Source organism: Acidiphilium rubrum, assembly GCF_900156265.1.
GTDB classification, from domain to species: domain Bacteria; phylum Pseudomonadota; class Alphaproteobacteria; order Acetobacterales; family Acetobacteraceae; genus Acidiphilium; species Acidiphilium rubrum.
This window is the reverse complement of record NZ_FTNE01000013.1, coordinates 57,672-110,067: the sequence shown is the minus strand read 5'-3', so window position 1 is coordinate 110,067 and position 52,396 is coordinate 57,672. Positions and strand designations below refer to the sequence as shown.

The following is a 52,396-nucleotide window of genomic DNA, read 5'->3' as shown; positions in this document are numbered from 1 at the left end:
AATACCAGAATGAACAGCCCTTGCCGGGGCATGCCCCGGCAAGGGCACCAACTCCCAACCCCAAATGAATTTCCAGACGTCAGGTTACACCACCTTGACACCGCCAACAACCGTTACGGAACTACTCATCGGGAAGCCTCCAAAAAACTTAATTTATGGTTTCCGAATAACCGACCCGATATTGCAAAGCAAGAAAAACTTCAGGGACATTCGTTAAAAATTCTTTGCAGCAATTCTAACAAGCGACATAAAACGGCAACATTTGCCTCATTTTCGGGCGACCCCAGCGGTTAATGTTTGATCGCCGCCGGCCGACCTTCTCGCCTGCTGCAGCGCAGCAAATGCCTGACACGAGCGTCAGCGTTAGTGCCGGATCGGCGACTCTGCATCGAAACGCAAGCAACTCCATAATGTAACGGGAAATCTTTCTAACTTACTTTTAGTATTATTTTTCCGACATGCGCACTATTTTCCATCAATTGATGCGCTCTTGCGACATCCGTCCAGGGCAATGTCTCAGAAATGACGGGCAGCACTGTTCCGGCCTCCAGCCACGACCACACGAAATCGTGAAGAGACTTGGCGATCGCGGCTTTCTCCACCGCGGTGCGGGGCCGCATGGTCGATCCCGTTACGGTCAGGCGCTTGACCATGATCGGCAGCAGATCGATGTCCGGTGCCACGCTGCCCTGCATGAAGGCGATCTGAACCAGGCGGCCGCCGCGCTTCAAAGCCTGCAGATTGCGGTTGGTATAGGGGGCACCGACCATGTCCAGCACCACATCGACACCGGCGCCGCCGGTCATCGCCTTGATATCGGCCAGGAAATCCGCTTCGCGGTAGTTGATTGCGCCAGCCGCGCCGAGATCGAGGCACGCCGCACATTTCGCCGCCGAGCCGGCCGTGGCGTAGGCCTTGGCCCCGAACGCGGTGGCCAACTGGATCGCGGTGACGCCGATGCCCGACGTGCCGCCATGGATCAGCACCGATTCGCCGGGTGCCAGCCGCCCGAGGTCGAACAGATTGGCCCACACGGTAAAGCAGGTCTCCGGCAGCGAGGCCGCCTGGATCGCATCGAAGCCGGCGGGCCAGGGCAGGCACTGGCCGGCGGGGATCGCGACATATTCGGCATAGGCGCCGCCGTTGCACAATCCGGTGACCCGATCGCCGATGTGCCAACCCGTGACACCCTCGCCCAGTGCCACGATCTCGCCGGCGGCTTCCAGCCCGAGAATCGGGCTGGCACCGGGCGGCGGCGGATAGGCGCCCTTGCGCTGCTGGATGTCCGGCCGGTTGATGCCCGCCGCCGCGACCTTGACCAGCACTTCACCCGGCTGTGGCTGCGGCACCGGGCCGGTGGTGAGGTGCATCACCTCGGGCCCGCCGGGGGTATCGAAGGTGACGTGACGCATCTGGGTCGGAACTGTCATGGCTCGGGTCCTTTTTGGGTTTGAGCTTGTGGCACGGCCGCGTTCACCGGCGCGCGCACTCTCTATATAGTGTGCACATGACCACTCAACCGCTCGTCTCGCGCGCCGCAAACCTCTCCCGCCGCACCTTGCTGGGCAGCGGCCTTGCGGTGGCCGCATCCCGGTCCGGCGCGGCGGCGGTGCGTAGCGCGGCACCATCATCACCGACGCTTGCAGCATTGTTTCCCGATCAGGGTGCCGAGGCATTGGCCGGGGATGAAGCCTGGCGGGGCGTGACGCTCGCGATCGCCGATGCCAACCGCGGCCGCAAGCAGCCGATCCGCCTGATCCGCGCCGATGCCACCGATCCCGCGCGCACGATCGCGACGCTTGCCAAAGCTGATCCGCCGGCCGCCTTCATCGGCACCAGTTCATCAACCCTGTCGTTCGTCGCGACGGCGGCAGCGGAACTCGCGAATATTCCCTACATCGAGCTCGATGCGCCGGCGGATGCCATCACGACGCGCGGCTTCAAGATGCTCGTGCGCACCGGCCTGACCAGTGCGGCCCTCGCCGCAACCACGACCACCGCGATCGCCGGGCAGATCGCGCCATCCTGGCGCAAGGCCGCGGGCGAACTGCGGATCGCGCTGTTGTTCGATGACGGCGCGACCAATGGCGCCTTCGCGGCCGCCATGCTCGATCTGGCGCGCCAGACCAAACTGCCGGTGGTGCTCACGCTCGGCTACGCGACCAATACGATGGATCTGGCAAGCGAGATCGGCCGGATGCAGCGCGCGAAGATCGACCTGCTGATCCACGCCGGCCGCACCGAGCACGTGCTGCTTGCGTATGCGGCGATGGCGACGGCGGGTTGGCGGCCGCGCATGATCATCGGCGCGGGCGGTGGCTATGCGATGTCGGGGCTCGGGTTTGCGCTCGGCCGGGCGATCGAGAACACCATGGTGGTCGATACGCCGCTCTATGATGTGTCAGGGCCGGCGGCGGCGATCGCGCGGGCCTATCGGGCGCGCTATGCGGCGCCACCGCGCAGCAGCGCGAGCTTGACCGCCTATGTCGGCGCGCAACTGGTGTCGGGCGCACTCGGGCAGGACAAGCCGTTTAGGGCGGCACTACTGGCGACCGACCGGCCGCGCGGCGCGCTCGCCAACGGGTGGGGCTGCGCGTTCAACGGACAGGGTCAGAACCGGGCGAGTTTCGCGACCTTGCAGCAGTGGCGCGGCGGGCGGCTGATCACGATCGACCCGACCATCGCCGGTGCCGCGCACCCGATCACCAGCCTATGAGCCGGGTTTAGCGACCGGCGGCAAAGCCGCGAAATAGGCCGCGACCGCCTTGATCTGGGCCGGGCTGAGCAGCACCGCGACATTGTGCATCAGATGCAGATTGCTCTCGTTGCGTGAGCCTTTCTGCCAATCCGTCAGCTGATTTTCGAGATATTGCGCCGGTTGGCCGGCAAGCCGGGGAAACGCCGGGGCGATTCCGAGGCCGCCGGCGCCGTGGCATGAATCGCAGGCCGGAATTGCATGGCTGGTGCCGATATCGGCGCCCTGCATCGCCAGCGTGGCGCCGATGGCATCGGTGGGGGCGGCGGGCAGTGATGCGGGGGCGACCACTGGCAGGCCATGGTAATAGGCTGCGATCGCCTTGCGATCGGCCGCGCTCAGCCCGTTTGCGAAGCTTTTCATGATGCCGTTGCGGCGGGTACCGTGTTTGAAGGCATACAACTGGCCTTCAAGGTATTCCGTCGGCTGGCCGGCCAGGGCGGGGAATCCCGCCACCGGATTGCCCATGCCGTTCGCCTGATGGCAGCCCGCGCATTGTGCCACCTGCGGCGGCGGTGCGGCCTGCGCGATGCCGATGCCGGCAGCGATGCCCAGCAGCGCGACGAACCCAGCTTTGAAACCGTTCATGCCATGTGTCCCCTGTAACGATTGCGCATGTCCCTACACCGTCGGCCCGTTCTGATCCATCCGGCAGGCCGGCGGCGCGGGCGGAATTGGCAGGGTGGCGCTCGGTTTGAGCGCGAAATCGGTGCAGGCCGGCCCCTGGATCGTGCCGGTCAGCACGGCACCGCCGGCACCCACCGTGCCGGACAGGCCGGTCCACACATAGAACTTCGGTTGCGACAGCCAGCGCGTCGGGCTCAGGTGCAGGCGCCTTGTGGCGGGGTCGAAATGCCCCTGCATCGAAAAACAACCCTGCGGCACGTGCGGGTTGCTCGCCAAAGCGTGGAAATAAAACACCGCGCGCACCTGCGTCGGGCTGATCGCGGTGATCTGGAGTGCCAGCGCGGTCTGGCCCTGGGCGCATTTGTAGCGCCCCTGCCATAGGCCGATCGGCGGCAGGGTGGCGGCGAGCGCCGTGCCGGTCAGGCCGGCGGCGAGACCTAAGGCGGCGACAGCGCGGAACAGGGTATGTGCCATGCTCATGTATTTAGGCGGTCGGATCATTTCGTCCATGACCCGGCGAGGGCCGACGTGACGATCGATGGCGTCAGGATCTGCGGCAGGATTTCGGGCGGCGCGTGATCGGGCGGATAGAACACATAGAGCGGCACGCCGTCGCGCCCATGCGCGGCGAGATAGCGGGTGATCGCCGGATCGCGCCGCGTCCAGTCGCCGGTCATCAATGTCACGTGATGCGCGCGGAAGGCGGCCTGCACGCGCGCGGGGGCGAGCGCGACGCGCTCGTTCACCTGGCAGGTGATGCACCATGCCGCCGTCATGTCGATGAACACCGGCTTGCCCGCAGCGCGCAGGACCGCGAGGGTTTTGGGCGAAAACGCGACGGCTGAGGGAAGGGTTGTATTGGCTCCCTTCCCGGTGGCACCGGCCGGGATGATCCGCGGCAGCAGCAGCGCCGCCGCGATCAGCGCGACAATGGCAAGGCCGCGCGCCACGAGGCGGCGAAACCGCAGCAGCCAGACCGCGAAGCCGATCAGCACGGCGCCGGCCCCCACGATCAGCACGCCGCCGGCGCCCGCTTCCAGCGCCATGACCCAGAGCAGCCAGATCGCGGTCGCAAACATCGGGAACGCGAGGAACTGGCGCAGCACATCCATCCACGCGCCGGGGCGCGGCAGCAGGCGGGCGATGCCGGGGCTGAGCGCGATGAGCAGGAACGGCAGCGCGATGCCGAGGCCGAGGGCTGCGAAAATACTCAGCCCGAGGATCAGCGGGGCGGCGAGTGCGGCGGCCAGCGCGCCGCCCATGAACGGTGCGGTGCAGGGCGTCGCGACCACCACCGCGAGCAGGCCCGTGGCGAAACTGCCGAGCAGGCCGCCGCGCGCGGCGAGGCCGGCGCCGAGATTTTCCAGGCCGGAAATTTCAAACGCGCCCGCGAAATTCAACCCGACCGTGAAAATCAGCCAGGCCATGATCGCGATGAACGCCGGCGACTGGAACTGAAACCCCCAGCCGACCGCCGAGCCCGCCGCGCGCAGGGCGAGCAGCACGCCGCCGAGGGCGAGCATCGCCAGGATGGCGCCGGCGGTATAGGCGAGCGATTCGGCGCGCGCGCGGGCCCGGTCGTCATGACCGAGGCGCGCCACCGCCAGCGCCTTGATCGCTAGCACCGGAAACACGCAGGGCATCAGATTCAGGATCAACCCGCCGAGCAGGGCCCCGCCGATCCAGACATACCAGGGCGTGCTGGTCAGCGGTGCCGGGGCCGCGCCCGGTTGCGCCGCGATGCGCAACGCCTGGGTCTGGCCCGAGGGATCGGTGATTTCCAGCACGCCGGCCAGTGATTTCAGCGGTTTCTTGGCATCCGCCGGGTGCAGCGCGAGGGTGAAACCGCCTTTGACGAAGCCGAGCGTCTGCGGTGCGGCGTTGACGATTGCCGCCGGATCATCGGGGTAGACATGCGCTGTCTTGACGGCGGCGCGATCGAGACCCGATCCGGTGATCGCGAGGATGCCGTCGGGCGCGATGATGGCATGGAACGGCGAGACGCGCGGCATTTCGGCCGCCGCCTGCGCGAACAGCGGCGCCTGTGGCGAAGCGCTGGCACCGCCGGGCAGCGTCAGGTTGAACGTGCCATGTTCGGGGACGCAGATTTTCGGGTTGCAGACCAGCCAGTTCGCGGTCGCGGCAATGTTGGTGACGCTGGCTTGCGGCAGATGCAATGTGAAGGGCAGCAGGGCGGTGCCGGTTTCAGTATAATCGCCCACGCCGCTCGCCACCAGCCAATGCGGCGCGGGATAGGCGAAGGGGCCGGAAGTGGCACCCTTGGGGGTGGTGATCGCGATGCTCGGCGGTTCACCGGCATCGCCGGGATCGGACCAGTAGATGTGCCAGTCCGGCTTGAGGCGGAATAGCAGGCCGAGTTTCACGCTGGTTCCCGCCGCTTCATTGGTCGCCGAGACCAGCGAGACGGTCGCGCGCGAGGAGACGACCAGGTTGCTTTCCGCGGCGTGCGCCGGGGTCGGCGCGAGCAGCCAGAGGGCGAACAAGGGGATCAGCCGGTGCATCCATCGCATCGGTCGATTATCGCACGGGACGCGGTTCGGTGCTAACCGGCCGGGCCATGGATGATCTGCCCGTCACCGCCATGCTGCCCGCGCTGCAAACCGCTTTGGCGACGCAGCCGAACGCGGTCCTGATCGCACCACCCGGCGCCGGCAAGACCACGCTGGTGCCGCAGGCGCTGCTGGCGGCGGATTGGGTGGGCGATGGGCGGATCGTGATGCTGGAACCCCGCCGCCTCGCCGCACGGGCGGCGGCGGAGCGGATCGCCTCACTGATCGGCGAGGCGCCGGGCGGGCTGGTCGGCTATCGGACCCGCCTGGACTCTGTGGTCGGGCCGCGCACGCGGATCGAGGTGATCACCGAGGGGTTGCTGACCCGGCGATTGCTGACCGACCCCGGGCTCGACGGGGTCGCCTGTGTGATTTTCGATGAAATCCATGAGCGCAGCCTCGATGCCGATCTGGCGCTGGCGCTGACGCTCGATCTGCAGCGCGGCTTACGGCCGGAGCTGCGGCTGCTCGCGATGTCCGCCACGATCGACGGCGCGCGACTGGCCGGTTTGCTGCAGGCACCGGTGATCGAAAGCGCGGGACGGATTTATCCGGTCACCATCGAATACGCGGCGCGCGACCTCGCTGATCCGCGCGATCTGCCGGACGCGCTGGCACGCGCGGTGCGCACGGCGCTGGCGGCGCATCGGGGTGATATTCTGGCGTTTCTGCCGGGCGTGGGAGAAATCCGCCGCGCGGAGGCCGCCTTGGCCGGGGTGGGTGTGACCGTGCTGCCGCTGTTCGGCGATCTGCCGCCGGGCGAACAGGCGCGGGTTCTGGCGCCTTCCGCCACAAGGCGCGTGATTCTGGCGACCAGTATCGCCGAAACCTCGCTCACCGTGCCGGGGGTGCGCGTGGTGGTGGACGGCGGCTATCGCCGTGCACCGCAGTTCGATGCCGGGCGGGCGCTGACCCGGCTGGTGACACGGCGGATCAGCAAGGCCGCCACCACCCAGCGGGCCGGCCGCGCCGGGCGCGAGGCACCGGGCGTCGCGATCCGGCTCTGGACCGAGGCATTGCAGCGCGGCCTGCCGGAGTTCGACCGGCCAGAGATCATGGAGGCGGAATTGTCATCACTCGCGCTGGCGTGCGCCGCCTGGGGCGAGCGGATCGGCGACTTGCCGTTCCCCGATCCGCCGCCGGACGGCGCGGTGGCGGCGGCGCAGGCGCTGCTGGGCGAACTCGGCGCGCTGGATACGGGCGGAAAAATCACCGCGCGCGGCCGGCAGATGGCGGCGCTGGGCGCTTCGCCCCGGCTGGCCGCCCTGATGCTGGCGGCGACCACACCGGGTGAACAGGCGCTCGCCGCCGATATCGCGGCGCTGCTGGAGGAGCGCGATCCGCTGCGTGAGGCGGGCAGTGCGGAGATTCTGCTCCGGCTGGAGGCGATTGCCGGGCGCGGCGTGGGCGATCGGGCAGCACTAGCCCGCATCCGCCAGGCTGGTGCGACCTATCGGGCGCGGCTCGGGCTGCGACGGGATGAAGCCGCCGCGGGCGATGCTGCCGTGCTGATCGCGGCGGGGTTTCCCGACCGGGTGGCCGCAAGGCGCGGCGAGCCGGGCAGTTTCCGGCTGGCGGATGGCGGCGGCGCGAAGCTCGATCTGGCCGATCCGCTGGCGCGGGCACCGATGCTGGCGGTGGCATCGCTCGGCGGGCGCGGCGCTCCCAGGATCGGGCTGGCGACACCGCTCGACCCAGCGGTGCTGGAGACGCGGCTGGCAGCGCTGGTGACGACCAGCCGCGATGTCGCGCTCGAGGGGACTTCGGGTGCCGTGATGTTGCGCGAGCGGCGGCGGTTCGGCACCATCGTGCTGTCCGATCGGAGCCTGCCGGCCAGTGCCGAGGATATCGCATCGGCGCTCCGGGCGGCGGTGGCGGCAAAACCCTCCCTGCTCGGCTGGACCGATGCAGTGCGGCAATTGCAGGCGCGGGTCGGCTGGATGCGCTCGATCGAGCCTTCGGACTGGCCGGATTTCACCGATGCGGCGCTGATCGCCGATTTCGAGACATGGTTGTTTCCCTATCTGGCCGGACTATCGCGCCTGAAGGAGGTCGCTGGCCTCGATCTGGCGGCGATTTTGCGCGATGTGCTGGGGCATGAGCGGGTTCGCGCGCTGGCCCAGGCGCTGCCCGAGCAGGTTGCCGCACCCGGCGGTCCGGCGACGATCGATTATGAGGCGCCGGTGCCGGTCGCCTCCGCGCGGGCGCAGGTGTTCTATGGTCTGGATGCCACCCCGAAACTGGCGGATGGGCGGATCGGCTTGCAGATCGCGCTGCTGTCACCCGCGCAGCGGCCGATTGCCGTCACGGCTGATCTGGCCGGGTTCTGGCGCGGCGGCTGGCTGGATGCGCGCAAGGATATGCGTGGGCGCTATCCGAAGCATGAATGGCCGGAGGAACCGTGGCACGCCCCGGCATTGCCGCGGCGGCCACGATCCTGATCAGCCGGTTACTTCGAGGTTGCACCCGCATCCGCCGGCGGCGGGGGCGGCGGCGCGCCCGGACCGCCGTCTGGTCCACCCATCGGGCGCATCATGGCGTGGCGCATGCCCGGGCCGCCGTGCGGGCCGTGATGCCAGCCCGGTCCCGGGCCCATGCCGGGGCCGTGCGGCGGGCGGGGCATCGCGATGCGCGTCAGATCCTTGAAATCGGCACCGATCTGCTGGACCATCACCACCGATCCGAGCGCGTTGGTGGTGCCGAAGCCGACCGCGGCGATCTTGTCACCCGGCTTGAGCAGGTTGGCGACCGAGGCCTTTGCGATGGCCGGGGGCGGCATGTGCAGCGCGGTGCCGTCATCGAGCAGGACGCCGTTCTTCTCGCCGCGCGGGCCATAGAGATATTGTGCGACCTTGCCCTGAACCATCATGCGGGTCGGCGCGCCGTGGTGATGCGGGCCGAAGCCGGCCGGGGGGCCGTTATCGGTGACGGTGTGGCTGCCATCGGTGATCGAGACGCCCTGCACCACCGGTTCCTTCGCGGCTTTCAGGCCATGGATGGTGACGCTGTCGCCCTGTTTCACCGCATAGGCGATCTGGGTGGACAGATAGGGGGGGAACATCACGTCCGTGCCGTTCGACAGGATGACGCCATCGATCGCGCCGCGCGGGGTGATGGTGAAGTGCTTGACCGTGCCGGTGTAGCTGGGCAGGGCATCCGCGCCGGTCGGCGTGGTGGCGGCGCTGGCGAAGCCGGCGCCGAGCAGGCCCGCGGCGGCGCCGGCGAGGAGTAGGGATTTTATCCGTGTCATGTCTGGTCTCCTTACGGCCGGGAGAGTCCGGCCTGAACCGAGCATTGCATGCGCCGTGCCAAGTTTTATCCTGTTGAAATCGCTTGATTTTTTATGTCGCGATCACGCCTCGTCGTCGGGATTGCCGACAGCGGGTGTCGGCAGATCCGACATGATTGCCGTGCCGTACCGGTTGATCCGGTCATACAGCGCCTGGCGGCTGATGCCGAGTGCGCGGGCGGCTTCGGTGCGGTTGCCCTGGGCGCTGATCAACGCGGCGCGAATCAGTGCGATTTCGGTGGCGGCCACGGCTTGCGGCAAGTTTGTGGCGACGGCCGATGCCGCACCGGGCGCAACAGGGGGGTTCAGTGCGAGATCGGCCGCGTCGATCACGCCGGACGGGGTGAGGCTGGCGGCGCGTTCCAGCGCATTGCGGAGTTCGCGGACGTTGCCGGGCCAGGGATAGGCGAGCAAGGCGCGCTCGGCGGCCTCGGTCAGGGTGGGGGGGTGCGCCGGGCGCAATTCATTCAGGATATGGCGGGCGAGCAGCAGGATATCGGCACCACGGTCGCGCAGCTTCGGCACCTCGATCGGGATCACCGCGAGGCGGTAGTACAGATCGGCGCGGAATTGGCCGGATGTGACGCGGGCTTGCAGGTTCTGATGGGTGGCGGCGATGATGCGCGCGTCGATTTTCACCGGCGCGCCGCCGAGCGGCGTGACCTCGCGCTCCTGCAACGCGCGCAGGATTTTCGCCTGGGTGGCCAGCGGCATGTCGCCGATCTCATCGAGCAGCAGCGTGCCGCCATCGGCCTCGCGGAACCGGCCGCGCTGGGCTGTGGTGGCACCGGTGAAGGCACCGCGCTCGTGGCCGAACAACTCGGATTCCAGCAGATCGGCCGGGATGGCGGCGCAATTGACCGCGATGAAGGGTTTTGCCGCGCGCGCGCTGAAGCGATGGATGGCCTGGGCGACCAGTTCCTTTCCGACGCCGGTTTCACCAAGGATCAGTACGCTGGCATCGCCGGCGGCGGCCAGGCCAATGCGTTTCTGGACGTCGCGGATGGCGGGGCTGCTGCCGATGATGGTGCCGGGTGCTGCGGGTTCGGCGCGTGCCTGCGGTTCGGCGTGGCGGAGGGCGGATTCCAGCAGGGTTTGCAGCGTGGCGCGGCCGACCGGCTTGGTCAGATGATCGAACGCGCCGAGGCGCATGGCATCGATGGTGTTATCGCCGGTGGCAAAGGCGGTGAGCACCACCACGCGGGCGGTTGGCTGGGCGGCGCGGATGGCGCGGAGGGCGGTGATACCGTCGATTTCCGGCATCCGCAGATCAAGAAACACCAGGTCGGGCAAGGTTGCGGCGATGGCGGTGATGGCGGGGCCGGCGCGGTCATACGCGGTGACGGCATGGCCGAAATCGGTCAGCGTTTCGGCAAGACTGTCGCGAAACCCCGCATCGTCATCAATGATGCTGATGGCGGCCATCAACGCGAGCCAAGATCGTCGCTCAGGCGAGGTCCCGAAGGCCAAAAGTTTTTTGGTTCTTTTTTACAAAAAAGAACTGCTTCTTTACGTTTCACCCTTAGCCTCCGGCAGTGTAATGACAAACGCAGCCCCCACCGTGGCCGGCGCCTGCACCAGCGTACCACCTTGCGCGCGGATCATGTCACGCGCGATGGCGAGACCGAGGCCGATGCCGTCGGCACGACCGGTTGTGAAAGGCTCGAATGGATCGCCGAGCGCGGGGTCGATGCCAGGGCCGGTATCGGCGATGGTGATGGTAAGGTTTTGGGTGGCCTGGGCGGTGATGGTTATACTGTCCGTCGGTGCACAAGCCGCGATGGCGTTGCGCAGCAGGTTTTCGAGCGCGCTGCGCGTCAGGATTGGGTCGAGCGGCCAGATGATGCCGGTTGGGTCGGCGGTCATGCTGACGGCGACGGGTCCGCCGATCGCGGCAGTGATCAGCGCATCGAGATCGGTGGCACGAGGCTGCGGTGATGGCGTGGCAGCGAAGCCGAGCAGGCTGGTGGTGAGGGCTTCAAGCCGCGCGGCTTCGACCAGAATACGATCGAGCGCCGCGGCCCGGCGGGCAGGGTCGGCGGCGGCAAGACCGGTTTCGGCGCGCAGGCGGATGGCACCGAGCGGATTGCAGATTTCATGGGCGAGGCCCGCCGCCATTCGTCCAAGCGCGGCGAGGCGTTCGGATTGCGCGATCCTGGCGCGAGCGGCATCGAGCCGTGTGGTCGCGGCGTTGAGTGCGTTGATCAACCGGTCGAGCTCGGCTTCGCCAGTGAGGTCGAGCAGGCCTGGCTGGTCGGACGCGAGGGCGGTCTCGACCCCGGCAAGGCGGCGCGAAAAGCCGAGCACCAGCCGGGCCAGAAAACCGGCCGAAGCCAGCATTGTCACGAGCAGGACGGCAAGCCCCCCGAACGCGATGCGGGTAAAGGCGGATCGCAACAGATCGGCCTGTAGCACCGTGACCGCGGCGATATTGGCAACCGGCGTACCGAGCGGGCCGCCGAGCGGGCAGGTCGCAATCGTCGTGCGGTTGAGAAACCCGCCCTTGGTGGTCACGATCAAGCGATCCGCCGCGATGGCATCGTTGATCTGGTCGGTCACCACCGACGAGAGTGCGGCGGGAATCGTGCCATACATGGCGGCGACGCCTGGATTCGCCGAAGGGTCGGACGGTTCGATCGCCGCGACAATACCCCGCTCGCGGCGCAGCGCGACCAGCAGGACCACGCGCAGACCGGCGCGGAAGGCGGCGGCATCGGGTGCGGCATCCATGTTTGCGGTATAGAAATCGTAATGCGCGGTAATCGCCTGGCAGGCACGAGCGGCAACCGCACGGTCACGCTCGCGATGCGCCGCGGCGGTTTGCCGAAACAGGCCGATGATCAACACCGCGACGACCAGCGAGCCGAACAACGACATCAGCCACAGGCCGAACAGGCGGGCGCGGAGGGATATGCTCATGGTGGGGCCGCGGCGTCGGGCTTGAGGTCGTGAGGTACCGGAAGTGCTTCTTTCTTGTAAAAAATAAGCAAAAAACTTTTGTTAATGTGGGGCATGGGTGGTTTCGTCGGCGGGGGATGAATTGGTGCTGCTGGTTTCGCCGCTCGTTGGTTCATCAATGATGAGCACCGCCTGTCTCGCCGTTCGCCGCGCTTCATTCGTGATCCGCCATCGAAAAATACCGGTATTGATGGCCAAAGGATTGCGAATCACGTTAGACGCGCTGGAATTGCCGTCGCGCGCGGCCTATAAGTGTGTCGGACGTATTCCAGACGAATTTCCGTGGAGGATTTGATTATGCGTAACATCGGAATTTTAAGTGTTGCATTTGCCGGCGCGTTTGTCGCCCCCGCAGCCTGGGCCCAATCGGCCGGGCCATCGGCGTCGCAGATCATTCAGGCTCTGAAGCCGACCAGTCATCTGTCGGCAACGACGCGCGGCATCGTGCCGTTGCAGCCCGGCAGCACGACACCTTCAGCCAAGTTGCACGGCACTGCGAGCTCTCCGGCAGCGATGCGCGTGAGTGGCGCACGGTCCGCCGCGCCTTCGATCAATCTGAACATCGATTTCGCACTGGGTTCGGCACAGCTGACACCGCAGGCGATCACCGAGCTCGACCGTTTGGGCCACGCGCTGACCGACTCCACCCTGGCATCCTACAAATTCAAACTGGTCGGCCACACCGACACGACCGGCGGGCCTGCGACCAATATGGCGCTGTCGGACGCACGGGCGAAGGCGGTGGACCAGTATCTGCAGTCGAAGTTCAACATTGCGCCGACGCGGCTCGCCGCAACGGGCGTGGGTGAACAGGATCTGCTGGTGCCGACCGGGCCCAACACGCCGGAGCGGGCCAACCGCCGCGTTCAGGTCATCAATCTGGGCAAATGAGCGATCTGCGGCGCCGACGATAGGGCGATGGCGCCGCTGAAACCGAGCCGGGTCCAGCCCCAGGCAGATGATACGGTGCGGATCATACCGCAGACGCGCCCTCGGCCAAGTGGTCGCCTCTGGTTTGCCGCCGCCGGCCTCGTCGTTCTTTGTCTCATCGTCGGGGCGATCTTGCTTTGGCCGCGGCCCGCACCGCTCCCGGTCGTTGGTGAATCGACGATCTTTCATCATGTCGGCCGGCATTTCGCCGTATTCCGGTTCGCCGATGACCGGCAGGTCCTTGTTATCGACTGCCCCGACCTGCATGCCCAGGGTCTGATGTTCGACCGCATCGCCGCGCTGATCGAAAAATCCGACGCGCCAAAAGACCATGTGATCAGTACTGCCGCGTTTCGTGCGGCACTCGTCGCGGCCGACCTGACCATCGGCACGTATTATTATGGCGACGATTATCCCGCCCGCGCGCTGCGCAAATTCTTCCGCCTCGCGCAGGCCGAACACCGGCATCTCAACCCGCAAGAGCAGCGGCTGCACGAAATCGCGGCGGCTGCCGGTTTCCTGAAGCCGGGGGCGGCTGGCGCGGTGATTTCGATTCCGCAGGCGGGCGCCGGCCACCGCGTCGGGCTGCGCGCGCGGGCGGTCATCCTGCGCCATGAATTGTCCCACGGCGCCTATTTCACGATCCCCGCTTATCGCGCCTTCGTGCACCACTTCTACACCACCGCGCTCACCGCATCCGAACAGGCAGCCTTTAAAAATTTTCTGGTCCGGCAGGGCTACGATGGCGACGAGCACGGCCTGATCGTGAACGAAACGCTGGCCTATCTGGTGTTCACCCGCGACAAGGAATTCTTCCGCGCCGAAGTCGTTGGAATGTCCGATGCTCGCGTTGCAATGTTGCGCGCGGAGTTCATTGCGATGATGCCGGACATCTGGCTGAAACCGTTGGCGACCGCGCCGTTGCCGGGTGGTTGAGATCTGTGCGGGAGCAGGGAAAGGCTAAAGCAAGTACTTCTTTTTTATAAAAAAGAAGCAAAAAACTTTTTGACTCTGGGGCACGGGCGTTTTCACAGGCACGCGCCCAAGTTAACAAAGTTTTTTTTGCTTCTTTTTTGTTCACAAAAAAGAAGACCCTTCCCTCCCCTCGCCCGCGCACCAGCCCTTGCCGGACCTTGCCGGACCGGGCAGTTTCCCTGTCATACGCACTGAACCGGTGCGACACATTGGGGGATGTTGAACGATGAACGGTGCGGAATCTCTGGTTCACACGCTGATCGCCTGCGGAATCGACACGGTGTTCGCCAACCCGGGCACCAGCGAGATGCATTTCGTCGCGGCGCTGGACCGGATTCCGGGGATCACCTGCGTGCTGTGCCTTGATGAAACCGTCGCCTCGGGGGCGGCGGACGCGTTCTGGCGGGTGAACCGGCGACCGGCGGCGACGCTGCTGCATTGCGGCCCGGGCCTTGGCAATGCGCTGGCTAATTTGCATAACGCGCGGCGCGGCCGCTCTGGCATCGTGAATATCGTGGGTGATCAGGCGACCTATCATCGGCCGCTGGACGCGCCGCTGACCGCCGATACCGAGGGTTGGGCACGGTCGATTTCTGGGTTTCTGCGCACCGCGACCAGCGCCGCAACGGTCGGGCGCGACGCGGCGGATGCCGTCGCGGCGGCGTGTACCGGCACCATAGCGACGCTGATCCTGCCCGCCGACACCGCTTGGACCGAGGGCGGCGTGATCGGTGCCCCGCAACCGGTGGGGGCGCGGCCGGTGCCGGCCGCGGCGACGATTGCCGCGGTGGCGGACGTTCTGCGCTCCGGCGAGCCCGCCATGCTGCTGATGGGCGGACGCACGCTGAACGATGCCACGCTGCGTGCGGCAAGCGCGATCGTGGCCGGCACAGGTGCCAAAATGCTCGCGGAAGTGTTCAATGCGCGCATGGAGCGCGGCCAGGGACGCCCGCCGATCGAGCGCATCCCCTACCCGATCGACGCGGCCATCGCCTCGCTCGCGGGAATCAAGCACCTGATCCTGGTGGAGGCGAAAACGCCAGTCGGGTTTTTCGCCTATCCGGGCAAGCCGGGGCCGCTCGCGCCGGCCGATTGCGCCATCCATGTGCTGGCGCCGATCGATCAGGATGGTTCGGCCGCGATCGCGGCGTTGCAGGCGGAACTCGGCGTGGCACCGGTCGAAATCGCCGTGACGCCGAAACCCGCACCGGATACCGGGGCGATCGCGCCGGAGGCGGTGGCGAGCTCGCTGGCCGCCCTGCTGCCGGCGGACAGCGTCATCATCGACGAAGGAATTTCGTTCGGCCGTGGGTTTTCGCGCTTCACCCACGGCGCCGCGCCGCATACATGGATGCAGGTGCCCGGCGGCGCGATCGGTGGCGGGCTGCCGATGGCGATCGGCGCGGGCGTCGCCCTCGCGGGGACCGGGCGGCGAGTTGTTGCCATCCAGGCCGATGGCTCGGCGATGTACAGCATCGCCGCATTATGGACCGCGGCGCGCCGGCAACTTGATATCACCTTCGTGATCCTGGCCAATCGCAAATACGCGATCCTGCTGCATGAATACGCCGGCGTGGGTGCCAATCCGGGACGCACAGCGATGGATATGCTCGACCTGGGCAATCCTGATCTCGATTTTGTGAAACTGGCCGAAGGCATGGGCGTTGCCGGCGCCCAGGCGGCGGATATGAAAGCGCTGAACGCGCTGCTCGCGGCCAGTTTCGAACGAACAGGCCCATTTCTTATCGAGTTATTAACGATTTAATCGTATCTTTCAGGGAGATCGGTTCGATCGTCGCAAACAATGGATTCGGCGGTTGACCACGGTTTTTGAGTACGGCAACAATGAGGAGCCATGATGCTGACACAGACTGACGGCATGTGACCGCTGGGCGGGTGGTCCGTCCGTGAATTCGATTTCCCCAATCCGGGACGCGTTATGGCAAGTTCCACCGTTCGCCGCGATAGCTCACAACGCTTCATCATCGGTTTGAAGCGCCGGTTGAACGCCGTCACCATCGATGCGCCGATGCATCTGCGCGCTCTGGTGCGCACCGATGAATTGTGGCTGGCCGCGCTGGCAATCCTGGTCGGCGTGTTGGGTGGCATCGCTGTCTTTGTGATGGATTTCTTCAGCCATCATTTTCACTTCTGGTTTTTTGCCCTGCCACACCTGGGTGAGGGATTATCGCAACAAACCCATATCGACCCGATCCGCGCCATGTTCGTGCCGATCCTCGGCGGCGCGCTGCTCGGCTCGATCACCTGGCTGCTCGCGAAATACCGGCCGGGCAACTTCATCGATCCGGTCGAGGCCAATGCGCTTTACGGCGGCAAATTGTCGCTGCGCGATTCCGTGATCGTCGCGGCGCAGACCGTGCTGTCCAACGGCGTCGGCGGATCGGTCGGGATGGAAGCCGGCTACGCGCAGTTCGGCAGCGGCCTCGCCTCCTGGGTGGGTCAGCAATTCCGCCTGAGACGCAACGATCTGCGCATTCTGGTGGGCTGCGGCGCCGCCGCCGCGATCGGCGGCGCGTTCAACGCCCCTTTGTGCGGCGCGTTCTACGGCATCGAACTGGTGATCGGCACCTATTCGATGACCAGCCTGCCGCTGATCATCATCGCTTCACTGACCGGCACGCTGGTCGCCGACATGCTGATGGATGGCGGGGTCAAATCGCTCGACGTCGTGCTGCCGAGCGTGGTGCCGGGCTACGCCTATCCGCTCGCGATCATTCTGGGGGTTACCGCCGGGTTCGTCGGCATCGCGATCATGCGCGGCGTCACCTCGATCGAGGCGGGGTTCCGCCGGGCCGGCGTGCCGATCTGGCTGCGGCCGATCCTGGGCGGCGTCGTGGTCGGGCTGCTCGGCAGCATCACGCCGAAAGTCATGGCCTCGGGCAACTCATCGCTCCACACCCAACTCGCCGTGGTCTATCCACTGCTGCTCGCGGTCACGCTGCTGGTGATGAAATCGACCGCCTCGGCCTTCTCGATCGGCTCGGGTTTCCGTGGCGGTCTGTTCTTCGCCGCCCTGTTCATGGGCTCGCTGCTCGGCCGCGCCTATGGCGATATTGCCGTGCTGCTGCCCTTCGCGCATGGCGTGCCGATCGGCTTCTACGCCGTGGTCGGCATGGCCGCACTGGCGGTGGCCATCGTCGGCGGCCCGATGACGATGACCTTCCTTGCCCTCGAAAGCACCAATAATTTCAGCATCACCGTCGCCGTCCTCGGCGCCGCCATCGCCGCCTCGCTCACCGTACGACGCGTGTTCGGCTATTCTTTCACCACCTGGCGGTTTCACCTGCGCGGCGAAAGCATTCGCAGCGCCGTCGATATCGGCTGGATCCACAACCTCACGGTCGGTCGCATGATGCGGCGCACCCAATATACCGTACACGAGGAAATGGATATTCCGGCATTCAAAACCGAATATCCGCTCGGGCGGACGCAATACGTCGTCGTGCTCGACGTCGACGACAAATATGTCGGCCTCGCCTACCCCTCCGAAGCGCAAACGCCCGGCGAAGACGATCCCCATACAATCCACGACATATTGCGCCACCAGGACGATTTCCTGCTCCCGCAGGCAACCGTCAAAGAAGCCATCAAAGCCTTCGAACGATCGGAATGCGACGTGCTCGCCGTGCTCGACGGACCGGAAACCCGGCGCGTGCTGGGCGTGCTGACCGAACAATACGCCCTGCGACGCTATAGCGAAGAACTCGACCAACGCCGCCGTGAGTTGTCGGGCGAGTGAAGCAAGCAAGGCCAGAGTCTCTGCCCCTGCCCCCCTGCCTTGCTTGCTTACGAGCCCTACCCACAGGCATATGCGCCCGGCGGGCGCGTCAGCCGCGCGGGATGCGGATGACGAAGCGGGCGCCGGTGATGGTGTTTGTGCTGTTGCGGCGGTTTTCGGCGGTAATGCGACCGCGATGGGCTTCGATGATTTGGCGCGAAATAGAGAGGCCGAGGCCTGAGTGGCTGCCGAAACTCTCGGTCTGGGGGCGTTCGGAGTAGAATCGGTCGAACACGTCGTTCAATTTGGCGTCGGGGATACCGGGGCCTTCGTCTTCGACGGCGATTTCGATGGTATTGCCGGTTTCGCGGCCGCGGAGCCAGATTTTGCCGTTTTGTGGGCTGAACGAGACGGCGTTGCCGATGAGGTTGCGCAGGACCTGGACGAGGCGGCTTTCGGCGCCGCGGATTGTGAGGCCTGAGGCTGGCGCGTCCAGCACCAGGACGGGGTCGTTGTCCTTGCGGGTGGCGTCGTGGATTTCGGCCAGGGCGGAGAGGATGGGGGCGAGGTCGACCGGTTCCATGGCGGTGCGCGACATTTCGGAATCGAGGCGCGAGGAGTCGCTGATATCGGAGATCAGGCGATCGAGGCGTTGGACGTCCTGGGCGATGATGTCGAACAGGCGGGCGGCGCGGACCGGGTCGTCCATGCGGCGGATGGTTTCGATGGCGGAGCGGATGGAGGAGAGCGGGTTTTTGATTTCGTGGGCGACGTCGGCGGCGAAGCGTTCGATGGCGTCCATGCGGGCCCAGAGGGCGTGGGCGGAGTCGGCGAGGGCGCGGGCGAGGGTGCCGATTTCATCCTGGCGGGCGGCGATGGCGGGGGGCACGGGTTCGGCCAAGGCGGCGCGGCCTTCGCGCAGGCGGCTGGCGGAGACGGCGAGGCGGAGGAGCGGGGTGGCGATGGTGCGGGCGAGGTAGGCGGAGAGCAGCACGGTGAGGACGAGAGCGAGGACGAACAGGCCGAGGATGGAGACGCGGATGGCGAAGACGGCGCGATCGACTTCGGTGGCTTCGCGGGTGAGCAGGACGACGCCGACGGATTGTTTGGAGCGGATGATGGGTTCCGCGACGGTGACGAGCAGGCGGCCGTCGGGTGCGCGGCGGATGAAGGGGGCGGCCTGGTGGTCGGGTTTGGCGCTGGTGAGGCGCAGGGCTTCGCGCACGCTGGGTTGCCAGCCGAGGCCGGCGGCTGCGCCGTTGGCGCCTGTGGTTTCGGTAGCCGGGTTGGGCAGGAAGGCGAGGAACTGGTCGTAGAGGAAGCTGACGGCGCGGGCGAAATCGCCGCGCGGGTGGACGGAGGGGAGTGGTTCGGTGATGATGGCGCCGCCGGGGCCTTGGCGGATGCGCGAGTTGGCGATGACCTGGCCGTCGTTGCCGTAGATCAGGGCCTGGGCGTTGGGGGTCGGTTCGATCAGGCGGTAGAGCAGCGGGCGGGCGAGGTCGGGGTTGATGGTGGGCTGGTTGGCGGCGTTGGTCTGGACAGCGGATTCGGCGAGGGCGCCGGCGTAGATGCGGGCTTGTTCGCGGAGTGCGGTGACTTCGGCGGTGAGCAGGCCGTGCTGGTATTGATCGAGGTAGAGCAGGGCCGCGACGATGAGGGCGAGCGGCAGGGCGTTGACCAGCAGGATGCGGCGCAGCAGGGGCGAGATGCGCCAGGGCGATAGGGCGGGGGCTGGCGTGGTCATGCGGATAGGGTCGCGCAGTGAAACCAACTGCGCGCTAGATTAACAAAAGTTTTTTGCTTCCTTTTTACGAAAAAGAAGTCCTTGCTGCGCCTTTCCGCCTGTGCCCGGGAACCCAGCGCCATCATGCCTCTTTGTAGCGATAGCCGATGCCATAGAGCGTCTCGATCTGGTCGAACTCTTCATCGAGGGCGCGGAATTTGCGGCGGAGGCGTTTGATATGGCTGTCGATCGTGCGGTCGTCGACGTAGACGCTTTCACCGTAGGCGGCGTCGATCAGCTGGTCGCGGGATTTGACCATGCCGGGGCGGGCAGCGAGGGCTTTGACCAGCAGGAATTCGGTGACGGTGAGCTGGATATCCAGCCCTTTCCAGAGACATTGGTGTTTGGTTTCATCGAGCGTGAGGTTGCCGCGCGCGATCAGCCCGGTGGGGGCGGCGCCGGAGCCTTCGGCGCGGCTGGCCTCGTTGCGGCGCAGCAGGGTGCGGATGCGTTCCAGCAGCAGGCGCTGGCTGAAGGGTTTGGTGATGTAGTCATCGGCGCCGAGGCGCAGGCCCATCAATTCGTCGAGTTCGTCGTCCTTGCTGGTGAGGAAGATGACCGGCATGGCGGAGCGGGCGCGCAGGCGTTGGAGCAGTTCCATGCCGTCCATCCGCGGCATTTTGATATCGAGCACGGCGAGGTCGACCGGGCGGGCCATCAGGCCCTGGAGGGCGGATTCGCCATCGGTATAGGTGCGGACCAGGAAGCCTTCCTGTTCCAGCGTCATCTGGACCGATTCAAGGATATTGCGGTCATCGTCAACCAGGGCAATTGTATGTTTCATCGTCTCTGCTTCAGCGGGGATTTGGACGTAACAATGGTGCAGTGACGTGACGGGAATAAGGCAACAATGCAAGACCTGAGGGAACCACAGAACGACATCCATCGTGAAGCGCGGCTGTTGCTGCGGGCTGCGCGGGCGGCGAGCCTGGCGGTGATCGAGGATGAGTATCCCGCGCTTGCGCTGGTGACGCCGGCGGTGACGCTGGATGGCGCGGTGATCGTGCTGCTGTCGCAATTATCGGCGCATACCCGGGCGCTCGATCGGGATGGGCGATGTGCGTTGATGGTGAGCGGGGCGGCGACCGAGGTCAATCCGCAGACCAGCCCGCGGCTGTCGCTGGTGTGTGATGCCGAGCGGTCGGACGATCCGGCGGACCGGGCGCGGTATTTGGCGGTGCATCCCTATGCCAAGTTTTATGCGGGTTTTGGCGATTTCGGCGTGTATCGGCTGAGCACGGTGGCGGCGCGGTATGTCGGCGGGTTTGCCCGGGCCGCGACGCTCGATGTGGCGCGGCTTGGCCCGATGACCGAGGCGCTGTGCGACGAGGCGGCGGCCGAGGCGGCGATGGCGGCGGCGAACCGGGAGCGGGCCGGCGAGATCGATGCGATGGCGCATCGCCATGGCGGTGCCGGGGATGGCTGGCGGATGGTGACGCTGGACGCCGACGGGTTCGATCTGGCGCGTGAGGATCGGGTGTTGCGGGTGGCGTTACGCCGAAGCTTGCGCGTTTACGGCGAATTAATGATCGAAATGAACAATATCGCGCCGCCGACGCAGGTATGAATTGCGTGTTTCGGGTTTGGCAAAAGCCGAAAGGCGTTTCATATATGCGTCTAACGACATTGCTGATCAACGAATCCAAGGGAAGTCCATCGACGTGAACGCATCCGATCATGCTGCCATCGACAGTACCGTGCACAACGCCGCCTATCTCGCCTGCTCCGGCGTGGGGCGGGTTGCGGTGCTGCACGCCAATTTGACCGCGCCCGCGCTGGTCGCCCATGCGATCCGGCGCGGCGAGGGGCGGCTTTCGGCGGATGGCGCGCTGATGGTGCAGACCGGCGTGCATACCGGGCGTTCGGTTGCCGATAAATTCGTGGTCGATGAGCCTGCCACCACCAAGGATATCTGGTGGGGCAAGGTCAATCAGAAACTGTCGAGCGCGCATTTCGCGACGCTGAAGGGCCGCGTGCAGGCGTATTTGCAGGATCGCGAGATTTTCAGCCAGGATTTGTTCGCCGGCGCCGATCCTGACAACCGCATCTGCGTAAGGCTGATCACCACCAACGCCTGGCAGGCGCTGTTTGCGCGCAACATGTTCATCCGCCCGAAGACCAGCGAATTGGCCGGGTTCACGCCTGATTACGTCATTCTGCACGCGCCGGAATTCGAGGCGGACCCGGCGATCGATGGCGTGCGCAGCAGCACGGCGATCGCGCTGTCGTTCGCGGAGCGGAAAATCGTGATCGCGGGGACGCAATATGCCGGCGAGATCAAGAAATCGATCTTCACGGTGATGAACTGGATGCTGCCCGAGCGCGGCGTGCTGCCGATGCATTGCAGCGCCAATGTCGGCAAGGATGAGGACGTCGCGCTGTTTTTTGGCCTGTCCGGCACCGGCAAGACCACGCTCTCGTCCGATCCGGCGCGGCGGTTGATCGGGGATGACGAGCATGGCTGGGGCCAAGGCGGGATTTTCAACTTCGAGGGCGGTTGCTACGCCAAGGTGATCGATCTGTCGGCGGAAGCGGAGCCGGAGATTTTTGCGGCGTCGCACCGGTTCGGCACCGTGCTGGAAAACGTGGTGGCGGACCCGCGCGGGGTGGTTGATCTGGCCGACCGGACGCTGACCGAGAATACCCGCTCGTGCTATCCGATCGAGTTTATCCCGAACGTGGAACGCTCGGGGCGTGGCGGGCAGCCGAAGCATGTGGTGATGCTGACCGCCGATGCGTTCGGCGTGCTGCCGCCGCTCGCGAAACTGACGCCGGCGCAGGCGATGTATCATTTCCTGTCAGGCTATACCGCCAAGGTGGCGGGGACGGAAAAAGGGCTCGGCCGCGAGCCGCAGGCGACGTTTTCGACCTGTTTCGGCGCGCCGTTTCTGCCGCGCGAGCCGCGTGTGTATGGCGAATTGCTGGCCAAATTGATCGCCGAGCACAACGTGTCGTGCTGGCTGGTGAACACCGGCTGGTCAGGCGGCGCTTATGGCACCGGCAAGCGGATGCCGATCGCGCATACCCGCGCGCTGCTGAACGCGGCGCTTTCAGGCGCGCTGGATGATGCCGGTTTTCATCCCGATCCGGCGTTCGGCCTGATGATCCCCGATGCGGTCGCGGGCGTGCCGGGCACGCTGCTCAATCCGCGGCAGGCGTGGGCCGATCAGGCGGCCTATGACCGCCAGGCGGCGGAGTTGATCGGCCGGTTCGAGGCGAATTTCGCGAGCTTTGCGGACGGGGTCGATGCCGACATCCGCAAGGCCGCGATCCGTTCGGCGGCGTAGAGCGCGAGACTACCACTCGAATTTTGCCATGACGGCGGTTGGGCGGCTCGCGAAGCGGATCATTTCGCCTTCGAGTGCTGCATCGTCGAGCCCGGCGATGATGCCGGTGCGGACCAGCACGCTCGCGCAGCCGCGCGCGGCGGCGCCGGCGATATCGTGTTCGATACTGTCGCCCACGCCGAAAATACGCGCGCGCGGCACGCCGGGCAGCAGGGCGAACGCCGCCTGATAGAGTTTCGGGTGGGGCTTGCCGTACCAGCGGACGAAGCCGCCCTCGTTGCGATAGGCTTCGGCGAGGGTGCCGGCGCCAGGGTGCAAGGTGCCGCCGGCCAGCATCAGCCGATCGGGGTTGGTGCAGACCAGCGGCACGCCGCGCGCGATGCCGGGGCGGATGTTCGCCCAGAGCGCGTCGTAACCGTAGCGATCGGTCTGCGAGCCGGCCAGCATGATCAGATCGGCTTGTTCGATGCTGTCGACCGCTTCGATGTCGAACCCATCGAGGATGTCGAGTGCTGGATCGCGCGCCAGCAGCAGCACACGGCAGCGGCTTTGCAGGCAGGGCAAAGGGTCTTCGTGCAGCGCGGCCCAGCCGATTTCACCCGAGCAGAGCGAGGCATCGTAGCAATCGGGCGTGAAGCCCATGGCATCGAGCCGGGCGTTGTTGTTGGGGGCGCGGCGGCCAGAGTTGGAGAGCAGAATGATCCGCTTGCCCGCGGCACGGATCGCGCGCAGGGATTCGATGGCGCCGGGATAGGGGCGTTCGCCGTCGTGGATCGTGCCGAACTGGTCGATCAGGAACGCATCGGCATCCTCGGCCAGGGCGGACAGGCCGGGGATTTCGCCTACCCGCATCATGCCAGCCCCCGCAGCGCGAGGCGCGCGGTGCCATAGGCGGCCTCGGTCTGGGCGGCGGCGGTGACATTGACGCCCAGAATGCGGGCGCGCAGCGCGGTCCATACCGGGTTGACCGCACCGCCGCCGACCGTGAGGACGCGGCGCAGGCGGGGCGCGCCGAGGGCGGCCAGCCTGCGGTATCCCAGCGCCTCGATCCGTGCGAGGCCTTCGAGCAGGCCGTGCAGGAACAGCGCATCGTTCGCCGGGCGCGGTGACAGGCGTGGTTCGAGGGTGGCGTCGCTGATCGGGAATCGCTCGCCGGGGGCGGGCAGCGGGTAGTAGTCGAGCCCGGAGTCCCGGCGCGGATCGATGCTGCGGCTGAGGTCGCCGATCTGCGCCGGGGTGAAATAGCGCGCGAGCACCGCCGCGCCGGCGCTCGATGCGCCGCCGGGCAGGAAATTGCCGAGCAGCCGATGGCTGTAGACGCCGTAATCCGGCGCGAACACCGGCTGGTTTGACAGGAGTTTGAGCGTCAGCGTCGAGCCCAGTGCCGTGACGCCATCGCCCGGCTGGTCGGCGCCGGTTGCGAGGAAGGAGGCGCAGCCATCCGTGGTGCCGGCGACCAGGCGCAATTCGGGGTCGAAGCCGAAACGCGCGGCGATGGCGGCCGCGATCGTGCTGAGGATTGTGCCGGGTTCGACCACGCGGGGCAGCGCGACGGGCAGGGAGAGCTGGTCGATCCAGCCCGGCCAGGCGCCGGCGACCGGATCGTAGCCGGTTTTCAGCGCATTATTGGCATCCGAAACGCCGAGTGGTCCGCCCAGGCGATGCGTGATCCAATCCGCTTCGTGCAAGGCCAGATGTCCGCTGGCGGGTTCTGCGCCATCGAGCAGGCGGGCCAGCGGTGAGGTGGTGCCGTGGGCGGCGCTGTCGCGCGGGGCGATTGCGGCGATGCGCGCGACGGCGGCCGGCGTCGCCTGATCGTTGTAGAGTGTGGCCGGGCCGGTCGGCGCGCCGGCGGCATCGGTCATGATCATGGTGCCGGACGTACCATCGACCGCGAGGGCGGCAATGGCGGCCATGTCGATCGACGGGCGCAGCGCATCCAGGGCTTCGCCAACCGCGCGCCAGATTGCAGCGGGGTCGCGCCTGGCCTCGGCCGCGATGCGGGCACTGCCCTGGCCCTGCATTGCGCCGGCCGGATCGATCGCGACCGTGCGCACGCCGGAGGTGCCGATATCGATGCCGAGGGCTAGCATGGGTTCAGCGGCGGCAGGCCGGTGATGAACCGGTGGATTTCGGTCGCGATCATGCTGGTGGCGACGCGCACGTTCTCGAGCGAGGCGCCGGCGATATGCGGGGTCAGCGTGACGTTCGGCAGGTCGAGCAGCGCCCAGTCATCGGGCGGCGGTTCGATGCTGTAGCAATCGAGCGCTGCGCCGCCGAGCTGGCCGGACGCGAGAGCGTCGGTCAGTGCCGCATAGTCGATGATCGCGCCGCGCGTGGTGTTGATGATGATCGCACCACGCTTCATTGTGGCGATGGCCGCGGCATCGATCATGTTGGTCGTCTCCGGCGTGACGCGCGGGTGCAGCGTAATGACATCGGCGGTGGCCAGCAGCGTGGCGAGCGGGCAGAGCGTGACGCCGGCGGCGGCATCCTCCGGGGCGAGGGTTGCGTAGGGATCGGCCACGATGATCCGACAGCCGAACGGTGCGAGCAGCTTGGCCACGCGCCGGCCGATCTGCCCGTAGCCGACGATGCCGACCGTGAGTTCCCGCAATTCACGCCCGGTGCGGTCCGCGCGGTAGAGATCACCGCGCCAGATGCGCCGGCGCATCCCCTCGTGCGCGACGGTGATCTGGCGCGTCTGGGCGAGGATGCAGCCGATGGTGAATTCCGCCACCGCGCTGGCGTTGCGGCCGGGCGTGTTGACCACTTCGATGCCGCGCGCCTTGGCCGCCGCGCGGTCGATGTTCACCGGGCCGCCGCGCACGCTGCCGATCAGCCGCAAGCGGGGCAGACGCGCGATGACGCTGGCCGAGAGCGGGGCGAGATGCGTCACCACCATTTCGGACTCGCCGATGAAGGCTGCGATGTCATCCGGATCGCCGAGGAACTCCCTGATGCCGGCAAGCGCGGGTGCGTCGCTCGCTTGCACCATCGGCTGATCGGGCCAGGGCAGCTGCATCGACCGCACCGCGACCGCATCGCCGCAGGCGGCGTGGATGGCGGATTCGAACATGGCGGGCAGCATGAAATCATCGGCGATGACGGCGCAGCGCCAGGTCGGTTCGCTCAAGGGCTCATCTCCTGAAAAGCGGCGAAACCGTGCCAGATTGCGGCCATGGCGCGGTACTTTGTCACTTCGTGGCGCCAAGCAGCGCGCGGGCGGTTGGCTCATCGGTGATGAACCCGGTCGGCAGGCCGGTGTTCAGCATGGCCCGCAACGCCGCCAGTTTTTCGATGCCACCCGCGACCATCAGCACCTCGCGATGGCGCATCGCGTCCATGTCCACCGCAATCACCCGGTCGTGCAGCGTCGTGCTGATGCGCTGGCCGGCCTGATCGTAGAAGGTGCCGAACGCCTCGCCCACCGCGCCGAGCGCCCGCGCCTCGGCAATCTCGCTCGCCAGCATCATGCCGCTCTGGCAGAGAAACGCCGACTCCGTGACCTCGCCGATGCCCATGACAAACAAGCTCGACCGCGCCGCCAGATCGAGCGTCTCGGTCACGCCGCGCTGGCGCAACAGCACCTCCCGGTCGTCCGCGTCGTTCGCGTAGAACGGCACCGGCATGACCCAAGCCGCCGCATGGGTCTTTTCGGCCAGGGCATGCACCACATCGAACGGATTGGCGCCGACCCGGCGCGGCACGCCGCCGATCACGGACACCAGCGTCAGATCGGGCCGCTCGATATGGGGCATGTGATCGACCATCGCGGCCAGGCTGCGACCATGACCGACGCCGATGATGCGATGCGCGCCACTTTCGATCGCGCCATATAAATAGGCCGCCGCGGCCCGGCCGAGGCCGGAAAACGGAGCGACGCCGGGGATTGCCGGCACGACACGACAGAAATTGAGCCCATGCGCGGTGGACAAGGCGCGCTCGAGCGTGAGGCAACCGGCCATGTCGCCTTCGATCAGAATTCGGACCAGGCCGTCACGCATCGCGCGCGCGATCAGGCGCTGGACCTTGGCCGGCGGGACCCGTAACTCCGCACTGATCTCGGCCTGGGTCAGCGACGCCTCATAATAGAGCCAGGCCGCGCGCGTCGCCAACTCGGCATCATCGCCGCCACTCCGGTTTCCTCGATCGTTTGCCACCGTGACCTTCTGGGTGATTATTTATTTATGGTTCGATGGAATAATCAGTGAGGCCGGGTACTGTCAATGGAAATCGAGGGGTTGTGAGGGCGTTGGGTGGCGGGTGGCGGGTGGCGTGAAATTAAGGCGAACCGGTACCTAGAGCGTTATACTTTCAGCTTAACGCTTTAGGTTTATGTTTTATCGATCGATTTCACGGGATTATGGCGCCGCTAGCGCGTCAACTTATACGCATATCGCTCGAAAACGGCGCGCGCATCGCTCAAACCTTCCGAACAAGATCGGACGGAACGCCAACGAACCTGACGCCCGGATCATGGGCGGCAGGTTCGACTGTCAACTCATTTCGACAGGGCAAAAATCGCCACCGTGTCGCCGTACGGGTAGCTGAGTTGGAAATTGCCGCCAGCGGCGACGGCGATGTATTCGCGGCCGGCGACGCTGTAGGCGATCGGCGGGGCGTTGACGCCCGCGCCGAGGTTGAAGCGCCACAGGCGTTTGCCGGTTTTGGCGTCCATTGCATCGAACCAGCCGTTGCCTTCGCCGGTGAACACCAGATTGCCGGCCGTCGCCAACGCGCCGCCCATCATGGGTTGGGGCATGTGGTCGTTCCAGGCGATCTTGCCGGAATCGACGTTGATGGCTGTTAGTGTGCCATCCTGCACGCCGTGCGGCACGTTCTTGAAGGTGCTGCCGAGCCGGATCTGGCCGGGGATGGCCGGGCTGTCTTTTTCGTTGCTGAACGTCATCAACTGATTCATGCCCAGCACGTAAACCTCGTGCGTGAGCGGCGAGAATGCCGGGGGCGACCATTCGGCGCCGCCGTTGGCACCCGGCAGCATCTGCACGCCCGCGAGCGTGGGTTGGGCGAACATGTTCTTTTGTTTGTCGAACGGTTCGGATTTGCGGATCAATTTGCCGGTTTCGCGGTTCACGATGTAGAACCACGCTGTCTTGCCGGCCTCACCCGCCGCGGGGACGGTTTTGCCGTTCACCTTGGTGTCGAACAGCAGGACGTTGCTGACCGCATCGTAATCCCACACGTCGTGCTTCACTTCCTGATAATACCAGGCGAGTTTGCCGGTATCGACATGCAGGGCGACGATCGAGTCGGTGTAGAGATTGTCGCCGAGACGCGAGGCACCGTTCAGATCCGGGTTCGGGTTGCCGGTTGCGAAAATCAGCAGGCCACGCTTGGCATCGACCGTGGGCGTGGTCCACACCGTGCCGCCGCCGGTCTTCCAGGAATCGCCGGACCAGCTTTTTTCCTTGTTGGTGGTGTTGAACTGCCAGATCTTTTTGCCGGTCTTGACGTCGTAGGCGGCGACGAAGCCACGGATCGGCCATTCGCCGCCGGCGCTGCCGATCAGCACCATGTTTTTGTAGACGGTGGGCGCCATGGTTTCCGAATAGCCGTAGCGCGGATCGGCGACCGTGCTCATCCACGCCTGTCTGCCGGTTGCGGCATCGACCGCGATTAATTTGTCATCGAGCGTCAGCATGAACACGTTGCCATCGGCCGCCGCCGCGCCGCGGTTGACCGGGCCGCAGCAGATCTGGTTGGTGCCGTCGGTGTAGGTGTAGGTCCACAGCGTGGCGCCGGTTGCCGCGTTCATGGCGACCAGGGCCTGCTTGTCGTTCACCATCGGCGTGGTCAGGTACATGATGCCGTTGACCACGATCGGCGTGGTTTCGAAGCTGGCAGTGAAGCCGGTCTGCGCGATCGCCACCGGGGTGAGATGCGCGACGTTGCCGGCGTTGATCTGCTTGAGCGGCGAGAAGCGTGAATTGTCGTAATCGCGGCCGGTGACCAGCCAGTTCGCGCCGCTTTTCGGTGCGGCCTCGATCATGCCCGAGGTGACGGCGACGTTGGCGGTGATCGTCTTGCCGGCGACTTCGGTTTTGCCGCCGGTTTCCGAGCCTGCTGCCTCGGTGGCGCCGGCGAAGGCGGTGTGCGCCATGCCGAGGCACAGCAGCACTGTGGCCGGTAGCACGCCAGCGCGCAACCGGCGCGCCAGCCGGCTCGACGGGATGGAATTTGTCATTGGAAGTTCCTCGTTTGACGTGTGAAGACGACTAACGCACGACGGGTAATCGGGTGGTGTTCAGGACTTACCCGGATAGGGCAGCATGGCGATGCAGGCGGCGGTTTGGTCGGTCAGCGGCGCATCGCCAGCTTTGTACTGGTTTTTCTGCAATATATAGGCAAAAATCGACTGATATTCCGCCGGTTTCAGGCTGCCGGGTGCCTGATACGGCATTTGCGCGGTGATGAACGACAGTAATTGTGCACCGGTGATCTTGGTGAAATCGAGGTAGGATTTGAACTTGGCACCACCCAGCGCCGGACCGGACCCGCCGGACAGATCGGTCATGTGGCAGGACGCGCAATTGGCATCGTACAAGACTTTGCCTTGGGCGGCTTGAGAATTTGTGAAATCCCCAGGGGCGCAGGCCGCGTGGGCAACGCAGGAAAGTGCAAAGCCTGACAGCGCTGTCAGACCGATCGCAGCGATTAGCCGACGCATGAAATTATCTATCCCCTCGTGCGGTGCGGTACACAACTTTGTGTCTGGGAGATAACAGGAACATGACGATCTTGTAAAGAGCCCACATCCGTGCGGAGGTGCCGCGCGAGACTGCCTGACGCTCACGGAACTCTGTGACCGTCTTACTCGTCGGCCGTCACACCGAGCAGCGCATTGCGAAACCCATCATCCTCGCGCAGGGCATCGGCGGTATCGGTCCGGATCATGCGGCCGGTTTCCAGCAGATAGGCGCGGTGGGCGATTTTCAGGCTGAGGCCGACGTTCTGCTCGACCAGCAGAATGGTCATGCCGGCTTCATTGATCGATTTGATGGTGCGGAATACCTGCTTGATGATGACCGGTGCCAGACCGAGCGAGGGTTCATCGAGCATCAGCAGTTTCGGCCGCGCCATCAGGCCGCGCCCGATCGCGAGCATCTGCTGTTGGCCGCCGCTGAGCGACCAGCCCATCTGGGTGTAGAGCCGTTTCAGATCGGGGAAAATCTCGAGGATGCGCTCGATGTCGGATTCGGTTTCGGCGCGGGTCACTTTGCGGTTCGACGTGCCCATCACCAGGTTTTCGCGCACTGTCAGGCCGGGAAAGACGTGGCGGCCTTCCGGCACATGGGCGATGCCGCGCCGGACGATCGATTCCGGGCTCATCCGGTCGATCGCCTCGCCCTCGAACGTGATGCCGCCGCGCACCGGGTGCAGCAGGCCGGAGATGGTTTTGAGGGTGGTTGATTTTCCGGCACCGTTGACGCCGAGCAGCACGATGATTTCACCCTGCCCGACCGTGAGGCTGACATCGTGCAATGCCGTTACGTTTCCGTATCGGGCGCTGATGTTGCGGACTTCAAGCATATTCGGCATCGTCGCCCAGATAGGCCTTGATGACTTTTTGATCGGAAAGCACCTGGGCGACGGTTCCTTCGCTGATTTTCTGGCCGAAATCCATCACATAGGCGCGGGTGGCGACGCTGGCGACGAAGGACATGTCGTGCTCGATCAGCAGGATGGTCAGGCCGAGATCGTGGATGCGGTAAAGGATTTCGGATAGTGCCGCGGTTTCCTCGCGGTTCATGCCGGCGGCCGGTTCATCGAGCAATAACAATTCTGGGCCCGAAACGATGGCGCGCGCGATTTCGACGACGCGCTGCTGGCCGTAGGGCAGGTTTTTCGCCTTGATGTCGAACCGGGAAAACCCGAGCAGGCGCAGGGTTTCGCGCGCCCGCGCGGCGGCTTCGCGGTCCTCGATGAAGCCGCGGCGGCGCGCGAACAGCGTGCCGAGCAGCCCGACGGTGCCTTTCGGGTAATAGCCGATCACCACATTTTCGAGCGCCGTGAGTTCCGGAAACAGGCGGATGTTCTGGAACGTGCGGGTAATGCCGAGGCGGTTGATTTCGGCGGGACGGCGGTTGGTGATGTCGGTGCCGTTGAAGCTGATGCTACCGGCGGTTGCGGTATAGACGCCGCTGAGCACGTTGAGTGCCGTGGTCTTGCCGGAGCCGTTTGGGCCGATCAGCACCGCGATGTCGCCACGGCAGATGGTGAAATCTACCCCGTCGACCGCCTTGATGCCGCCGAAATGCTTGCGCAGGCCGGTGATCTGCAGGATCGGGTCGTTGGTTGCGACCGGGCGTTTAAGGCTATGCTGCCGCTGCGCCGCAACCGGCACGGCGGCGCCTTCGGCCGGAGAGCGGAACACCATGTGGCGCAGCGCATCGATCCCGCGCAGCAGCATGCCGTACAGGCCTTGGGGCATGAACAGGATGACGATGACGACCAGCGCGCCGTACACCGCGATGTAATAGGCGTGCAGAAACCGCAGCACTTCGGGCAGGAAGGTGATCAGCGCCGCACCGAGCGTGGTGCCGACGATGGATTCCTGGCCACCCACCAGCGTCATTGCGAAAAACGAGACCGATTGATTGAAGTCGAACACGTTGGGGCTGATATACATCGATCCGGATGCATATAGAATTCCACCGAGGCCGCCGAGCGTGGCGGAGGCGGTGAACGCGAGGATTTTGGTCCAGAACAGGCTGATGCCGTTGGAGGCGGCGGCGATTTCGTCTTCGCGCAGCGCGAGCAATGCCCCGCCGAGGCGCGAGTGGCGCAGGCGATAGACGAGGTAGGAGGCAATGCCGAGGCAGGCGATGCTCAGCCAATAGAAATAATGATCATGGCTGAAATCGATGCCGAAATACGCCGGGCGCGGAATGTTGGAAACACCATCGGCCCCGCCGGTGACGATCGCCCAATTGTTCAGCACCAGCCCGACGATGATCTGAAACCCGATGGTGACCAAAGCGAGATAATGGCTGGCGAGGCGCAGCGAGATCAGCCCGAGCAGAAAGCCGAAGCCGGTGGTGATGATCAGCGCGGCGATGGCGGATAACCCGAACGGCACATCGTGCTTGGCCGCGAGCACGGCGAAGGCATAGGCACCGATGCCGAAAAATGCGGCTTGCGCCAGCGAAACCTGACCAGAATAGCCGAGCAATATCGTCAGACCCAGTGCCGCGACCGCGTAGGATACCGACAGGATCAGCAGCGTGAGGTAATATGAGCCGAGGCGGCCGCCAGGCAGGAAGATCGGGATCAGCGCGAGCGCGATCAGGAACGGCAGGAATTTTAGGACGGCTCTGGTCATACTTTCTGCGAGACCTTCTCGCCGAACAGACCGCTGGGCCGGAAGATCAGGAACAGGATCAGCACGATGAACGGAAAGGCGTCGCGATAGCTGCCGGAGATGTAGGTGGCGCCATAGGTTTCCACGAGACCGATGGTCAGGCCGCCGACGATGGCGCCCTTGATCGAACCGAAGCCGCCGACGATGGCGGATGCGAAGGCTTTTAGCGCGATGGTCGAACCCATACCCGCCGTCACGGTGTAGACCGGTGCGATCAGAATGCCGGCGAGACCGCCGAGGCCGGTGCTGATCGCGAAGATCAGCGCGGTCATGCGGGCGACGCGAATGCCCATCAGGCGCGCGGTATCGGCGTCCTGCGCGGTGGCCTGAAGTTGCTTGCCGAGTTTGGTACGTTCTAGAAACCAATTCAGCACTGTCACCATCACTGAAGTCACGACGATGATCACGAGGTATTGCGGATAGACGAACACGCCATCGATTTTGACGGACTGCGCCTTGAATATGCCCGGCAACTGGAATGGCACCGGGCCGTAGATCAGCAGGAACACCTGCTCAAGAAACACCGAGGCGCCGACGGTTGCGATCATCACCGGCAGGAAGTTGCGTGGCCGGTTGCGGACCGGTTGATAGAGCACGAGTTGGAACAGCGCGCCGACCGCGCCGGTCAGCACCATGGCGAGCGGCAGTGCGACCCACCAGGGCCAGTGCGCGCCGAGCACGAGGCTGACCATGAAATACGCCCCGATCATCGCGAAATCGCCCTGCGCGAAATTCACGACATTGACCGAGGTGTAGATCAGCACGAAGCCCAGCGCGACGAGCGCGTAGATACTGCCGACCGCGAGGCCGGCGATCGTGAGCTGGATGAATTCGACGAACACGCGCCGGGCCGGCCGCGTTACTTGGTGAAATCGTCGTATTTGATCAGCTGCACCTTGCCGCCGGTGATTTTCACCACCGAATAGCCGTGCAGACCATCGCCCTTGTCATCGAAATTATAGACCCCTTCGACGCCTTTGTAGCCTTTGACCGCGCGGATGCCTTTCTGGATCGCGGGGCCGGAGGTGCCGTCCTTGGCGATGACCTGCGAGAGCACGTTGATCGCATCATACACCCAGCCACCAAACAGATCGGGATCGGAATGATAGGCGGCGGTGTATTTGGCGGTGAATGCCTGGGCCTGCGGGTTGCCGTTGGCCACGAAATCCGACACGCCATAGGTGCCGTTCACGGCCGATCCTGCCAGCTGAAGGCAGACGGCGGTGGCGATCGAGGGTGAGCCCATGATCTCGATTTTCAGGCCGAGCTGACGCAGTTGCTTAAGCATCTGGGCCTCGTCTTCGGAGTTTGTCATGTAGGTGGCGAGCAAGTTGGCGCCGGAGCTTTTGATTTTCTCGAGGAAGGACGTGTAGTCGCGCGTCGCGGTGGTGTAGCCCTGGTCGCTGACGACCGGCGTTTTGTCCTTGGCGAAGGCGGTTTTCAGGAGTTGGTTGCCGGCTGAGCCGAACGCATCGGTATCGTACAGGATCGCGACTTTCTTGGCACCCATCGAGTCGACGGCGTAGCCAGCCATGGCGCGCGAGGCGTAGGTATCGTTCGGGCGGAAGCGGAATACCCATTGATTGCCGACATGGGTCAGCATCGGGTCGGTGCCGCCGATCATGGTGGGGATTTTGTCGCGCGCGACGTAGGGCAGCGTCGCATTCACAATCGTGCTGCGGACCGAGCCGATGATGGCGATAATGTTCTGATTGGAGGCAAGCTTTTCATAAGCCGAGACGCCGGCTTGGTTCTTGCCCTGGTCATCCTCGACGAACAGCTTGATTTTCTTGCCGTTGATGCCGCCTTTGGCGTTGATTTCGTTGACGGCGAGCTTGGCACCATCGACCTTGTGCTTGCCGCTGAGCGCGGCCGGACCGGTCAGGTCGGCGATCAGGCCGATGTCGATTGTTTTGGCGGCCTGCGCGGTGGCGATGCCGAGCGTGGCTGCGAAAACAGCTGCACTGACGAGGCCGGTTTGGATTTTGATTGTCATGTTCGTTTCCCGTTCTGATCGATTTAATTTTTTAGGCTGATCGATTGGTGTCGATCGTATATTAAATTCAATCATCTCCGCAAGGGGCGGACGCGGGAGCGTAAGGGAGAGATGGTCTTCTTTTTTGTGAACAAAAAAGAAGCAAAAAAACTTCACCAACTTGGCCCGTGCCCGCGAATCCGCCCATGCCCCAAATTGAAAAAAGTTTTTTGCTTCTTTTTTACAAAAAAGACGTCTTCTCTTGTTACCCTTCCTACATCACCGCCCCAATCTGCCAAGGCACGAATTCATTATCGCCATAGCCGAGGATCTCGGATTTCGTCGCGGCACCCGAGGCAATCTCGATCAGCCGGTCGAAAATCTGCTGGCCTTTGGCCGCGATGCTGACACCATCCAGGATATCGCCGCAGTCGATATCCATGTCGGATTCCATCCGGCGGTACAGATCGCTGTTGGTCGCGAGTTTCAGGCTGGGCACCGGCTTGCAACCGAATGCCGAGCCGCGGCCGGTTGTGAAGCACAGAATATTCGCCCCGCCCGCCACCTGGCCGGTGGCGGAGACCGGGTCGTACCCCGGCGTATCCATGAACACGAGGCCGCGGCTGGTGACCGGCTCGGCGTAGCGGACCACCGCACTCAGCGGCACGCTGCCGCCTTTGGCGACGGCGCCGAGCGATTTTTCCAGGATCGTGGTCAACCCGCCGGCCTTGTTGCCGGGGGATGGATTGTTGTTCATCTCATCGCCGGTGCGTGCCACGTAAGCTCGCCACCAGTCGATCCGCGCGAGCAGATCATCGGCGACGCGCTGGCTGGCCGCGCGCCGCACCAGCAGATGCTCCGCCCCATAGATTTCCGGCGTTTCAGACAGGATGGCGGTGCCACCCTGCCGCACCAGACTATCCACCGCCGCACCCAGCGCGGGGTTGGCGGTCAGGCCGGAATAGGCGTCCGACCCGCCGCATTGCAGCGCCAGCACCAGTTCGGACGCCGGAATCGCGGTGCGCGTGGCGGCGTTGGCAATTGGCGCCATATCGCGCAACGCGGCGAGGCCGGCGGCGATGGTGGCCGGCGTGCCGCCGCTTTCCTGAATCGTCATCGACCGAAACGCGTCGCCCTCGGCAATGCCATAAGCCGATTTCATCCGCGCGATCTGAAACACCTCGCAGCCCAGGCCGACGAACAGGACCGCGGCGATATTCGGGTTGCAGGCGGTACCCCACAAAGTGCGTTCGAGCGTCTCGAACCCCTCGCCGTTCGCGGCCATGCCGCAGCCGGTGCCGTGGGTGAGCGGCACGATGCCGTCGATATTCGGATAGGCGTCGAGCAGGCCGGTCTTTTCGGCCTGGCGCACGATCTGGCGCGCGACCGTTGCGGCGCAGTTCACCGAGCTCAGAATCGCGATATAGTTGCGCGTGCCCGCCCGGCCATTGGCGCGGCGGAACCCCTGGAACGAGGCGGCTGGCTCAACCACGGCGGTCGGTTGGGACTCGACCTGATAGTCACGGTCGAACTCATGCAGCGTCACATTATGCTCATGCACCCAGGCGCCCGGCGCGATCGCGTGACCGGCAAAGCCGATGATCTGGCCGAATTTATGGATCGGCGCGCCCGGCGCGATCGCGGTGCTCGCCATTTTATGGCCGCGCGGAATCCGCTCGGCCGCCGTTATCCCCGCCGCGACGCTGCCGCTGGCGAGCGGCTCCAGGGCGACCAGAACATTGTCATCATGGTGCAGCCGCATGGTGGCCGGTCTTGTCATTGCTTGCCTCGAAAAGAATGCCGTATCGGCCTGTGTGCCGGAATTTCGCCTTGTCGGCCAGCCATCGCAGTGATTTCGGAGGGATGCGCTTTTTACAAAGAACACCCCATCCCCTACCTGAACCGCATGTGTTCGCTCATTCTCTCCTTTCTGCCGACCGAGGCTTGGCCCATCGTGATCGCGGCCAATCGCGATGAGCGGCTCGATCGCCCATGGGTCCCCCCTGCCCGCTTCTGGCCGGGAATCACCGCCGGGCGCGACCGCCTGGCCGGTGGCACGTGGCTCGGCGTCAATCATCACGGCGTCATCGCGGCATTGTTGAACCGCACCGGCAGCCTGGGCCCGGCGCCGGGGAAATCGAGCCGCGGTGATCTGCCGCTGATCGCCCTGCGCGCCACGACCGCCGCCGCCGCCGCCGATCGCATCTCCACCTTAGACGCCGGCTCATACCGCAGCTTCAACATGCTGATCGCCGATGCCGGCGGCGGTTTTCTGATTCGCGGCCTAGAATCCGGCGCGCCCCAGGTTGCGCCGGTCACACAAGGTATCACGATGATCACTGCCGGCGATCCGAACGATCCCGCCAACCCGCGCATCGCGCGCTACAAACCCCGGTTCGAAGCCGCCCCCCGCCCCGATCCATCAACCAATGATTGGTCGGGTTGGATCGCCCTGCTCGCCGACCAGTCCGCACCGGCCGAAACCACCCTCAACGTCGCGCCGCGCGACGGCTTTGGCACCGTGTCATCGAGCCTGATCGCGCTAGCCCCTCAGGCGACGCTGTTCCATTTTGCCTCCGGCCCACCGGACCGGGCCGCGTTTGTAGCGGTCGGGTTGGGGGCCGCGCCGTAGGCAAGCAAGGCAAGGCGCTCTACTGGGGTCGAGGGGCCGAAACCTCCCGCCGTGCTTGCTGACCACTCACATCCAATCCGGCTCTGCCTCAATGCGTGCCGGGATGTTTTGCCAGCCAGCGGCGCATCTGTTTGATTTCGTGATCCTGGGATTTGATGATTTTGCGGGCCATGCGCTTCAAAAACGGCGATTTGCCGTATTTCAGTTCCGTCTGAGCCATTGTCACGGCAGCTTCGTGGTGAGGCACCATCATCATGACGAAATCCTGGTCGGTTTTACCGGTCATCGGCATCGATTTGGTTGCCTGGTTCATTTGCTGCATTGATTCCACGAACGATTGATCGGCCGGGGTCATGCTGGTTTGGCCCCATGCGAGCGGGGCTGCTGCCAGCAGGGCCAGTCCGGCGGAAAACGCGACGTGGCGGATTTTCATGAATACTCTCCTGAATCGATGGACGCGGACGCTTCGGGAACGTGGTCGTGCCGGCGGGTCGTTTCAACGCCGCTCCTTCCTTGAACACCACCCGTCTTTCATGGGTGCCGCCGGGCCTGACACCCCTCGTGCCGGGTCCGGAACTGGGGCATAGGGTATGGATAAAAATTGCAGGAGCGAACATGAACCGAGCCTCGTTTTGCATCACCCTGGGTCTGGCTGTGCTGGCTTGTGGCGGCATGGCGCAGGCGGCGCCGGAGACGTTGCAGCTCACGCCCGGCAATATGCTGGCGCAGACGCATTCGGGCGCCATTTTATTCACGGTGACCGGCACGTATCGCCAGCTTGCCGGCACGCTCATGTTCGATCCGGTGGCGAAGACCTGTTCGGTCGATGTCACGTTCCAGACCCGCAGCCTGGCTTTGCCCAATGCGATCATTCGGGGTCAGGTGATGGCCAAGGATTTTCTTGATCCCGACAAATATCCGACCTCGCGCTATGTCGGCACCTGCACCAAGGGCGGTACGGTGATGGCGGGGAAGCTGACCAATCATGGCCAGACGCATCGGTTCGACATGGCGGTGACCTATCGGATGGTCGATGGCAAACTGGCCGATATCGACACGGCGGGGTCGTTCAACCGGTATCATTGGGGTCTCACCGGCCAGTCGATGACGGTGAGCAAGATGATCCGGGTGACCAATAAAATCTCGCTCGATGGCAAGCCGCCTGCCTGACCGCGGCGCATGGGCAAACTGGTCTGGCTGGCGGCCTACCCGAAATCGGGCAACACTTGGCTGCGTGCCTTTATCCATAACTATCTGGCCGACGATGCGGCGCCGTATGACATCAACCGCCTGACCGATCTCACCACCGGAGAGAGCGGGGCGGCGCTGTATCACCGCCATGATCCGCGGCCGGCGCGCGCCTATCGGGCGGCTGAGCTGGCGCTTCTGCGCCCGCTGGTTCATCGCGACCTGATGGGAGCGGATGCGGCGCGGGTGTTCGTGAAGACCCATAATGCGGCGATCGTGAGCCACGGCGTGCCGCTGATCACGCCGGAGGTGACGGACCGGGCGATCTATCTGGTGCGCGACCCGCGCGATGTGGTGGTGTCGTATGCGGCGCATCTGGGGATCACGCTCGATGCGATGATCGCGCTGCTGGCGGACGATCGGGCGGTGAGCGGCGGTGATGATCGCAAGGTGTTGGAGTTCATCGGCTCGTGGTCGCGCCATGTCGCTTCATGGACCGCCAATCCCAATCCGACGCTGCTGGTTTTACGCTATGAGGATCTGCTGGACGATCCGGTGGATGGGTTCGGCGATGTGGTGCGGTTTCTGGGCGCGACCCCGGATGCGGCCCGCCTCGAACGCGCAATCGCTGCGAGCGGGTTCGCCACGCTGGCGGCACAGGAGCAGGCGCGCGGTTTTGCCGAACGCCCGGCGAGCGCGGCCGCGGCGTTTTTTCGCAGCGGCACCGCCGGCCAGTGGCGCACGGCGCTCAGCCCCGCGCAGCGGCGGCGGATCGAGCGGGATCACGCCGTGCAGATGCGCCGGTTTCGCTATCGGGATCAGTAGCCCTTCGAAAGATCGACCAAGGTCGGCGGGTCGCGCCCTTCGGCCAGTGTGGCGAGGTTGGCGAAGAATTTCGCGAGCGTCGCGGCGTTGTAATGATCCGGATCATCCGAGGAGATATGCGGGGTGATGATCAGGTTTTCAGCCGTCCAGACCGGATCGCCCGGCGGAATCGGCTCGGCGGCGAATACGTCGAGCACCGCGCCGGCGATGGCATGGGTGTTCAGCGCCGCGATCAGCGCCGCCTGATCGACCAGACCGCCCCGGCCGATATTGATCACCCCGGCATGGGCGGGCAGCAGCGCGATCCGCCTGGCATCGAGCAGGTGGCGCGTCGCGTGGGTGAGCGGGCATGCCAGGAGCAGAAAATCGCTGCTGGGCAGCACGGTATCGAGCGCGGCGATCGGCAGCGTTTCGTCGCAATCCGGGTGCGGATCGGTTCCGAAGCGGATACCGGTGACATGGATGCCGAATTGCCGCGCCCGCCGCGCCGCGCCGCCGCCGAGGCCGCCGACGCCGACGATGGTTGCCCGCCGCCCCGCCACCACGCCCGAGGGCCGGCGCTGCCAGCGCTGCGCGCGTTGATCCGCCGCGAAGCACTGCATCTGCGTCGTCAGCATCAGCATCGCCATGATCGCGAATTCACCGGCCCGATCGGCATGCACGCCGCGATTGTTCAACAGCTTCACCCCTGCCGGGATCATGTCAAACGGCGCCAGCGCATCGACGCCGGCGGCGGTGGACTGAATGAGCTTGAGGTGCGGTGCCCCCATCAGGTCGAGCCGCCGCACCGCACCCGGCGTTGCGATCAGCACTTCGAGCGTATCGGCCGCCGCCTCGTAATCGGCGATACTCTCGCCCATGGTCAGCCGATGGCCCTGGCCGGCGGCCCCGGCCAGCGCCGCCGCCGTATGAAACTCATCCGCCGTCAATTTCAGGAACGGGCTGTCGGGAAACTCGTGGATATGGATATGCATGCTCAACCCTGTTGATGGAAACCGAAATGCAGCAGCAGGAACAGCACACCGCCGATCAGAAAGCCAACCAGCGTGCCGTTGACCCGGATGAACTGCAAATCCTTGCCCACCCGGAGTTCGAGCTTGTCGGTGATGGTTTCGGCATCCCAGTTGCCGACGACGCGGCCGATGAACCCGGCGATTTCGACCTGTGCGGCCGGCAGCAGCCGCGCCACCACCGCGCCCGCGGCGGCGGAAATCCGGGCGCGGGTGCCGGGATCATCGCGCAACATGCCGCCCAGATTGGCAAGGATCGTATCGATCAGGGCCACGCTGTGCCCGCCCCGCCGCCCGGCATCCTGCGCCACGGCATCGCGCAGCCTGGCCCAGATGTCGCGCCCCCAGGCCCGCATGCTTTCGTGCGTGACCAGGCCGCGCAGCGCAGCGCCAAGTTCCGCCGCCCGTGCCGGGTCTTCGGTCAGGCGGATGATCTCGCGGCCGACCCATTCGTCGAAGGCGGCGCGCAATTCAGAGCCATCCGGCCGGACCCTGTCGAGTTCGGTGTTCAGCGTGCTCACCACTTTCGAGGCGATATTGGCACCGACCGCCCAGCCGACCAGTACGCCGCCCTGCTCGCGCACCCGCTCGCGCACGATCTGCTTCAAATCCGCCTCGCGGGTTTGCAGCATGGCGCGCAATTGTTCGAGAATGAATGAAAATACCTCCTGATGCCGCCCGCTCTGCACCAGCGAGGCAAGTGCGCGCGCCACCACCCGCCCGGCCGCCGGACCACCGGCAATGCGCGGCAGCAACCTGGTGAACAGCCGCCGCAGCCGGCCATCCTCGACCGATTGCAGCAGCCTTGGCAGGGACCCCGCGATCGCCTCGGCCATCGGCCGCGCCATTGCCGGATCGGCCAGAAACCGGCCGAGCAGATCGGGGATGTCGAGCCCGGCCAGAAACCGCGCGACATCCGCCTCGGTAAAGACGTGATTGGCAACGAACCGGCCCAGCGCGCCACCCAGGCGCTCCTTCTGCGCCGGCAAAATCGCGGTGTGCGGAATCGGCAGGCCCAGCGGATGGCGGAACAGCGCGGTGACCGCGAACCAGTCGGCAATGCCGCCGATCACGCCAGCCTTGGCGGCATCGCGCAGAAACAGCGCGCCCAGCGTCGGTGGCAGCCAATAGGCAAAGGCCGCAAGCGCCGCCATCACGACGAGCAAACCGCTGGCGAAGGCACGATGGCGGGCAAGGGACCGGCGCAGGGGCAGGTCGGGATCGGTCTCGATGATCGGTCGTGGCATCGGCGTGATGTGGCCTGCGGTACCGCGATCGGCAAGCGGTCCCTTATAGTCTGCTAAGGCGGCCGATCAGGGTAAGGAAGAGTCTTCTTTTTTGTGAACAAAAAAGAAGCAAAAAAAACTTTGTTAATTTGGGACCGTGCCCGTGAAACCGGCGATACCCCAAATTAAGGAAAGTTTTTTGCTTCTTTTTTACAAAAAAGAAGCCTTCCTCGCCTCCCTCCGACTCCCCCTACAGTTTTCCTTGCCGAGTCCCCCGCAACAGGCGCAGATTTGCTCCGGAGGAACGTGCCATGGTCATGCGCAATGCAGGCCGGGTGAAAGCCCCGGGTGAACTGGGCGGCAAACCACATGAATCGGCGGGCTGGCGGCCGAGCCGGGACCGCGAGCGACTATCGCCAGGCATCTGGATCGCGGGTTTTGTCTTGGCGGGTGGGGTGATTGCCCTGATGGCGGCGTTGTTCGGCGTCACGTGATCGCGCCCTATGGGCAAATCCGGCCGGTCGGGTCTAATCTTGCGGCATGGACAGCAATCATACCCAAATTCAAGCCGAGCTCGATGCGCTGATCGGGCGCACCGCGTTGGTCAGCGACGTCGTCTCATCCCATCGCATCGCCGCCCTGGCCGCGACGCTCGATACCGATGCCCCGGCCGATGGCAGCGTGCCGCCGCTCTGGCACTGGGTGTTGTTTCAGGACTGGCAGAAATGGAGCACGCTCGGACCCGATGGCCATGCCGCGCGCGGCGAGTTCATGCCCGCGATTGCGGGGATGGAGCGTCGGATGTGGGCGGGCAGCACCGTCACGTTTCATCGGAGCCTGCGCGTGGGCGAGGCGGTGGAGCGCCGGTCCAGCATCGCCGGCGCCACGCTCAAACAGGGCCGCACCGGCACGCTCGCGTTCATTCAGTTGCGCCATGATATCGGCCCCACCGGGGAGACGGCGATCACGGAGTTGCAGGACGTGGTGTATCGCGCCGCGGACGATCCGGCGGTTAGCGCGGCGGTGCCCGAACCGGTGCCGCCGGCGGCGCGCACCCGCAGCGTGATGCCGGATGCACTGACGCTGTTTCGCTATTCGGCGGTAACCGGCAATTCCCATCGCATTCACTATGATTACGAATATGTCACCGGGACCGAACATTATCCCGGTCTGGTGGTACAGGGCGCATTACAGGCGACCTGGCTCGCCGATTTCGCGCGCGCTTGTCGTAACGAGGCGCCGATCAGCCGGTTCGCCTTCCGGGCTCGGCGGGCGGTGTTTCAGGGTAAGGCGCTGACCCTGGCCGCGATCGACGGGCCGGACGGGCTCGATCTGACGCTGCGCGACAGCGGCGGCGCGGTGTGCATGGCCGGCACGGCACGGTAATGCCGTTTCTGACCGAAACCGAGCCGCCGCGGGGCGTGGCGCTTGACGTGATGCCGGGGATTCGCCGCATCGTCGCGCGCAATCCCGGCATCATGACCTATCACGGCACCAACACCTACCTGATCGCGGCGGCGGACGGGTTGACCGTGCTCGATCCCGGGCCGGACGATCCGATCCATGTACGGGATATACTGGCGGCGGCCGGCGAGACGCCGATCCGGCGGATCGTGCTGTCGCACACCCATCACGATCATCTGGGTGCCACGGCGGCGTTGCAATCGGCCACCGGCGCGCCGACCTACGGGTTCGAGCACTCGGCGGCACTGCGTTTCACGCCCGATCACCCGCTCGCGGATGGCGATGTCGTGGCCGGGCTCACCGCTGTGCACACGCCGGGCCACGCCAGCGATCATCTGGCGTTTGCCTATCAGGACATCTTGTTCAGCGCCGATCACGTGATGTCGTGGTCATCCTCGATCGTCAACCCGCCGGATGGCGACATGCAGGCGTATTATGCCTCGTTGCAGCGCCTGCTCGACCGGGCGGATCGGCTCTATCTGCCCGGTCATGGTCCGGCGCTACTTGAACCCCGGACCCTGGTTGCCGAGATGCTGGCGCATCGGCGCAAGCGCGAGGCGGCGATTCTCGAAGCCTTGCACGGCGACCCGGCCTCGGTGACCGATCTGGCGGCGCGGCTCTATGCCAAGCAGAATCCGATGCTGAAAATCGCCGCCGAGCGCAATGTGCTGGCGCATCTACTCAAGCTGCGCGCGGAAGGGTTTGCCGCCGAGCACGGCGCGGTATGGCACGCGACCTGACCGATATCACGGATACGTGACATTGCTATCGCGGCACCCTATATCGAGCGTCCAACCCGTAATGGAGCGACCCGATGAGTGCCATGAAATCAACTCTTGCTGCCGCCGTCGCCATCCTCGCGCTGGGCGGTTTGAACCTGGCCCACGCCAAGGGCTGCCTCAAAGGCGCGGTGGTGGGCGGTGTTGCCGGGCACTACGCGCATCACCATGCCGTGATCGGCGCGGTAGGCGGCTGTATTGCTGGGCATGAACTGGCCAAGCACCGCGCCAAGCTCGCGCGCGAAAGAGCCGCCGAGGCGCGGGCCAAGTCCGGCAACTGAGCAACGGGGTCAAAACAAAACGGCCGACCCCGAACGGTCGGCCGTTTTTTTATGCACGCAAGCCGAAGCTCAGGCGGTCAACCGTGCCTGGACGGCATTGCGCTGTTCGGCGCGCTGCTCGGAAACCTGAGTCTTCATAGACTTCTGCAGTTTTTCGAACGCCCGGACTTCGATCTGGCGGACCCGCTCGCGCGAGATGTTGTATTGCTGCGACAGATCTTCGAGCGTGGTCGGCTCATCCTTGAGGCGGCGCTGGATCAGGATGTGGCGTTCACGATCGTTCAGGGTCTTCAGCGCGGTGGTCAGCAAGGCCCGGCGTCCGGTCATTTCCTCGCGATCGCCGATGCTTTCTTCCTGGCTCTCCTGATCATCGACCAGCCAATCCTGCCACTCGCCCTCGCCATCCATGCGGATCGGCGCGTTCAGGCTATGATCGGGTGCGGCGAGGCGGCGGTTCATGCTCACCACGTCCTGCTCGGGCACACCGAGCACGCGGGCGACCTTGGCCACCTGTTCGGGCTGCATGTCACCGTCCTCGATCGCCTGCATCTGCCCCTTCAGGCGGCGCAGGTTGAAGAACAGTTTTTTCTGTGAGGCCGTGGTGCCCATTTTCACCAGCGACCAGGAATGCAGGATATATTCCTGGATCGCGGCGCGGATCCACCACATCGCATAGGTTGCCAGGCGGAAACCGCGTTCCGGATCGAACCGCTTGACCGCCTGCATCATGCCGACATTGCCCTCGGAGATCAGCTCGCCGAGTGGCAGGCCATAGCCGCGGTAGCCCATCGCGATTTTCGCCACCAGGCGCAGATGCGAGGTCACTAGCTTATGGGCGGCCTTGTGATCTTCGTTATCGCGCCAGGCACGTGCCAGACGGTCTTCTTCTTCGGGAGCCAGCATCGGGTACTTGCGGATCTCTTGCAGATACCGGGAAAGATTGCCCTCACTCGGGGCCATGGTACTCATTCCGGAGGCCATTGATTGAATTCCTCTCGATTTATTCGCGTCGTCGATTCTTGCGTCGTCTCTATTACCAGACTAGCCACCGTTCGGATGCGCAACGGCCGAACCCTCGTGATGCCTCGTCTCTTGTGAGCATTGTTATACACGGGATCGTCCTCATGACGTATCACGGTTCCGTTACAACCCCTGAAAACGGCGTAATTGGCCGGCAATCTGGCTTATTTCGGAAATTATTAACTTGACAGTGATTTTTATGCCCCCACGAAACGCGACTTGTCAAGAAATAAGACCTGTGTGGTCAGGTATAAGATTAGTGCAAAACGGTTATGAAACGGTTAATAGATCCACGAGCGCCGTAAAATCGGCCGGCGGCGGGGTTTCGAATCGCAGCGCCGCACCGGTGCGCGGATGCACAAAGCCGAGGCTCGCCGCATGCAGCGCCTGGCGGGGAAAATCGAGCAGCACCGAACGCGCAGGCTCGGCGATATGTGCCGCCGCGGCCGGCCGCCGCCGCAGATAGACCGGATCACCAACCACCGGATGGCCGATATGCGCGAGATGCACCCTGATCTGATGGGTCCGCCCCGTCGCCAGCCGGCACTCCAGCAGAGTGGCGCCGAGGCCGAAGCGCTGCGCGGTGGTGAAATGGGTCAGGGCAAACCGCCCGCCGCGCGCGGCCACTGCCATGCGCTTGCGCTCGCGCGGATCGCGCCCGATCGGCGCTTCGATCGCGCCGGCAGCCGATTGGGGCGCGCCCCAGCAGAGCGCGAGGTAATGCCGCTCAAGGTCGCGCGCCGCGAACGCTTCGGACAGCGCGTGATGCGCCAGTTCGGTCTTGGCCACGACCATGACGCCAGACGTATCCTTATCGAGCCGGTGCACGATGCCGGGGCGTTTCTCACCCCCGATGCCGGCGAGACTGTCGCCGCAATGCGCGATCAGGGCATTGACCAGCGTGCCGTCCAGATTGCCCGGCGCCGGGTGCACCACCAGGCCGGCCGGCTTGTCGAGCACGATCAGATCGTCGTCTTCATAGAGAATAGGAAACGGGATCGCCTGACCTTGGGGCGTTGCGGGCAGCGGGGCCGGAATGTCGATGCGGTAGAGCGACCCGGCGCGCACGGGAGCCGAGGGCGTCGGCGCCGGCGCATCATCGCAGGTGACCAGCCCATCCTCGATCAGGATCTTGATGCGCGAGCGCGACATGCCTGCGAGTTTGGCGGCCAGAAACCGGTCCAGCCGCTCGCCCTGGTCGTCCGCCGTGGCGGAGAACGCCAGATTGCCGTACAGCAAGGCTGGATCAGGCGGGGATGGATGGGATGGATCGGGCTCAGGACTCACGGAAATCGGCACCGGATGTACGGGGTTTGAAGGCGCTGGTGATCGGGATGGGCGTGCTCATCGTGCTGGGCACCGCCCTGGTGATCGGGGTTGTGGTCAAACGCATGGTCGAGTCAACCGCCAGCCCGGGCACGGCTGCGACGCGACCGGCGGCGATTCCGGGCGCGGCGCCGTTCCGGACCGTACTGCCCGCGGCGTCCGGGGCAACCATCACCGGTCTTGCCGCGTCGGGCGGGGTGATCGCCATCTGGGTGCACGATGACAAGGGCGGCCGCGTCGATTTCATCGACCCGCACACCGGCGCGGTCCTCGGCAGCGCCGCGGCGCCATGAAAGGCAAGGCAACACTAGCGAACAAGGCACGACTGCCGAGCAAACCATGCGCCGCGTGCGGGCGGCCGTTCACCTGGCGGCGCAAATGGGCGCGCGACTGGGACAATGTGCGATATTGCTCGGACGCCTGCCGCACTGGCAAACGCGACGCCACGATCGAACGCCAGCGGCGCACAGCCTCGTGACCCGGCCGGCACCGCGATCCGCCCGCTAAACTTTGCGCCACCCGCTTGATGGCCGCGCCAATCTCGATTATCACGCAGACCAACAACGTCCCGTTCGTCTAGAGGCCTAGGACACTGCCCTTTCACGGCGGCAACACCGGTTCGAATCCGGTACGGGATACCATTTAAATCCAGACACCCTTCCCCGTCGCTACCGAAGCGGCTCGAAACTCCGTTGTGCCGGGCTCCCGCCTGATCAAACGGATTGAACACGCCGACCCGATCGATCAGACTGCGCGCATGACCGAGGGGCTGTTCCACCCGCACCAGATATCGATCCCCGGCGTGCCGGCCGATCACTTATGCGCCGCCATGGTCCGCATCCTGCCGCGCACGGTCCTCGTGCTCGACCTCGCGCCCACGCAGGAGGTGGCGCAGTCCCTCGCCCGCAACGAATCCCGCCCCGATGGATCGGAGTACTGGTACCGATGGTTCACCGCGGCGGATGTCGCGAACATCGATGATCCAGCGTTCAATCTGGGCATGGTCCGCCACGAATTCGCGCGCGCGGTGAAATCGGGCATGGCGTTTCCGGCAACCATGCCCCTCGATGGCGGAGGTTCCGGCTTCGCGGTCACGGCGGATGGCCTCGTCGTCACCAACTACCATCTGGTGACGGCCGAAATCGCCACGTATCAGCGCGAGGGCGGCGCGCTCAACCAACCGGTGCGCTGCCGCTCGCTCCGCGCCGAGGTCGCGTACCGAACCGAAGCCGGCACCTGGGCATGGCGCGATGCCGCGGCGCTCTGGCTGGTATCCAACCCGCCGCGCGCCCGTGCACTCTGGCAGGATGCAGCCGGGCTGCACCATTGGCGCGAGGACACCGCTTTGCTGCGCGTCGAACCGGCGCCATCCGCGCATCTTGCACTGGCGGCGCGAACCCTGGATGTTGCCGAACCGGTCTGGATGGCGGGTTTTCCGCTGCGCACCGCCCGCGCGGCCGAAGCGCGCGCCGCCCTGGGCTACGCCGATGCGGATGGCAGCCTGCGCGTCTCGACCGGACAGGTTCTGGCGGTGGACGGTGCCGATTATTTCACCACCGATGCCGATGGATCGATGGGGAACAGCGGATCGCCGGTGTTCGATCGTGCGGGCAGCGTCGTCGGCATGTTTTCGCGCGCCGACGGCGACGGGCCGCGCCATGCGCTGGAATATGGGTATCTGAATCGGGTCCAGGTCAGCACGCGGCGCATTGTCCGCTCGGTCGGCCTCGCGGTGCCCGCCGACGCCGGCGATACGCGATAGCGAACCAGACGCGGGCGGTTCCGTTCCGAGCCGGACCCGCGATCGGCGCATTTGCCTCGATGCGCGAAGCATGGCCAATCTGCCGCTCCGTTGATCCCCAGCACGCAAGCGAGATTGATCATGGCACACCACACCACGCATCCCCAACGCCTCGCCGGCCAGCGCGCGTTGATCACCGGCGGCACCACCGGCATCGGCCGCGCCATTGCCGAGCGGTTTGCCGCCGAGGGGTGCGGCGTCACCATCACGCATCTGAACGACACCGACGGTGCGGCGGCCACGCTCGATGCCATGCACGCGATCAACCCGGCCGGCGCCCATAGCGCCGAGGCGGCGGACGCGGCCGATCATGATGCGATGGATGCGGTGGTGGCGCGCGCGATCGCGCTGACCGGCAGGCTCGATCATCTGGTGAACAACGCCGGCATTCAGTACGAGCAGCCGAGCGATCAGTTCGATCCAGTGCGGTTTGCCCGGGTCATCGCGGTCAATCTGATCGCGGTGGCACAGGTTTCGTCGCGCGTGCTGGCGCATATGGTCGAGCAGGGCAGCGGCAGCATCGTGACCATCAGCAGCGTGCATGAAACCGTACCGAAACCAGGATTCCTCTCCTACTCGGCGAGCAAAAGGGCGGTCGGCAACATCACCCGCACCCTGGCGCTCGAATTTGCCGGCCGCGGCATCCGGGTCAATGCGGTGGCGCCGGGTGCCACGATCACGCCGATGAACGCATCCTGGACCGGCGATGCCGCGCGCAAACGCGCGGTCGAAGAGCATATCCCGATCGGCCGTGCCGCCCAGCCGGCCGAAATTGCCGCGGCGGCGGCGTTCCTCGCCTCGAGCGATGCCAGCTACATCACCGGCCAGACGCTGTATGTGTGTGGCGGCCTGTCGCTGCACACCGAGTTCGCCCGCAACTGGACGACTTGAAGCAGGCGCATTTCACTAAAAATTGTGCTTGCGATCGTTTGCGCATTCGCTTAGAGAAAATTAACGCAAACGTTTTCGGAATACGTTTGCGGCGGAGAGGAAGCATGATGGTCAGGCGAACGCCGACCCCCAAAGCAGCGCTGGCACCGCGCGTGGCCCGCAAAAGCGAACAGCCCCTGGCGAACACGCCCGCCATCCGCGCCCGCATGCCCGAGGCCGGCCCCGCCACGATGCGCGATGTCGCTGCCCTCGCCGGCGTTTCGATCTCGACCATTTCCCACGTGCTCAACCGCACCCGCGCCGTGCCGGACGCCACCCGCGACCGCGTGATGCAGGCGGTCGCCACCACCGGCTACACGCCCAATTCGGTCGCCCGCTCGCTCAAGCGCGCGGAAACCCGCACCATCGGCATCGCGATCGGCGATATCACCAACCCGCATTTCACCGCCGTGGTCGATGCGATCGAAACCTCCGCCCGTGAGCGCGGCTATACCGTCATTCTCGTCGGCATCAGCGAATCGGCCGACCGTGAGATCGAGGCACTCGATGCGCTGCTCGGTCGGCGGGTCGATGGGCTCATATTGGCCCCCTCGGCCGATGGCGGCGCCGCCGTGCTCGAACGTGTGGCGCGCCATAACATCCCGGTCGTGCAGATCGATCGCGTCGCGAGCCCCGCCTGCGATGCCGTGGTGGTCGCCAACGCCGATGGCGCCCGCCGCCTGGTGCGCCACCTCGCCGCCTGCGGCCACCGGCGGATCGGTATGCTGACCGGCCTGCCCGGCCTGAGTTCGACGCGCGAACGCATCGCCGGCTATCGGGCCGGGCTGCGCGACGCCGGCATCACCTACGACGCGAAGCTGCTGGCCTGCGGCGAATACAGCGCCGAACCAGCCCGCCTCGCCACCGAGGCACTGCTCGCGCTGGCCGAACCACCCACCGCAGTCTTCGCCTCGAACAATCTGATGACGCTGGGCGCGATGCAGGCGCTGGCCGACCGTGACCTCGCCGTGCCCGACGATATCGCCCTGGTCGCGTTCGACGATTTCGCCTGGACCGATCTGTTCAAGCCGCACCTCACCACCGTGGCACAGCCATGCCGCGAAATCGGCATCACCGCGGTGCGCCTCCTGCTTGAACGCCTGGCGGAACCGGGCCTGCGGCCACGCCTCACGCGCCTGCCGGTCACGATCCAGCACCGCCGCTCATGCGGCTGTGCGGCGGATGCGGGCGCGATCACATGAAATCTTCAACTGAAAGGGAGGCTGGATCATCGAGACGATGGATATCGCAAGGGGTTTATGCAGGGAAGACTAGGCAAGGTAAGGCTTCTTTTTTGTAAAAAAGAAGCAAAAAACTTTCCGACTCTGGGGCACGGGCGCTTTCACAGCCGCAGTCCCAAATTAATAAAGTTTTTTTTGCTTCTTTTTTGTTCACAAAAAAGAAGAGCTCACTTCCCTCACCTTCCCTTCATCAACCAAGAATTTCATTGACCCGAGGCGCAAAAACGCCCTCAATCATCGAAAACGACGCAAGACCAACCAGGAGAGAAACATGACCATCCACAAAAAAATCGCGAGCCGCGCCGTCCTCGCGCTCGCCGCCGTCACGGCCCTCGGCGCCGCAACCGCCCAGGCCGCGCCGATCAAGGCCTGCCTGATCACCAAAACCGATTCCAACCCGTATTTCGTCACCATGCGCACCGGCGCGCTCGCCGAAGCCAAGAAACTCGGCGTCGACCTGAAAACCTATGCCGGCAAATACGACGGCGACAACCAATCCCAGGTCTCCGCGATCGAAACCTGCATCGCCGATGGCGCCAAAGGCATTCTGATCACCCCGTCCGACACCCAGGCAATCGTGCCGACCGTGGAAAAAGCCCGCAAGGCCGGCCTGCTGGTGATCGCGCTCGATACCGCGCTGGACCCGACCAATGCCGCCGACATGACCTTCGCCACCGATAATTTCGAGGCCGGCAAGCTGATCGGCGAATGGGCCAAGGCGAAACTGGGCGCCAAGGCGAAGGATGCCAAGATCGCCATGCTCGACCTGTCGATCTCGCATCCGACCGTCGATATCGACCGCGATCACGGCTTCCTCGCCGGCTTCGGCGTGCCGATCAAGGACCCCAAGACCTTCGACGTGCCGGATCCCCAGATCGTCGGCCACGCCGAGACCGGCGGTTCGGAAGAAGGTGGCCAGAAAGGCATGGAGACGCTGCTGGCCCGCAACCCCAACATCAACCTGGTCTACGCGATCAACGAACCGGCGGCGTTCGGTGCCTATCAGGCGCTGAAATCGGTCGGCAAGACCAAGGATGTCACGATCGTGGCGATCGATGGCAGTTGCTCGGGTGTGGCCGGCGTCAAGGCCGGGATTATTGGTGCAGACTCACAACAATACCCGCTGAAAATGGCCTCGATGGGCATTGCCGCCATCGTGAAATTCGCCAAGGACGGCACCAAGCCCGCCGCCAGCGCCGGCAAGGATTTCTTCAACACCGGCACCCAGTTGATCACGGCGCATCCCGAACCCGGCGTCGCCTCGATCAGCCCGGCCAAGGGCGCCAAGCTCTGCTGGGGCAACTGAGACCGTAAAGACGACCAACGGGAGCGGCGCGCACCGCCGCTCCCTTCATAACCGCGCCGAAACAATCGCGCGGTCCTGGAGGGGAAGACATGTCGACCATTTCGCCGGGCCCGCAAGGCTTCGAGGCCGCAATCAAACCCGCCGGCGCCGATCAGGTGGCCGAGTTCGTCCACCGCAAATCGGCGCTCGAACGGATGCAGCACATCCTGCATGAAACACCGTGGCTCGCGCCGCTGATGGTGCTGATCGCCTCGCTGATCGGCTTCGGCATCGCGGTCGGCGCGCGGTTCTTTTCGGCCTATGCGCTGACGCTGATCCTCCAGCAGGTGACCATCACCGGCATCGTCGGTGTCGCTCAGTCGCTGGTCATTCTCACCGCCGGGATCGATCTGTCGGTCGGCGCCATCATGGTGCTCGCCTCGGTGCTGATGGGGCAATGCACCTTTGTCTACGGCCTGCCGGCGCCGATTTCGATTCTGTGCGGTTTCGCCTTCGGCGCCGCGGTCGGTTACCTGAACGGCACGCTGGTCGCGCGGATGAAACTGCCGCCCTTCATCGTCACGCTCGGCATGTGGCAGATCGTGCTGGCCGCGAATTATCTGTATTCCAACAACCAGACGATCGGCGCCACCCAGATCGAGCTGAAAGCGCCGCTGCTGCAATATCTTGGCAACACCTTCGTGATCGGCGCCAACGCGGCGGGCAACGGCGGTGCAACCTTCACCTACGGCGTCATTCTGATGCTCGCGCTGGTGCTGCTGTTCGCCTACGTGCTGCGCCACACCGCCTGGGGGCGGCATGTCTATGCGGTCGGTGACGATCCGGATGCGGCAGCACTGGCCGGCGTGCAGGTGAAGCGCATGCTCATCAGCGTCTATACCTTGTCCGGCCTGATCTGTGCTGTCGCCGGTTGGGCGTTGATTGGCCGTATCGGCGCCATTTCGCCAAATTCTGGCCAGTTCGAGAACATCAACTCGATCACCGCGGTGGTGATCGGCGGGATTTCGCTGTTCGGCGGACGGGGCTCGATTCTCGGCATGATTTTCGGCGCCATGATCGTCGGCGTGTTCACCCTCGGGCTCAACATGTAC

The 52,396-nt window shown here is 65.0% G+C and carries 49 protein-coding genes and 1 tRNA gene (1 of these 50 running past the window's edge); 25 read left to right on the top strand and 25 right to left on the bottom strand.

The genetic code is table 11. The features are described 5' to 3' along the window. The coding region (locus BW994_RS19995; protein ID WP_217696457.1) for a hypothetical protein at positions 1 to 294 on the top strand (294 nt) is incomplete at its 5' end. 134 nt (positions 295 to 428) lie between these two features. Here the strand turns inward: BW994_RS19995 and BW994_RS11305 are convergent. Beyond that, complete coding sequence (locus BW994_RS11305; RefSeq protein ID WP_029311719.1) at positions 429 to 1,430, bottom strand: NAD(P)H-quinone oxidoreductase; 1,002 nt, start codon at positions 1,428 to 1,430, stop codon at positions 429 to 431. A gap of 77 nt (positions 1,431 to 1,507) precedes the next feature. Here BW994_RS11305 and BW994_RS11300 point away from each other — a divergent pair, with 77 nt between their 5' ends. Next, the gene (locus BW994_RS11300) at positions 1,508 to 2,716 is read left to right on the top strand and encodes an ABC transporter substrate-binding protein (RefSeq protein ID WP_051657321.1); all 1,209 of its coding nucleotides are present in this window, start codon (positions 1,508 to 1,510) and stop codon (positions 2,714 to 2,716) included. Here BW994_RS11300 and BW994_RS11295 read toward each other — a convergent pair. The 3 genes from BW994_RS11295 to BW994_RS11285 are packed head-to-tail and all read right to left on the bottom strand — an operon-like array spanning position 2,711 to position 5,904. Beyond that, on the bottom strand, positions 2,711 to 3,343 hold the full coding sequence (locus tag BW994_RS11295; protein ID WP_029311721.1) for a c-type cytochrome: 633 nt from the start codon (positions 3,341 to 3,343) through the stop codon (positions 2,711 to 2,713). The genes BW994_RS11300 and BW994_RS11295 overlap by 6 nt on opposite strands. Positions 3,344 to 3,376: 33 nt before the next feature. Then, positions 3,377 to 3,862 (bottom strand): hypothetical protein, encoded by a 486-nt coding sequence (locus BW994_RS11290; RefSeq protein ID WP_139334089.1) that lies wholly within the window; start codon positions 3,860 to 3,862, stop codon positions 3,377 to 3,379. 17 nt (positions 3,863 to 3,879) lie between these two features. Then, positions 3,880 to 5,904: a protein-disulfide reductase DsbD family protein gene (locus BW994_RS11285; RefSeq protein WP_029311723.1), complete on the bottom strand. Its 2,025-nt coding sequence runs from the start codon at positions 5,902 to 5,904 to the stop codon at positions 3,880 to 3,882. Between the two features lie 56 nt (positions 5,905 to 5,960). Here BW994_RS11285 and hrpB point away from each other — a divergent pair, with 56 nt between their 5' ends. Next, positions 5,961 to 8,393, top strand: a complete 2,433-nt coding sequence (hrpB, locus tag BW994_RS11280; protein ID WP_035228782.1) for an ATP-dependent helicase HrpB — start codon at positions 5,961 to 5,963, stop codon at positions 8,391 to 8,393. An 8-nt stretch (positions 8,394 to 8,401) separates the two neighbouring features. Here hrpB and BW994_RS11275 read toward each other — a convergent pair whose 3' ends face one another. The 3 genes from BW994_RS11275 to BW994_RS11265 all read right to left on the bottom strand — a co-directional run bounded on the left by BW994_RS11275 (position 8,402) and on the right by BW994_RS11265 (position 12,160). Beyond that, the gene (locus BW994_RS11275; protein WP_076454574.1) at positions 8,402 to 9,202 is read right to left on the bottom strand and encodes a hypothetical protein; all 801 of its coding nucleotides are present in this window, start codon (positions 9,200 to 9,202) and stop codon (positions 8,402 to 8,404) included. A 102-nt stretch (positions 9,203 to 9,304) separates the two neighbouring features. Further along, entirely contained in the window at positions 9,305 to 10,666 is a 1,362-nt protein-coding gene (locus BW994_RS11270) for a sigma-54-dependent transcriptional regulator (protein WP_029311726.1), read from the bottom strand. 84 nt (positions 10,667 to 10,750) lie between these two features. Further along, positions 10,751 to 12,160 carry a sensor histidine kinase gene (locus tag BW994_RS11265; RefSeq protein ID WP_029311727.1) on the bottom strand — a complete coding sequence of 470 codons (1,410 nt, stop codon included), beginning with the start codon at positions 12,158 to 12,160 and terminating at the stop codon, positions 10,751 to 10,753. 124 nt (positions 12,161 to 12,284) lie between these two features. Here BW994_RS11265 and BW994_RS19250 point away from each other — a divergent pair, with 124 nt between their 5' ends. From BW994_RS19250 to BW994_RS11245, 5 genes are all read left to right on the top strand, one after another. Beyond that, positions 12,285 to 12,494, top strand: a complete 210-nt coding sequence (locus tag BW994_RS19250) for a hypothetical protein (RefSeq protein ID WP_139334088.1) — start codon at positions 12,285 to 12,287, stop codon at positions 12,492 to 12,494. Between the two features lie 2 nt (positions 12,495 to 12,496). Beyond that, a complete protein-coding gene (locus BW994_RS11260; protein ID WP_029311728.1) occupies positions 12,497 to 13,090 on the top strand; it encodes an OmpA family protein in 594 nt (197 codons plus the stop codon). A 171-nt stretch (positions 13,091 to 13,261) separates the two neighbouring features. Then, positions 13,262 to 14,065: a hypothetical protein gene (locus BW994_RS11255; RefSeq protein WP_139334087.1), complete on the top strand. Its 804-nt coding sequence runs from the start codon at positions 13,262 to 13,264 to the stop codon at positions 14,063 to 14,065. 265 nt (positions 14,066 to 14,330) lie between these two features. Then, positions 14,331 to 15,869, top strand: coding sequence for an acetolactate synthase large subunit (locus tag BW994_RS11250; protein ID WP_029311730.1), 1,539 nt, complete (start codon positions 14,331 to 14,333; stop codon positions 15,867 to 15,869). A 174-nt stretch (positions 15,870 to 16,043) separates the two neighbouring features. After that, positions 16,044 to 17,864, top strand: a complete 1,821-nt coding sequence (locus BW994_RS11245; protein WP_029311731.1) for a chloride channel protein — start codon at positions 16,044 to 16,046, stop codon at positions 17,862 to 17,864. Positions 17,865 to 17,952: 88 nt separating this feature from the next. Here the strand turns inward: BW994_RS11245 and BW994_RS11240 are convergent, their stop codons facing one another. Both BW994_RS11240 and BW994_RS11235 read right to left on the bottom strand, forming a co-directional pair. Then, positions 17,953 to 19,590, bottom strand: coding sequence for a sensor histidine kinase (locus BW994_RS11240; RefSeq protein WP_029311732.1), 1,638 nt, complete (start codon positions 19,588 to 19,590; stop codon positions 17,953 to 17,955). A 121-nt stretch (positions 19,591 to 19,711) separates the two neighbouring features. Next, a complete protein-coding gene (locus tag BW994_RS11235) occupies positions 19,712 to 20,413 on the bottom strand; it encodes a response regulator transcription factor (protein ID WP_029311733.1) in 702 nt (233 codons plus the stop codon). Between the two features lie 66 nt (positions 20,414 to 20,479). Between BW994_RS11235 and BW994_RS11230 the strand changes: the two genes are divergently transcribed. After that, entirely contained in the window at positions 20,480 to 21,196 is a 717-nt protein-coding gene (locus BW994_RS11230) for a HugZ family pyridoxamine 5'-phosphate oxidase (RefSeq protein ID WP_029311734.1), read from the top strand. 94 nt (positions 21,197 to 21,290) lie between these two features. Further along, positions 21,291 to 22,916 (top strand): phosphoenolpyruvate carboxykinase, encoded by a 1,626-nt coding sequence (locus tag BW994_RS11225; protein WP_081849070.1) that lies wholly within the window; start codon positions 21,291 to 21,293, stop codon positions 22,914 to 22,916. Between the two features lie 9 nt (positions 22,917 to 22,925). Here BW994_RS11225 and BW994_RS11220 read toward each other — a convergent pair whose 3' ends face one another. The 11 genes from BW994_RS11220 to BW994_RS11170 form a co-directional block, all read right to left on the bottom strand. Continuing rightward, positions 22,926 to 23,771, bottom strand: coding sequence for a TIGR01459 family HAD-type hydrolase (locus BW994_RS11220; protein WP_245594104.1), 846 nt, complete (start codon positions 23,769 to 23,771; stop codon positions 22,926 to 22,928). Further along, complete coding sequence (locus BW994_RS11215) at positions 23,768 to 25,009, bottom strand: FGGY-family carbohydrate kinase (protein ID WP_029311737.1); 1,242 nt, start codon at positions 25,007 to 25,009, stop codon at positions 23,768 to 23,770. The genes BW994_RS11220 and BW994_RS11215 overlap by 4 nt, the downstream gene beginning before the upstream one ends. Then, the gene (locus BW994_RS11210) at positions 25,003 to 26,052 is read right to left on the bottom strand and encodes a 2-hydroxyacid dehydrogenase (protein WP_029311738.1); all 1,050 of its coding nucleotides are present in this window, start codon (positions 26,050 to 26,052) and stop codon (positions 25,003 to 25,005) included. Before BW994_RS11210 ends, BW994_RS11215 begins: the two co-directional genes overlap by 7 nt. Before the next feature lie 61 nt (positions 26,053 to 26,113). Beyond that, positions 26,114 to 27,079: a sugar-binding transcriptional regulator gene (locus tag BW994_RS11205; protein WP_029311739.1), complete on the bottom strand. Its 966-nt coding sequence runs from the start codon at positions 27,077 to 27,079 to the stop codon at positions 26,114 to 26,116. Positions 27,080 to 27,420: 341 nt separating this feature from the next. Next, the gene (locus tag BW994_RS11200; RefSeq protein WP_029311740.1) at positions 27,421 to 29,124 is read right to left on the bottom strand and encodes a pyrroloquinoline quinone-dependent dehydrogenase; all 1,704 of its coding nucleotides are present in this window, start codon (positions 29,122 to 29,124) and stop codon (positions 27,421 to 27,423) included. A 60-nt stretch (positions 29,125 to 29,184) separates the two neighbouring features. After that, positions 29,185 to 29,607, bottom strand: coding sequence for a c-type cytochrome (locus BW994_RS20430; protein ID WP_029311741.1), 423 nt, complete (start codon positions 29,605 to 29,607; stop codon positions 29,185 to 29,187). A 143-nt stretch (positions 29,608 to 29,750) separates the two neighbouring features. Beyond that, positions 29,751 to 30,479 (bottom strand): ABC transporter ATP-binding protein, encoded by a 729-nt coding sequence (locus BW994_RS11190; protein WP_029311742.1) that lies wholly within the window; start codon positions 30,477 to 30,479, stop codon positions 29,751 to 29,753. Beyond that, positions 30,463 to 32,262, bottom strand: coding sequence for a branched-chain amino acid ABC transporter ATP-binding protein/permease (locus BW994_RS11185; RefSeq protein WP_029311743.1), 1,800 nt, complete (start codon positions 32,260 to 32,262; stop codon positions 30,463 to 30,465). The genes BW994_RS11190 and BW994_RS11185 overlap by 17 nt, the downstream gene beginning before the upstream one ends. Further along, complete coding sequence (locus BW994_RS11180) at positions 32,259 to 33,143, bottom strand: branched-chain amino acid ABC transporter permease (RefSeq protein ID WP_029311744.1); 885 nt, start codon at positions 33,141 to 33,143, stop codon at positions 32,259 to 32,261. The genes BW994_RS11185 and BW994_RS11180 overlap by 4 nt, the downstream gene beginning before the upstream one ends. 17 nt (positions 33,144 to 33,160) lie before the next feature. After that, positions 33,161 to 34,297: an ABC transporter substrate-binding protein gene (locus BW994_RS11175; protein WP_029311745.1), complete on the bottom strand. Its 1,137-nt coding sequence runs from the start codon at positions 34,295 to 34,297 to the stop codon at positions 33,161 to 33,163. 253 nt (positions 34,298 to 34,550) lie between these two features. After that, positions 34,551 to 36,056: a UxaA family hydrolase gene (locus tag BW994_RS11170; protein WP_029311746.1), complete on the bottom strand. Its 1,506-nt coding sequence runs from the start codon at positions 36,054 to 36,056 to the stop codon at positions 34,551 to 34,553. Positions 36,057 to 36,182: 126 nt separating this feature from the next. Between BW994_RS11170 and BW994_RS11165 the strand changes: the two genes are divergently transcribed. Continuing rightward, entirely contained in the window at positions 36,183 to 36,908 is a 726-nt protein-coding gene (locus BW994_RS11165; RefSeq protein ID WP_029311747.1) for an NRDE family protein, read from the top strand. Positions 36,909 to 36,996: 88 nt separating this feature from the next. On the opposite strand, the gene BW994_RS11160 is transcribed toward BW994_RS11165, so the two are convergent. Beyond that, positions 36,997 to 37,263, bottom strand: coding sequence for a DUF305 domain-containing protein (locus BW994_RS11160; protein ID WP_211252774.1), 267 nt, complete (start codon positions 37,261 to 37,263; stop codon positions 36,997 to 36,999). A gap of 260 nt (positions 37,264 to 37,523) precedes the next feature. On the opposite strand from BW994_RS11160, the gene BW994_RS11155 reads away from it, so the two are divergent. Next, positions 37,524 to 38,078 carry a YceI family protein gene (locus tag BW994_RS11155; RefSeq protein WP_029311749.1) on the top strand — a complete coding sequence of 185 codons (555 nt, stop codon included), beginning with the start codon at positions 37,524 to 37,526 and terminating at the stop codon, positions 38,076 to 38,078. A 9-nt stretch (positions 38,079 to 38,087) separates the two neighbouring features. Continuing rightward, positions 38,088 to 38,921: a sulfotransferase domain-containing protein gene (locus BW994_RS11150; RefSeq protein ID WP_029311750.1), complete on the top strand. Its 834-nt coding sequence runs from the start codon at positions 38,088 to 38,090 to the stop codon at positions 38,919 to 38,921. Here BW994_RS11150 and BW994_RS11145 read toward each other — a convergent pair. Beyond that, positions 38,915 to 39,895: an NAD(P)-dependent oxidoreductase gene (locus BW994_RS11145; RefSeq protein WP_029311751.1), complete on the bottom strand. Its 981-nt coding sequence runs from the start codon at positions 39,893 to 39,895 to the stop codon at positions 38,915 to 38,917. The two genes, BW994_RS11150 and BW994_RS11145, sit on opposite strands and share 7 nt — an antisense overlap. Positions 39,896 to 39,897: 2 nt before the next feature. Continuing rightward, complete coding sequence (locus BW994_RS11140; RefSeq protein ID WP_029311752.1) at positions 39,898 to 41,178, bottom strand: DUF445 domain-containing protein; 1,281 nt, start codon at positions 41,176 to 41,178, stop codon at positions 39,898 to 39,900. Between the two features lie 290 nt (positions 41,179 to 41,468). Here BW994_RS11140 and BW994_RS11135 point away from each other — a divergent pair, with 290 nt between their 5' ends. From BW994_RS11135 to BW994_RS11120, 4 genes are all read left to right on the top strand, one after another. Next, positions 41,469 to 41,651: a hypothetical protein gene (locus tag BW994_RS11135; protein ID WP_029311753.1), complete on the top strand. Its 183-nt coding sequence runs from the start codon at positions 41,469 to 41,471 to the stop codon at positions 41,649 to 41,651. Between the two features lie 46 nt (positions 41,652 to 41,697). Continuing rightward, positions 41,698 to 42,543, top strand: coding sequence for an FAS1-like dehydratase domain-containing protein (locus BW994_RS11130; RefSeq protein WP_029311754.1), 846 nt, complete (start codon positions 41,698 to 41,700; stop codon positions 42,541 to 42,543). Then, complete coding sequence (locus BW994_RS11125; RefSeq protein WP_029311755.1) at positions 42,543 to 43,361, top strand: MBL fold metallo-hydrolase; 819 nt, start codon at positions 42,543 to 42,545, stop codon at positions 43,359 to 43,361. The genes BW994_RS11130 and BW994_RS11125 overlap by 1 nt, the downstream gene beginning before the upstream one ends. 74 nt (positions 43,362 to 43,435) lie before the next feature. Then, the gene (locus tag BW994_RS11120; RefSeq protein WP_029311756.1) at positions 43,436 to 43,681 is read left to right on the top strand and encodes a hypothetical protein; all 246 of its coding nucleotides are present in this window, start codon (positions 43,436 to 43,438) and stop codon (positions 43,679 to 43,681) included. Between the two features lie 69 nt (positions 43,682 to 43,750). On the opposite strand, the gene rpoH is transcribed toward BW994_RS11120, so the two are convergent. Together rpoH and BW994_RS11110 are read right to left on the bottom strand one after the other, a co-directional pair. Then, the gene (gene rpoH / locus BW994_RS11115) at positions 43,751 to 44,662 is read right to left on the bottom strand and encodes an RNA polymerase sigma factor RpoH (protein ID WP_408735593.1); all 912 of its coding nucleotides are present in this window, start codon (positions 44,660 to 44,662) and stop codon (positions 43,751 to 43,753) included. Positions 44,663 to 44,971: 309 nt separating this feature from the next. Next, on the bottom strand, positions 44,972 to 45,940 hold the full coding sequence (locus BW994_RS11110) for an RluA family pseudouridine synthase (RefSeq protein ID WP_029311758.1): 969 nt from the start codon (positions 45,938 to 45,940) through the stop codon (positions 44,972 to 44,974). Between the two features lie 74 nt (positions 45,941 to 46,014). Between BW994_RS11110 and BW994_RS11105 the strand changes: the two genes are divergently transcribed. From BW994_RS11105 to BW994_RS11070, 8 genes are all read left to right on the top strand, one after another. Then, complete coding sequence (locus tag BW994_RS11105) at positions 46,015 to 46,320, top strand: hypothetical protein (protein ID WP_245594105.1); 306 nt, start codon at positions 46,015 to 46,017, stop codon at positions 46,318 to 46,320. Beyond that, entirely contained in the window at positions 46,317 to 46,505 is a 189-nt protein-coding gene (locus tag BW994_RS11100) for a DUF2256 domain-containing protein (RefSeq protein ID WP_076454572.1), read from the top strand. Before BW994_RS11105 ends, BW994_RS11100 begins: the two co-directional genes overlap by 4 nt. 87 nt (positions 46,506 to 46,592) lie before the next feature. Further along, positions 46,593 to 46,668, top strand: a tRNA-Glu gene (locus BW994_RS11095). Positions 46,669 to 46,721: 53 nt separating this feature from the next. Then, the gene (locus tag BW994_RS11090; RefSeq protein ID WP_029311760.1) at positions 46,722 to 47,789 is read left to right on the top strand and encodes a S1 family peptidase; all 1,068 of its coding nucleotides are present in this window, start codon (positions 46,722 to 46,724) and stop codon (positions 47,787 to 47,789) included. Between the two features lie 120 nt (positions 47,790 to 47,909). Then, positions 47,910 to 48,719 carry a glucose 1-dehydrogenase gene (locus tag BW994_RS11085; protein ID WP_076454570.1) on the top strand — a complete coding sequence of 270 codons (810 nt, stop codon included), beginning with the start codon at positions 47,910 to 47,912 and terminating at the stop codon, positions 48,717 to 48,719. 104 nt (positions 48,720 to 48,823) lie between these two features. Then, entirely contained in the window at positions 48,824 to 49,960 is a 1,137-nt protein-coding gene (locus BW994_RS11080) for a LacI family DNA-binding transcriptional regulator (RefSeq protein WP_211252775.1), read from the top strand. Positions 49,961 to 50,270: 310 nt separating this feature from the next. Beyond that, a complete protein-coding gene (locus tag BW994_RS11075) occupies positions 50,271 to 51,305 on the top strand; it encodes a substrate-binding domain-containing protein (protein ID WP_029311763.1) in 1,035 nt (344 codons plus the stop codon). 89 nt (positions 51,306 to 51,394) lie between these two features. Next, positions 51,395 to 52,396, top strand: the 5' portion of a protein-coding gene (locus BW994_RS11070) for an ABC transporter permease (RefSeq protein ID WP_029311764.1). Its footprint extends 93 nt past the window's final position; only the first 1,002 of its 1,095 coding nucleotides appear in the window; its start codon is at positions 51,395 to 51,397; the stop codon falls past the right edge of the window.

Excerpts from the sequence above, each read along its gene's own strand:
- BW994_RS11305 (WP_029311719.1), bottom strand. The coding sequence starts at position 1,430 with ATGACAGTTCCGACCCAGATGCGTCACGTCACCTTCGATACCCCCGGC.
- BW994_RS11300 (WP_051657321.1), top strand. The coding sequence starts at position 1,508 with ATGACCACTCAACCGCTCGTCTCGCGCGCCGCAAACCTCTCCCGCCGC.
- BW994_RS11295 (WP_029311721.1), bottom strand. The coding sequence starts at position 3,343 with ATGAACGGTTTCAAAGCTGGGTTCGTCGCGCTGCTGGGCATCGCTGCC.
- BW994_RS11290 (WP_139334089.1), bottom strand. The coding sequence starts at position 3,862 with ATGAGCATGGCACATACCCTGTTCCGCGCTGTCGCCGCCTTAGGTCTC.
- BW994_RS11285 (WP_029311723.1), bottom strand. The coding sequence starts at position 5,904 with ATGCACCGGCTGATCCCCTTGTTCGCCCTCTGGCTGCTCGCGCCGACC.
- hrpB (WP_035228782.1), top strand. The coding sequence starts at position 5,961 with ATGGATGATCTGCCCGTCACCGCCATGCTGCCCGCGCTGCAAACCGCT.
- BW994_RS11275 (WP_076454574.1), bottom strand. The coding sequence starts at position 9,202 with ATGACACGGATAAAATCCCTACTCCTCGCCGGCGCCGCCGCGGGCCTG.
- BW994_RS11270 (WP_029311726.1), bottom strand. The coding sequence starts at position 10,666 with ATGGCCGCCATCAGCATCATTGATGACGATGCGGGGTTTCGCGACAGT.
- BW994_RS11265 (WP_029311727.1), bottom strand. The coding sequence starts at position 12,160 with ATGAGCATATCCCTCCGCGCCCGCCTGTTCGGCCTGTGGCTGATGTCG.
- BW994_RS11260 (WP_029311728.1), top strand. The coding sequence starts at position 12,497 with ATGCGTAACATCGGAATTTTAAGTGTTGCATTTGCCGGCGCGTTTGTC.
- BW994_RS11250 (WP_029311730.1), top strand. The coding sequence starts at position 14,331 with ATGAACGGTGCGGAATCTCTGGTTCACACGCTGATCGCCTGCGGAATC.
- BW994_RS11245 (WP_029311731.1), top strand. The coding sequence starts at position 16,044 with ATGGCAAGTTCCACCGTTCGCCGCGATAGCTCACAACGCTTCATCATC.
- BW994_RS11240 (WP_029311732.1), bottom strand. The coding sequence starts at position 19,590 with ATGACCACGCCAGCCCCCGCCCTATCGCCCTGGCGCATCTCGCCCCTG.
- BW994_RS11235 (WP_029311733.1), bottom strand. The coding sequence starts at position 20,413 with ATGAAACATACAATTGCCCTGGTTGACGATGACCGCAATATCCTTGAA.
- BW994_RS11230 (WP_029311734.1), top strand. The coding sequence starts at position 20,480 with ATGCAAGACCTGAGGGAACCACAGAACGACATCCATCGTGAAGCGCGG.
- BW994_RS11220 (WP_245594104.1), bottom strand. The coding sequence starts at position 23,771 with ATGATGCGGGTAGGCGAAATCCCCGGCCTGTCCGCCCTGGCCGAGGAT.
- BW994_RS11215 (WP_029311737.1), bottom strand. The coding sequence starts at position 25,009 with ATGCTAGCCCTCGGCATCGATATCGGCACCTCCGGCGTGCGCACGGTC.
- BW994_RS11200 (WP_029311740.1), bottom strand. The coding sequence starts at position 29,124 with ATGACAAATTCCATCCCGTCGAGCCGGCTGGCGCGCCGGTTGCGCGCT.
- BW994_RS20430 (WP_029311741.1), bottom strand. The coding sequence starts at position 29,607 with ATGCGTCGGCTAATCGCTGCGATCGGTCTGACAGCGCTGTCAGGCTTT.
- BW994_RS11190 (WP_029311742.1), bottom strand. The coding sequence starts at position 30,479 with ATGCCGAATATGCTTGAAGTCCGCAACATCAGCGCCCGATACGGAAAC.
- BW994_RS11185 (WP_029311743.1), bottom strand. The coding sequence starts at position 32,262 with ATGACCAGAGCCGTCCTAAAATTCCTGCCGTTCCTGATCGCGCTCGCG.
- BW994_RS11175 (WP_029311745.1), bottom strand. The coding sequence starts at position 34,297 with ATGACAATCAAAATCCAAACCGGCCTCGTCAGTGCAGCTGTTTTCGCA.
- BW994_RS11170 (WP_029311746.1), bottom strand. The coding sequence starts at position 36,056 with ATGACAAGACCGGCCACCATGCGGCTGCACCATGATGACAATGTTCTG.
- BW994_RS11165 (WP_029311747.1), top strand. The coding sequence starts at position 36,183 with ATGTGTTCGCTCATTCTCTCCTTTCTGCCGACCGAGGCTTGGCCCATC.
- BW994_RS11160 (WP_211252774.1), bottom strand. The coding sequence starts at position 37,263 with ATGACCCCGGCCGATCAATCGTTCGTGGAATCAATGCAGCAAATGAAC.
- BW994_RS11155 (WP_029311749.1), top strand. The coding sequence starts at position 37,524 with ATGAACCGAGCCTCGTTTTGCATCACCCTGGGTCTGGCTGTGCTGGCT.
- BW994_RS11150 (WP_029311750.1), top strand. The coding sequence starts at position 38,088 with ATGGGCAAACTGGTCTGGCTGGCGGCCTACCCGAAATCGGGCAACACT.
- BW994_RS11145 (WP_029311751.1), bottom strand. The coding sequence starts at position 39,895 with ATGCATATCCATATCCACGAGTTTCCCGACAGCCCGTTCCTGAAATTG.
- BW994_RS11140 (WP_029311752.1), bottom strand. The coding sequence starts at position 41,178 with ATGCCACGACCGATCATCGAGACCGATCCCGACCTGCCCCTGCGCCGG.
- BW994_RS11135 (WP_029311753.1), top strand. The coding sequence starts at position 41,469 with ATGGTCATGCGCAATGCAGGCCGGGTGAAAGCCCCGGGTGAACTGGGC.
- BW994_RS11130 (WP_029311754.1), top strand. The coding sequence starts at position 41,698 with ATGGACAGCAATCATACCCAAATTCAAGCCGAGCTCGATGCGCTGATC.
- BW994_RS11125 (WP_029311755.1), top strand. The coding sequence starts at position 42,543 with ATGCCGTTTCTGACCGAAACCGAGCCGCCGCGGGGCGTGGCGCTTGAC.
- BW994_RS11120 (WP_029311756.1), top strand. The coding sequence starts at position 43,436 with ATGAGTGCCATGAAATCAACTCTTGCTGCCGCCGTCGCCATCCTCGCG.
- rpoH (WP_408735593.1), bottom strand. The coding sequence starts at position 44,662 with ATGGCCTCCGGAATGAGTACCATGGCCCCGAGTGAGGGCAATCTTTCC.
- BW994_RS11100 (WP_076454572.1), top strand. The coding sequence starts at position 46,317 with ATGAAAGGCAAGGCAACACTAGCGAACAAGGCACGACTGCCGAGCAAA.
- BW994_RS11085 (WP_076454570.1), top strand. The coding sequence starts at position 47,910 with ATGGCACACCACACCACGCATCCCCAACGCCTCGCCGGCCAGCGCGCG.
- BW994_RS11080 (WP_211252775.1), top strand. The coding sequence starts at position 48,824 with ATGATGGTCAGGCGAACGCCGACCCCCAAAGCAGCGCTGGCACCGCGC.
- BW994_RS11075 (WP_029311763.1), top strand. The coding sequence starts at position 50,271 with ATGACCATCCACAAAAAAATCGCGAGCCGCGCCGTCCTCGCGCTCGCC.